Source organism: Actinomycetospora lutea, assembly GCF_028737205.1.
GTDB lineage: Bacteria > Actinomycetota > Actinomycetes > Mycobacteriales > Pseudonocardiaceae > Actinomycetospora > Actinomycetospora lutea.
This window is the reverse complement of record NZ_JAQZAL010000001.1, coordinates 1-55,272: the sequence shown is the minus strand read 5'-3', so window position 1 is coordinate 55,272 and position 55,272 is coordinate 1. Positions and strand designations below refer to the sequence as shown.

Sequence of the window (55,272 nt, the reverse complement as noted above, 5' to 3'; positions counted from 1 at the left end):
TCGGTGCGCAGGACGGCCAGCGGCGTGCGCAGCTCGTGGCTGGCGTTGGCCACGAAGCGGCGCTGGGCGTCGAACGCCGCCTGCAGCCGGTCGAGCATGGCGTCGAAGGTCGCGGCCAGCTCGGCGACCTCGTCGCGGGGGCCGGTGACCCCGATGCGCGCGTCGAGGGACTCCGCCGACAGCCGCCGCGCGGTGGCCGTGACGTCGTGCAGCGGGCGCAGGACGCGCCGCACGAGCACCCAGGACACGATCGCGGCCGCGACGACGACCATCGCGAACGCCACCGACCCGAGCCGCAGCACCTCGGTGCGCGCCGACTTCGTCAGCGCGTCGGCGAGCTGCCCGGCCGGCACGCGCACGCCGTCGACGATCACCGGGGTGTCGGGCGGGAGCTGCGGGACGCCGGCGGCGACCTCACCGACCAGCACCCAGCCGAGCCAGACCAGCAGCACGGCGACCAGGGCGACCAGCCCGGTGGCCAGGAGCGTCAGCCGGACGCGCAGCCCCGGGCCGCGGCGCAGGGCGGGCGATCCGGTCACGCCGGTGACGCTACGGGGCGGCCCGCAGCACCCCGTGAAGGGCGGCGGACCCGGGGATCAGACCGTGGCGGGGGTCCCCGCCGGCACCCGGTAGCCCGAGCCCACGACCGTGTCGATGATGCCGGGCTCGCCGAGCTTCTTGCGCAGCGTCATGACGGTGACGCGCACGGTGGTGGTGAACGGGTCGGCGTTCTCGTCCCAGACGCGCTCGAGCAGCTCCTCGGAGCTGACCACGGCGCCGCCCGCGGCCATGAGCACCTCGAGCACCCCGAACTCCTTGCGGGTGAGCTCGAGCGTGGTCTCGCGGCGGGTGACCGTGCGCTTGGCGGGGTCGAGCACGACGTCGCCGGCGCGCAGCACCGGCGGCACGGCCGGGGTGGCCCGGCGGCCCAGGGCGCGCACGCGGGCGACCAGCTCGGGGAAGTCGAAGGGCTTGGGCAGGTAGTCGTCCGCCCCGAGGGCGAGGCCCTCGACCTTGTCGCGCAGCGTGCCGCTCGCCGTGAGCATGATGACGCGGGTGACCCCGCCGACGATCTCGGCGCACAGGTCGTCGCCCGAGCGCCCCGGCAGGTCGCGGTCGAGCACGACGACGTCGTAGCGCGTCACGCCGACCTTCTCGCTGCCCTCGTCGCCGTCGTACGCGACGTCGACGGCCATCCCCTCGCGTCGCAGCCCTCGCGCCAGGGCGTCGGCCAGGGCCTGCTCGTCCTCCACGATCAGTACTCGCACGCCCTCCACGGTGCCACAGCTCACCTGAGGGTTGGCTGAGGAGAAGCCCAGGTCAGCGTGCGAGATCCGCGTCCGGGACGGTGAGCGCGTCGCGCCCCGAGACCCACTCGGTGACGCGGCGGGCGACGTCGGCGTCGGTGAGCCCGGCGGCCGCCAGGACCTGCCCGCGCGAGGCGTGTGCGAGGAACTCCTGGTCGAGGCCGAGGCGCCGTACGGGGACGTCCACGTCGGCCGCGGAGAGCACCTCGGCGAGCGCCGAGCCCACGCCGCCGTGGCGTCCGCCGTCCTCGATGGTGACCACGAGACGGTGCTCGCCGGCCAGGGTCGCGAGCGCCTCGGGCACCGGCTGCACCCAGCGCGGGTCGACGACGGTGACGCCGATCCCCTGGGCGGTCAGGCGCTCGGCGGCCTGCACCCCGAGCTCGCCGAAGCCGCCGACGCACACGAGCAGGACGTCCGGGACGTCGGGCAGCGCCGCCTCGCCGAGCCGCTCGACGGCGGTGGGGCGCGGGGCGGCGCGCGAGGGGCGCTGGGGCTCGGCGAGGACGTCGACGCGCCCGGGCCCGCTCGCCGGTCCGAGCGTGCGGACCGCGGGCACCGAGGCGGGGACCGCGCCCTTCGACCAGCGCAGCGCCGTGGGGCCGTCGTCGATGCCGACGGCCTCGCGCAGCTCCTCGCGCAGCGTCACCGCGTCGCGCGGGGCGGCCACCCGCAGGCCCGGCACGATCCCGAGGATCGACAGGTCCCACATGCCGTTGTGGCTCGCGCCGTCGCTGCCGGTGACCCCGGCGCGGTCGAGCGCGATCGTCACCGGCGCCCGGTGCAGCGCGACGTCCATGAGCAGCTGGTCGAACGCGCGGTTGAGGAACGTCGAGTAGATCGCGACGACGGGGTGCAGCCCGCCCGCGGCGAGCCCGGCCGCGGAGGTCATCGCGTGCTGCTCGGCGATGCCGACGTCGAAGAGCCGCTCGGGGTAGGCCTGGCCGAACGCCGAGAGCCCGGTCGGGCCGGGCATCGCCGCGGTGATCGCCACGATGTCGGAGCGCTCCCGGCCCAGCTCGAGCATCGACTCGGTGAACACCGTGGTCCAGTCGCGGGCGCTCGGGCCCACCGGCAGCCCGGTCTGCGGGTCGAGCACGCCGGTGGAGTGCATGAGGTCGGCCTCGTCGGCCTCGGCGGGGGCGAACCCGCGGCCCTTGGCGGTGACCGCGTGCACCACGACCGGCCCGCCGAAGTCGCGGGCGACCCCGAGGGCGTGCTCCAGGGCCTCGACGTCGTGGCCGTCGACCGGGCCGAGGTACTTCAGCCCGAGGTCGGCGAACAGCGGCTGCGGGCTCAGCGCGTCCTTGACCCCGGCCTTGGCCGCGTGCAGCGCCGAGTAGAGCGTCGAGCCCACGACGGGCACGCGCTGCACCGCGCGCTTGCCGTGCTCGAGCACCTGCTCGTAGCGAGGCAGCAGGCGCAGCGCGGTGAGCTTGCGCGAGAGCCCGCCGATCGTCGGCGAGTAGGAGCGCCCGTTGTCGTTGACGACGATGACGACCGGCCGGTCCGGGGCGGCGGCGATGTTGTTCAGCGCCTCCCAGCACATCCCGCCGGTGAGCGCGCCGTCGCCGACGATCGCCACCACGGAGCGGTCGCGCCCGGTCAGCGCGTCGGCCTTGGCCAGCCCGTCCGCCCACGACAGGGCCGTCGAGGCGTGGGAGTTCTCGACGAGGTCGTGCTCGCTCTCCGCGCGGCTCGGGTAGCCCGACAGGCCCCCGCCCTGGCGCAGGCCGTCGAAGTCGCCGGAGCGCCCGGTGAGGATCTTGTGGACGTAGCTCTGGTGGCCCGTGTCGAAGATCAGCGCGTCGCGCGGCGAGTCGAACACCCGGTGCAGCGCCAGGGTCAGCTCGACCACGCCCAGGTTCGGGCCCAGGTGACCGCCCGTGCGGCACACCTTGTCCACCAGGAACGCTCGGATCTCCGCGGCGAGGGCCACGACCTCGTCCGCGTCGAGCCCCCGCAGATCCGCAGGGGTGCGGACACGGTCCAGCAACGTCACGGGTCACCTCGACTGGCGAAATCGGTCAAGACGGTTCGGCACGCCAGTCTACGGACGCGGGCAGGAGCCGCAGTCCGCGCGCGTCACCGGATGCGCGGCCGGCGCGCCACGTAGACGACGGCCGGCGGGATGTTCGCCAGCACCGTGCGCGTCACGACGACCTCCTCGAAGTTGGCCTCGAGGTTGCGCTGCACCTTCCGCGCGTCCGGGAAGAACCGGATCCAGGCGTGCGCGAGCTGCGTCACGGCACCGTTCGGGGCGGCCAGCCGGGCCAGCGGCTCGAAGATGGTCCGGCCCCGGCGCGGGGCGGTGGCGAGCCACGGCAGGCCCGAGACGGTGAGGTCGGAGCGCACGCCCTCGGCGAGGAGCCGGTCGACCACCGCGCGGGCGTCGTCGCAGATCACCTCGACCTTCGGGTGGCGCTCGGCCAGGACCGCGGCCAGGCGCGGGTTGAACTCGACGGCGATGTGGCGTCCCCGGCCGCCGAGACGCTCCTGGATCACGTCGGTGACCTGGCCGGTGCCGGCGCCCAGGTCGAGGACCACCGGGTCGCCGGTCTCGGGCAGCGGCGCGGCGGCCTGGCGGCAGAGCGGGGGGAGGCTGGGGAACAGGGCGGCGACGTTGAGCGGGTCGCGCAGGAACTCGCGGGCGAACGCCTGGATCTCGGTCACGACTCGTACTCCGTGGGGATCTCTGCGGGGCGGGGAGGCGGGGACTACCCGTTCGGGGCGGCCGCCGTCACCGGGTCCGCGGAGGGCGCCAGCGCGGCGCCCGCCGCGATCACGGCGGCGAGCAGGGCCCGGGCGACCTCGCCGACCATGGCGTCGTCCGGCGAGAACTCCGGGTGGTGCAGCCCCGGGCCGGCGCCGGGTGTGGTCCCGGCGGCGGCGGTGCCGACGAACAGCATCAGCGACGGCAGGACCTCACCGTAGTGGGAGAAGTCATCGGCGCCGCAGGACCGGAAGGTGGTGTCGAGCACGAGACCGTCCGTCCCCGGTTCACCGCTCCCGTCGACCGCGTCGGTCGCCCCGCGCGACCCCAGCGCCCGCGCGACGGAGAGGGCCAGCGCCTCGTCGTTGACGACGGCCGGCTCGTTGGGCACCACCGTGAGCGTCGCCGAGCAGCCGTAGGCCCGCGCGGTGCTCTCGACGACCTCGCGCAGCGCCGCGAGCAGCTCGTCGCGCGACGCGTCCAGCGCCCGGACGGTGCCGCGCGCGGTGGCGGTCTCCGGGACGATGTTGGGCGCCGACCCGGCCTCCATCTGCCCGAGCGTGATCACGCCCGCGGCCATGGGGTCGACGCGGCGGGAGACGATGTGGTGCACGCCGGCGACGATCTGGGCCAGCGCCAGCACGGGGTCGCGCGTGCGGTGCGGGTAGCCGCCGTGCCCGCCGCGGCCGTGCACCTCGATCTCGATCTCGTCCGCCGAGGCGTTCACCGGCCCGCCGCGCACCGAGACCGTGCCGCGGGGCAGCTCGGGCTGGACGTGCACGCCGAGCACCGCGCCGACCTCGTGGGCGGCGAACCGCGGGTCGGCGGCCACGTCGGAGGCCCCCGAGGGCGCCTTCTCCTCGCGGGGCTGGAACACCGCGAGCAGCGGGGCGGGCCCGTGGTGCTCCGGCCCGACGCGCGCCATCGCCCGCGCGACCGCGACCAGCGCGGCGACGTGCACGTCGTGGCCGCAGACGTGCGCCGCGGGCCCGGTGGCGCTGTACGGCAGGCCCGTGCGCTCGACCACGGGCAGGGCGTCGAGCTCGGCGCGCACCGCGACCGCGGGCCGCCCGGCCCCCGGCGGCGGGCCGAGGCGCAGCATCGCGCCGGTGTCGGCGACCAGCTCGGGCGTGTCCGGGGCCACGTCGGCGAGCGCGGCGAGCACCAGGTCGCGACTGTCGGCCTCGTCACCCGAGAGCCGCGGGTCGCGGTGCAGGGCGTGGCGCAGCGCGACCGCGTCGTCCAGCTCGGCCTCGAGGGCGGCCCGCAGCGCGGGGTCGATGCGGGGCGGGTCGGCGGGGACGGGACCCCCGGAACCGGGACGGGTCACACCGGCATCCGCCCGTAGACGCGGCGTGCGTTGTCGGTCCCGATCATGGTGGCCACCCGTTCGGCGTCGGCGGGCGCGAGCTCGTCGGTCGCGCAGAGGTGCTCCAGCAGACCACCCAGCGCCGACCGGAAGCGCAGCGCCCCCAGCAGGTGCAGCTCGGGGAGCCCGAAGGCGTCCGAGGAGTAGAGCACCTTGCCGTAGGGCGCCAGCTCCAGCAGCTCGGCGATGACCGTCGCCGCGCGCGGGCCGACGTAGGGCACGGCGAGGCCCACGTCGACGTGCACCACCGAGAACACCTGCGCGAGCCACGCCGCCTCGCGGTGGTACGGGTAGCAGTGCAGCAGCATCAGGGGCACGCCCAGCGGCTCGACGAGGCGCGCCAGCCCCACGAGCAGCGCCGGGTTCGAGCGGTGCAGGTCCTCGTCGGCGTCGCCGAAACCGGTGTGCAGCTGCAGCGGCAGCCCGGTGTCGATGCCGGCCCACAGCCCGTGGCGCAGCAGCACCGGGTCGCGCAGCGGCTCGCCGGTGGCCGCGCGGCGGCGCAGCCACCCGTCGGCGGCCTTCTGCACCTCGTCGGGCTCCGGGCGGGTCGGGTCGACGTCGAGCCCGGCGCGGTAGGCGAGCACGCTCTTGCAGGCCACGGGCACCGGGCGGCGCCCGTCGGTGGTGCGCACGGTCACGGCCTCGACCAGCGCGTCGCCGTAGTCGGCGGCGGCCACGCCGGCGTCCGCGACGTCCTCCGCGACGGCCTCCAGGCGCACGATCTCCCCCACCGACGCGCCGGCCGCGGCACCGAGCAGCGGCGGGGGCAGCAGGTCGTCCGGGGCGAGCCCGTGGTCGACGAGCACCGCGCCCACCCCGGCGCCGCCGAGGAAGCGCCGCGTGACCTCGTCGGGGCCGAGCTCGGCGCGCCGCGCGAGGTAGTCGTCGGGCGCCGTGTGGGCGGGCAGGTCGAGCGCGGGCGCGCACCAGCGGCGCACCGAGAAGCCCAGCGCGGAGTCGAAGCTGCTCGTGCCCGGGGCCGGGCCGGCGCCCTCGGTGAGCAGGGCCTCGAAACCGGGGCGGTCGAGCGGCCCGGCGACGACGCTGTGGCAGTGGTGGTCGACGAGCCGGACGCCGTCGAGGAAGCTCACGGGTCCGGCCGGCACCAGTCCTGCGCTGACCAGGCTGCCGCTCACCGGTGATCCCCTCGACCATCGCCCCGACGCTGCCGTGTTCTTCGTACCGGAGCCGGTCACGGCGCGAGGAGGGTTGCGACACATTCGACGTGGTGGGTCATCGGGAAGGCGTCGAAGGCGCGCAGCGCCCCGAGCCGGTGGCCGTGCTCGGCGAGCGCGGCGACGTCGCGGGCGAGCGCCGCGGGATCGCAGGCCACGAGCACGATCCGCGCGGCGCCGTGCTGCGCGAGCGCGCCGGCGAGACCGCGGCCGAGACCCTTGCGCGGCGGGTCGGCAACGATCACGTCGGGCGGCCCGGGCAGACCGCCCCGATGGGTCGAGCTCCGCTGCGCTCCGTCTCCCGCGAGCACCTTCTCCACCCGCCCGCGCACCACCTGCACCGCGGGCAGGTCGGCCAGGCACTCCGCGGCCGCCGCGGCGGCCGCCGGGTCGTTCTCGACGAGCACCACCCGGCCCCCGGCGCCCACGCGCTGCGCCAGCGGGGCGGCGATGAGGCCGGCGCCGCCGTAGAGGTCCCAGGCGCAGGCGCCCGGCGCGAGTTCCCCGACGCCCTCGAGCACCGCGTCGACGACGGCGTCGGCGGCGTGCGGGTGCACCTGCCAGAACGCCTCCGGGGGCAGCGCCCAGTCGCGGCCCGCGGCCCGCTCGTGGGCGGTGCCGCTGCCCAGCTCGGGGTGCCGGGCGCCCTCGAACAGCTCGGCGGCGTGCACCTCGCCCGCCGCGTCGCGGACGATCTCGACCTCCGCGGTCGGCGTCCACGCCCGTTCCAGCACCGGCGTCAGCGCGCCCGGCGCGGCGATCGGGCAGTCGCCGACGGGCAGCACCTCGTGGCTGCGGTGGGCGCGCAGGCCCGGGCGCCCGTCGTCGGTGACCGCCATCCGCATCCGCGTGCGCCACTCCAGCGGGCCGCCGGGCAGCTCCTCGACCACCACGTCGCGCTCGACGCCGGCCAGCCGCGCGAGCTGCTCGGCGATCACCGTGGCCTTGAGCGCCCGCTGCGCGGCGGGCGTCGCGTGCTGCCAGTCGCAGCCGCCGCACCCGCCGGGGCCGGCCCAGGCGCACGCGGGCTCGACGCGGTCCGGCGATCCGGTCAGCACCGCCACCGCGTCCGCCCGGCAGAACGAGCCGCCGCCGTCCTCGGTGACCACCGCGCGGACCCGCTCGCCGGGCAGGGCGTGGCGCACGAACACCACCCGCCCCTCGTGGCGCGCGACGCAGTGCCCGCCGTGGGCGACGGCGCCGACGTCGACCTCGAGGAGGCGGTCGGTCCAGTCGATCGGCATCGATGGGTCGAGCTCCGCTTCGCTTCGTCTCCCCGCGGTCATCGCGGCGGCCCCGCCGGCTCGGGCCGCGACTTCCGGGGTGGCGGGGCCGGGGCGGCGTCGGTCGGGGCGGAGGCGGTCGCGCCGGCGCCCGTCGGGGGCTCGTAGCCGCGGCGCGCCGAGCCGGGTGCGCCCGGGGGCCGGCGGGCGGCCGCCCGCTTCGACGACTCCAGCTGCCACGGCACGCTGACGACCATGACGCCGGGCTGGAAGAGCAGCCGGCCCTTGAGGCGCAGCGCGCTCTGGTTGTGCAGCAGCTGCTCCCACCAGCGCCCGAGCACGTACTCGGGGATGAACACGGTGACCACGTCGCGGGGGTTGTCGGTCCGGATCCGCTTGACGTACTGCAGGATCGGCTTGGTGATCTCGCGGTAGGGCGACTCGACGACCTTGAGCGGCACCGGGATGTCCCGCGACTCCCACTCCGCGACGAGCGTGCGGGTGTCGGCGTCGTCGACGTTGACCGTCAGCGCCTCGAGCACGTCGGGCCGGGTCGCGCGGGCGTAGGCGACCGCCCGCAGCGTCGGCATGTGCAGCCGCGAGACCAGCACGATCGCGTGGTTGCGGCTGGGCAGCGTGCTCGTCATGACCGCCGGGGCGGCGATCTCCTCGCTGACCCGGTCGTAGTGCTTGCGGATCGACAGCATCATGAGGAACGCCAGCACCCCGGCGACGATCGCGATCCAGGCGCCGACCACGAACTTCGTCACGAGCACGACGAGCAGCACGGTGCCGGTCATCGCCGTGCCGAAGCCGCTGATCCAGCGGGAGCGCCGCAGCCGCGCCCGCTCCCCCGCGTCGCGCTCGGTGCCCAGCAGGCGCGTCCAGTGCCGGACCATCCCGGACTGGCTCAGCGTGAACGACACGAACACGCCGACCGTGTAGAGCGGGATCAGCGCGGTGACCTCGGCGCCGAAGCCGACGACCAGCACGACCGCGAAGAACGCCAGGAACAGGATCCCGTTCGAGAAGGCCAGCCGGTCGCCGCGCGTGTGCAGCTGGCGGGGCAGGTAGCGGTCCTGGGCGAGGATCGAACCGAGCACCGGGAAGCCGTTGAAGGCCGTGTTGGCGGCCAGCACGAGGATGAGGGCCGTGAAGATCGTCACGGCCCAGAAGCCGGGCGGGAAGCCGTCGAACACCGTGCGGGCGACCTGCGCGATCAGCGTCTCCTGGCGGTAGCCCGGCGGGGCGCCGACGAGCTGCTCGGCCGGCCGCTCGGCCATGACCACGCCCGACGAGCGGGCCAGCGCGATCATCCCGGAGAAGAGGAACACCGAGATCAGCCCGAGCATCGCGAGCGTGGTGGCCGCGTTGCGCGACTTGGGCTTGCGGAAGGCGGGGACGCCGTTGCTGATGGCCTCGACCCCGGTCAGCGCCGCGCAGCCCTGGGTGAACGAGCGCAGCACCAGGAACACCAGGGCGAGCTGGGTGAGGTCGTCCGTGGAGTCGCCCCCGCCCTCGGGCCGCACGCCGAAGCCGGCGCTCGGAGCGACGAGGTCCTGGCCGAGCGCGAGCTGCACCCCGCCCCAGACGATCATCCCGACCATGCAGACGATGAAGCAGTAGGTCGGGATGGCGAAGGTGATCCCCGACTCCCGCACCCCGCGCAGGTTGATGGCGGTGAGCACGAGGATCGCCGCGACGGCGAAGAGCACCTTGTGGTCGCCGACGAACGGCACCAGCGCGCCGAGGTTGTCCGCCGCCGAGGAGACCGAGACCGCGACGGTGAGGGTGTAGTCCACGAGCAGGGCGCTCGCCACGACGAGCCCGGCATAGCGGCCCAGGTTGACCGTGGCGATCTCGTAGTCGCCGCCCCCGGAGGGGTAGGCGTGCACGTTCTGGCGGTAGCTGACGATCACGGTGATCAGCACGACGATCACCGCGGCCCCGACCCACGGGGAGAGGGCGTAGGCGCCCAGCCCCGCCAGGGACAGGGTGATCAGCACCTCCTGCGGGGCGTACGCCACCGACGACAGGGCGTCGGAGGCGAACACCGGCAGGGCGATGCGCTTGCGCAGCAGGGTGCCCTGCAGCGAGTCGCTGCGGAACGGCAGGCCGAGCACGAGGCGCTTGGTCGCCGTGGCGAGCTTGGACACGGAGAGAGCGTAGGCGTGTCCATGGGCCCGGGCGCGTCCCGGTGAGGCGTTTCCGGGCGATACGGTGCGCAGCGCCGACGGGCAGGGTGGGTCGGGGAGCCAGGGAGTCGGGGAGGCGGCGTGCACATCGTCGTGATGGGCTGCGGGCGGGTGGGGTCGTCCCTCGCGCTGGCGCTCGAGCGGCTGGGCCACGACGTGGCCGTGATCGATCGTGACCCGCAGGCGTTCCGGCGCCTCGGCAGCGACTTCCACGGGCAGGAGATCGTGGGCGTCGGCTTCGACCGCGAGACGCTGACCGCCGCGGGCATCCACCGCGCCGAGGCGTTGGCCGCGGTCTCCTCGGGCGACAACTCGAACATCATCGCCGCGCGCGTGGCCCGCGAGACCTTCGGCGTCTCGCACGTCGTCGCCCGCATCTACGACGCCAAGCGCGCCGCGGTCTACGAGCGCCTCGGCATCCCGACCGTCGCGACCGTCCCGTGGACCACCGACCGCCTGCTGCGGATGCTGTTGCCCGACGGGGTGGCCACCGCCTGGCGCGACCCCTCCGGCACCGTCGCGATCATGCAACTGCAGTTCCAGGAGGACTGGTCGGGCCGGCTCGTCACCGAGATCGAGGAGGCCACGGGGAGCCGGGTGGCCTTCATCGTGCGGTTCGGCACCGGCCTGCTGCCCACCGCCGACACCGTCCTGCAGGCCGAGGACGTCGTGTACGCCGCGGCCGTCAGCGGCACGGTCGCCGCCGTCACCGCCGCCGCGGCGGCCTCGCCGGAGAGGGCGGAGTAGGGATGCGCGTGACCGTGGCGGGGGCCGGGGCGGTCGGACGCTCGATCGCCGCCGAGCTCGTCGAGGCCGACCACGAGGTGATGCTCATCGAGCGTGACCTCGCCCATGTCGAGCCCGAGGCCGTGCCGCAGGCCGAGTGGGTGCACGCCGATGCCTGTGAGCTCGCCTCGCTCGAAGAGGCGCGCCTGCAGGGCTGCGACGTCGTCATCGCCGCCACCGGCGACGACAAGGTCAACCTCGTCGTCTCGCTGCTCGCCAAGACCGAGTTCGCGGTGCGCCGCGTCGTCGCCCGGGTCAACGACCCCCGCAACGAGTGGCTCTTCACCGACGCGTGGGGCGTCGACGTCGCCGTGTCCACCCCGCGCATGCTCGCCGCGATGGTCGAGGAGGCGGTGTCGGTCGGCGACCTCGTGCGCCTGCTGACCCTGCGCCAGGGCACCGCGAACCTCGTCGAGGTCACCCTGCCCGCCAACACCCCGCTGGCCGGGCGCGCGGTGCGCGAGGTGCCGCTGCCCCGCGAGGCCGCCCTCGTCGCGATCCTGCGCGGCGGGCGCGTCATCGTGCCCCAGCCGGACGACCCGATCGAACCGGGCGACGAGATGATGTTCGTCGCCGGTGAGGACGTCGAGGAGGAGATCCAGCGCGTCCTCAAGGGCGAGCCGGAGGAGTAGGGCTAGTTCAGGAGCCGGCGGCTGCGCCGGATCGCCCACACCGTCACGGCGGCGGCGATCGCGGCGAGCGGGACGCCCATCGCGATGCGCACCCAGCCGAGCCAGGTGTCGGCGTACACCGAGTCGTAGAGCCAGCGCTGCACCACGAAGCGCGCGCCGAAGACGGCGACCCAGGCCAGCGAGGCGATGTCGTAGCCGCGCAGGACCCGCGGGTCGCGGCGCCAGTCCTGGCCCTCGCCGTTGACGAGGTGCCAGATCACGCCGACCAGCGGGCGCCGGGCGATGACCGAGAGCACGAAGACGCCGCCGTAGACGAGGCTCGTCCAGATCCCGAGCAGGAAGAAGCCCCTGGCCTCGCCGGTGCGCCACGCGATGACCGCGCAGACCGCGACGCCGAGCAGGCCCGAGAGCGCGGGCTGGATCGCGTCGCCGCGCGCGAAGCGCCAGATCGCGACGGCCACCGCGGACCCGACCGCCGCCGCGATCGAGGCGACGAGGTTGCCGAACAGCGCCTGGGCCACGACGAAGACGACGACGGGCACGCCCGAGGCGATGATCCCGGAGACGCCGCCCATCTGGTCCATCAGCGTCGGGTTCTTCCGCGGCGGGGCGTCCTTCCCGCCCGCGTCCTCCTCGACCACGTCGACCTCGGCCGGCGCGGCGGGTTCGAACGACTCCGTCGGCGGGTCGGCGCGGCGCAGGTCGACCGGCCCGGTCGGCGGGTCGACGGGGTCGCCGGTGGAGCGCGTCTCGGGTCGGATGGCGGTCTCCCGGGGGGACGGCGGGCGGGACCCGCGCCGGCCGGCGGCCGGTGGGGCCCACGCTACGACGCCGGCCGGAGGGCGGTCGCCCGGCCCGCGCGCTCAGTGCCCGCGCTGCAGCTCGTAGTAGGGGTTGTAGATCACCTTGCGGCCGTCGCGGATGGCCACGCGCCCGCTCGCCCGCACCGTGCGTCCCGGCTCGATGCCCGGGATGCGGCGGCGGCCCATCCAGACCAGCGTCACGCCGTCGGTGCCGTCGAAGAGCTCCGCCTCGAGGGTGGCGACCGATCCGCGCGGACAGATCTCCACCGAGCGCAGGCGTCCCTTGACGGTGACCGCCTCACCCGTGCTCGAGTCGCACGCCCGGTCGCACCCCGACCGCACGGCCTCGGCGGACAGGTCGTCCGCGTCGAGGTCGCCGACGTCGGAGGTGAGGCGACGGACCATGCGACGCAGGAACCCGGTCTCGGCACTCATCATGTGCTCCCGTGCACGTCCCCGCGGCCGTCGCCCCCGTCGGGCGCCGTCGACCGCGGACGCTGCCCAGGATAATCCGATCGTGCGCCACCGGTGGCGCCGGTGTCCCGCGTTGAGACGGGCCGGACACCGGCTCAGGTGCGCCCCGGTGAGGTACCCGCTCCGGCGCGCTGGGGCAGCATCATCGGGATGACCGGTCCCTCGGGCCGGGTGATCTGCCGGGGTTTGGTGGGCATCGACTCGACCAGCGAGTCGGCGAACTCCTCGGGCACGTCCTCGGGGACCTCGAGCGGCAGGAGCGAGCGCACCGGCAGCGGGTCCGACGACCGCGCCACGACGGTGCCGCGCAGCATCTCGCGCAGCATCCCGTGCAGCTTGAGGGCGTGCTCGACCGGCCCGGTGCCGACCCCGCGCAGCATCCAGCGCGGTCCCTCCACGCCGACGACGCGGGCCACGGTGTTGCCGTTGCGGGCGACCAGCTCGCGGCCCCACTCCCCCCGGTCGCGACGGATCGTCGCGCCCTCCTTCTGCAGCTGCGCCGCGAGCTCCTCGACGAGCTCCGGCCACAGCCCGCCGGTGCGCGGCGCCGCGAAGGCGCTGACTGTCAGCCGGCCCTCGGGGACCAGCGCGTGCACCGCCCGCAGCGGGCCGGACGGGTCGGGCTCGGCCTTGAGACGGGCGCCGCGCGGGATCGGGAGCTGCACCGACCCGAGGTCCAGGCGCAGACGCCCGTCGCGCGGCGCGTCCTCGGCGTCCCACGGACCCTGGCGCTGGTGGTGGCGCCGGCCCGCGGGCTCGGCGGCCACCGACACCTGCGCGACGCGCCCGGCCCGGTGCCGGTGCCGTCCCCCGCGCCCGTCCTCGCTCACGGCTGCTGCTCTCCTTCCGTCACGCCGGCGACCCCGGTCGACCCGAAGCCCCCCGCCCCCCGTGCCGTCGGCGCGACGGCGGCGAGCGTCTCGAGGTCGTCGACACCCTCGAGCACCCGGAACACGGTCTCCTCGATCCGCTGGACCACCAGCTGGGCCACGCGGTCGCCCCGGCGGATGGCCACGGTCCGCGACGGGTCGTGGTTGACCAGGCACACCTGGATCTCGCCGCGGTACCCGGCGTCGATCGTGCCCGGCGAGTTCAGCAGGCCGATGCCCTCGCGCACCGCGAGCCCCGAGCGCGGCACCACGAACGCCGCGTGGCCCGCGGGGAGCACCACCGCGACGCCGGTGCCCACGAGGGCGCGCTCGCCCGGGGCGAGCGTCACGTCGCGGGCCGCGCAGAGATCCGCGCCGGCGTCACCGGGGCGGGCCCGCGCCGGCACGGGGAGCCCGGCGTCGAGGCGGACGAGGTCGACCTGCACCACACCCTCCGACACAGCGGGCGAGACTACTCTGGGTGTCGTGAGCACCCCGCGCCCCTCACCGGGACCCGACACGACCCCGCGCGCACCGGCGTACGCCGAGCGCCTGGTCGTGCCGTGGTGGTGGTGGCCGCCGGTCCTGCTCATGGCGGGCCTCCTGGCCGCGGAGCTGCACATGGGCCACCCGGGCGTGCGCGCCTGGCTGCCCTACGTCCTGCTGCTGCCGCTGGCCGTCGTCCTGCTGGTCTGGCTGGGACGCGTGCGCGTCGACGTGGACGGCAGGGGGGCCGAGGGCGCGCGTGAACTGCGCGCGGGGCCCGCGCACCTGCCGGTGTCGCAGATCGGGCGGGTCGACGTCGTGGTCGGCGAGGCCAAGCGCGAGGCCCTCGGCCCCCAGCTCGACCCCGAGGCGTTCGTCCTGCACCGCCCGTGGGTGGGTCCGGCCGTCCGGATCGAGGTCATCGACCCGGACGACCCCACCCCGTACTGGGTCGTGTCCACCCGCCGCCCCGAGGAGCTCCTCGCGGCCCTCCGTGAGGGACTCCGCTAGGGACTCCGTCAGGGACTCCGCCGGCGATCAGGCCGCGCAGTCGCGGCAGATGAACAATCCGCCGCGCTGGTCCGCCAGCCGGCTGCGGTGGTGCACGAGGAAGCAGCTCCCGCAGGTGAACTCGTCCGCCTGCTTCGGGAGCACCCGCACCGTCAGTTCCTCGCCGGAGAGGTCGGCACCCGGGAGCTCGAAGCTCTCGGCGGTGTCGGTCTCGTCGACGTCGACGGCGGCGGACTGCGCTTCGTTGCGCCGGGCCTTGAGCTCCTCGAGGGAGTCCTCGCCCATCTCGTCGGTCTCGTTGCGGCGCGGGGCGTCGTAGTCGGTCGCCATAGCGGTTTCCCACCCTCGGTCGTGCCCGGTTCCTGCCCGGTTCCGTCTCTGTCGTGCGGCAGCACAACGCGGGACGGCGACCGTTTGTGCCGACCGGGAAAGTGACCCGGGTCTCACCTCAGGGGTCCCACGGCACGGACGAGACGACGTCCGCGCTGCTGCGGAGCGGCGGGAGGGTAACCCACGTGACCCGGCGCGGTCAGCTGGCCCCGGGGCAGTGACCGCCCAGTGTCGGGATCGTGATGTCGCCGCGCCACGGTCCGCCGGACCGTCGGCGCCGCGGCCGGGCACCACTACCCTGCTGCCGAAGCGGTGCGGGTCTCTCGGGAGGGGCGTCGGTTGGTCGGCTCGGTCAAGGCGGGCACGTCGCGGGTGCGCGAGGTCTACCGGCGGCGCAACCTCGTGCCGGCCACGGTGCTGGTCGTCGTCCTCGCCGTGGCGAGCATCGTGACGTGGACCGTGGTGTTCACCAACTCGACGGCCGGGTCGGTCACGTCCTGCAACGCCTCGCCGGTGGCCGGGGCCGGGACACCGCAGTCGACCGACGCGCTGGACGACCAGCAGGCGGCGGCGCCCGGCGACGTGCGGGTCAAGGTGCTCAACGGCGCGGGCCAGCGCGGCCAGGCGCAGCTGGCGGCCGCCGAGCTGGGCGAGCTGGGCATCGCCGAGGCGGCGCCGCCCGACAACGACGCGCTCTACCCCGCGCAGGACCTCTCGTGCGTCGGCCAGATCCGCTACGGCCCCGAGGGCGCGTCCGCGGCCCGCACGCTGAGCCTCGTCGTGCCGTGCGCGGAGCTGGTCTCCGACGGCCGGTCGGGTACCGAGGTCGACCTCGCCCTCGGCGACGACTTCCGCGACATCTCCCCGCCCCAGCCGGTCACCGAGGCGCTGCGGGCGCTCGCCCGCCAGACCGCCACCGACGGCTCGGGCACCACCGCGCAGGTGCCGGACAACGCGATGCTGACGAGCCTCCGCACGGTCGACTGCAGCAGCTGACCGGCGCCCGTCTCAGGCGATCGCGCCGGCGCCCTCGGCCACGAGCAGGGCGGTGAGCGGAGCCGCCAGCGCCGGGGCGGCGACGAGCGTGGCCCCGGTCCCGAGGCCGTCGGGGTCGGCGCCCGGAAGCCGGACGGCCGCCCCGGCCTCCTGGGCGATGAGCGCGCCCGCGGCGTGGTCCCAGGGGTGCAGGCCGTGCTCGTAGAACCCGTCGAGCCAGCCGGCCGCCACCGCGCAGAGGTCGAGCGAGGCGCAGCCGGTCCGCCGCACGTCCCCGATCCGTCCGGCGATGCGCGCCAGCACGGCGGCCTGGCGGGCTCGGCGCCCGGGGTCGTAGCCCAGGCCGGTCCCGACCACCGCGAGGGACAGGTCCTCGAGCGTGGAGGTGTGCAGGCGGGCGCCGTCGCACCGCGCCCCGTGCCCGCGGGCGGCCCGCCACACCCGGCCGGAGACGGGCTCCACCACCGCCCCGGCGACGATCCGCCCGTCGACCTCGGCGCCGAGCGACACCGAGAACCACGGCAGCCCGTGGGTGTAGTTCACGGTGCCGTCGATGGGGTCGACGACCCAGCGCACCTGACCGGGCGCGGGCGTGCCGCTGGTGCCGCCCTCCTCGCCGAGGACCAGGTCGTCCGGGCGGGCGGCGGCGAGCCGCTCGCGGACCAGCGCCTCGCACGCCGTGTCGCCCTCGGTGACGACGTCGGTGGCCGAGCTCTTGGTGTCGAGCCGGTCGCGGCCGACCACCCGCTCGCGCACCGACAGCGCCAGCGCCGCGGTCTCGCCCGCGACGGCGACCGCGATCTCCTCGAGCTCGGCAGGGTCCATGGCGGCATCGGACCACAGCCGGGTGTCCACCCGACGAAGGGCGGGGCACCGGGCGGTGATCGCGCCCAGCGACCCCTCGGAATCGATCCCGTAGGCTGCGTCGGAGCTCCACGGGAGCGGCCCCCGGCCGTGAGGTGCGACGTCCGGCGCCCTCGCTCGTTACAATGGACGCGAGCCGAGGCGGTACACCGGGAGGGGCCGGGGCCCTCGCTGTCGTCCCGCGCTCGGGTGGCCATCCGGCGACCCGGGTCGTCGATTCCGTCGCCGTTCAGCCGTTCGTCACGAAAGGTCGTCTGTGGCAGCCGCAAAGTCCGCAACCCGACGCCGCGTCGCCGACGCCGCCGACCCCGAAGCAGCCGCCGCGGGAGGCCCGGTCGGTGTGGTCGCTGCTCCGGATGCCACCGAGGCGCCGGCGAAGAAGACCGCGACGCGTTCCGCCAAGGGCGCCAAGAAGGCGCCCGCGAAGGGCAAGGGCGCGGCCAAGACCGATCCCGAGGCGCCCGAGGGCGCCGAGGAGGTCGACGCCGCCGACGGACCCGAGGGTGCCGACCTCGAGGGGCTCGAGGGCCCCGAGCTCGAGGCCGCGAGCTCCGAGCTCACCGAGGACGTCGTCGTGCTGGGCGCCGAGGTGGTCGAGGCCGCGGAGGTCGAGACCGAGGAGCCGACGGAGGAGGACAAGAAGTCCGGCGACTTCGTCTGGGACGAGGAGGAGTCCGAGGCGCTGCGCCAGGCGCGCAAGGACGCCGAGCTCACCGCGTCCGCCGACTCGGTCCGCGCCTACCTCAAGCAGATCGGCAAGGTGGCGCTGCTCAACGCCGAGGAGGAGGTCGAGCTCGCCAAGCGCATCGAGGCCGGCCTCTACGCCTCCGAGCGGCTGCGCAAGGTCGCCGAGGCCCAGCAGGAGCTCGCGACGCAGATGCGGCGCGACCTGCGGTGGATCGTCCGTGACGGCGAGCGCGCCAAGTCCCACCTCCTCGAGGCCAACCTGCGCCTCGTGGTCTCGCTGGCCAAGCGCTACACCGGCCGCGGCATGGCGTTCCTGGACCTGATCCAGGAGGGCAACCTCGGTCTGATCCGCGCGGTCGAGAAGTTCGACTACACCAAGGGCTACAAGTTCTCGACCTACGCGACGTGGTGGATCCGCCAGGCCATCACCCGCGCGATGGCCGACCAGGCGCGCACCATCCGCATCCCGGTGCACATGGTCGAGGTCATCAACAAGCTCGGTCGCATCCAGCGCGAGCTGCTCCAGGACCTGGGCCGCGAGCCCACGCCCGAGGAGCTCGCCAAGGAGATGGACATCACCCCGGACAAGGTGCTGGAGATCCAGCAGTACGCCCGGGAGCCCATCAGCCTCGACCAGACCATCGGCGACGAGGGCGACTCGCAGCTCGGCGACTTCATCGAGGACTCCGAGGCCGTGGTGGCCGTCGACGCGGTCTCCTTCACCCTGCTGCAGGACCAGCTGCAGTCGGTCCTCGCGACGCTCTCGGAGCGCGAGGCCGGCGTGGTGCGCCTGCGCTTCGGCCTCACCGACGGCCAGCCGCGCACCCTCGACGAGATCGGTCAGGTCTACGGCGTGACGCGCGAGCGCATCCGTCAGATCGAGTCGAAGACGATGTCGAAGCTGCGCCACCCGTCGCGCTCGCAGGTCCTGCGCGACTACCTGGACTAGGTCCCGGTACCGAGCACGTCGCGACGGCCCCCGAGCTCCGGCTCGGGGGCCGTTCGTCGTTCGTGCCACTCGGCCGGACGGCGTGAGCGGTCCGCACCTGGTCGCCCGCCGTCCGGACCTGCGATTTTGCTCCTTGCCCGACAGTTATTCGTGCGTGGAAACTATTTCCATCTCGTGCGGGACCGGTGCCGGGGAGGACGCGCATGGCGACATATGCCTACCGCTGCCCCGCCTGCGGCACGTTCGATGAGACCCGCCCGATGGGGGAGGCCCCGGAGCGCGTGGCGTGTCCACGTTGCGCTGCGTCCTCGCCGCGGCAGTGGACGGCTCCACTGCTCGCCCAGATGAACCCCGCGCTGCGGTCGGCGCTCGCGCGGGAGGAGAAGAGCCAGGACGCCCCCGAGGTCGTCGTGCGCGCCTCGGGCACCACGCGTCGCTGACGCCCGTGTGACGCCCCGGAGCCGCGCGCCGCGCCCGGGGCGCCCTCGGTCCTGCCCGGGAGGGACCCATGGCATCTGTCGGCCTGTTCTACGTCGGCGCGGTCCTGTTCGTGAACGGACTGCTGCTGCTCGGCTTCATCGAGGGCAAGGCAGCAGCCATCATGAACCTGTTCGTCGGGACGCTGCAGGTCGTCACACCGACGTACCTGATCTTCACCGCGAACGGTGACAACGACCAGATCATCCTGGCCGGGGGCCTGTACCTCTTCGGTTTCACCTACCTCTACGTCGGCATCGGCCTGCTCGCCGACCTCGACACCACCGGTGTCGGCTGGTTCTCGCTGTTCGTGGCCATCGCGGCGCTCGGGTTCTCGTACGTCAACTTCACGATGCTCGAGAACGCCCCGTTCGGCGTCATCTGGCTCTACTGGGCGGTCCTCTGGACCCTGTTCTTCCTCCTGCTCGGGCTCAAGCGTGAGGCGCTGACCCGCTACACGGGCTGGGTCACGCTCATCGAGGCCTGGGTGACCGCCGCGATCCCCGGGTTCCTGCTGCTCATCGGCACGTGGCCGACGACGACGATGACCGCGGTCGTCCTCGCCGCGATCGGCGTCGTGATGCTCGTCGTCCTCATCCCGACGCTGCGCCCGCGCCGCGCGGAGCCCGCGCCCGCCGATGCGGCCGGCCAGGCCTACACCCGGACCTGATTCCCGTCCTGCGCCCGTAACCCCCGGTCGGCGAGGAGCCGGCCCCGTCCCGGAGAAGGTGATCGCCCGTGCCCGAGGTCGTGTTCGAGGTCGACCAGTCCAAGTCCATGCGCGACCAGGCCGTGCCCGGCCACAACCGGTGGCATCCGGACATCCCGTTGGCCTCGATGGTCCGGCCCGGGAGCGAGTTCCGGGTCGAGTGCCGGGAATGGACCGACGCACAGCTCGGCAACAACGACTCCGCCAACGACGTCCGCGACGTCGACCTCTCCCACGCGCACATGCTGTCCGGCCCCATCGGGGTGGAGGGCGCCGAGCCGGGCGACCTGCTCGTCGTCGACATCCTCGATCTCGGCCCCTGCCAGCCGCCCCAGGAGTACGGCGACGCGCCCGGGCAGGGCTGGGGCTACACGGGCATCTTCGCGCGGGACAACGGCGGCGGATTCCTCACCGACTCGTTCCCCGACGCGGCCAAGGCCATCTGGGACTTCCACGGCCAGGTCGCGACGTCACGCCACCTGCCCGGTGTGCGCTACACCGGCATCACGCACCCCGGCCTGTTCGGCACGGCGCCCTCGGCGGAGCTGCTCGCGCGCTGGAACCGCCGTGAGCAGGCGCTGATCGACCGCGACCCGGACCGCGTGCCGCCGCTCGCGCTCCCGCCGCTGTCCCAGAACTCGCTGGGCGGTCAGGCCACCGGCTCGCTCGCCGAGCAGATCGCGGCGGAGGGTGCGCGCACCGTGCCCGCCCGCGAGAACGGCGGCAACCACGACATCAAGAACTTCACCCGCGGCAGCCGGGTCTACTACCCGGTGCACGTCGCGGACGCGAAGCTCTCCGGCGGCGACCTGCACTTCAGCCAGGGCGACGGCGAGATCACGTTCTGCGGCGCCATCGAGATGGGCGGCTTCATCGACTTCGGCGTCGACCTGATCAAGGGCGGGATGGAGAAGTACGGGGTCAGCACGAACCCGATCTTCATGCCGGGCAACGTCGAGCCCCGCTACTCGGAGTTCCTGACGTTCATCGGCATCTCGGTCGACCACGACACCGACACCAACGAGTACCTCGACGCGACGCTGGCCTACCGGCGGGCGTGCCTGAACGCCGTCGAGTACCTCAAGAAGTTCGGCTACACCGGCGAGCAGGCCTACCTGCTGCTCGGGTCGGCGCCGATCGAGGGCCGGGTCAGCGGCGTGGTGGACATCCCGAACGCCTGCTGCTCGCTCTACCTGCCGACGTCGATCTTCGACTTCGACATCCGCCCGTCGGCGGACGGACCGGTCAGTGCCGACCGGGGGATGTCGGCGGTCACCAGCTGAGCGGCATCCTCATGGGGTGAGGGCCGGCGGCTCGTCACCGTCCACCCGCGGGCGGGAGGTGACGACCGCCGACCCACCGCAGTTCCAGCACGACGGCTCGGGCTCGCGGTCCCGACCGCCGACGTCGCAGCGAGGGCAGTGCCAGTGGCTGACGATGAGGTCCATGACGAGGCTCCTGACGAGCGGGATCCACGCTCCCGTGACTGGGTCCCCCCACCGCGGCACGTCGCCGCCGACCGCGCCGGTGTGCACAGTCTGTACACAGTTCATCACATCACGGAGGGGCTCGCCGCGGCGGGTGAGCCCGACGAACCCGTCGTGCTCGACCGCCGCGGCCCCCACCGCAGCATCCAGGGGCTGGAGCGCCTGCTCGACGACGCGCTCGAGGAGGAGGCGCGGGAGCGGCGCGACGACGGCGAGGAGGGCTGCTGACGGCAGCGGGGGGCCCGGCGGGTCGCGTCATCGGGCGGTCGGCGGGGCGCACGGGGCCGTCCGGACGATGGTCACCTTCGCCACGGCGTTCCTACACTCCTCGCCGTGACCTCCCCCGCTGTCCGGCGCTCGCCCCAGGGCGGGCTGGCCGAGGTGCTCGACCTCATCCTCGACAAGGGGCTGGTGATCGACGCCTTCGTCAAGATCTCGGTCGTCGGCATCGAGCTGGTCACCATCGATGCGCGCATCGTGGTCGCCAGCGTCGACACCTACCTGCGCTTCGCCGAGGCCACCAACCGCCTCGACCTGCATGAGAAGGGCGGCAAGGGGCTGACCGAGCTGGGGGGCCACATGACGGAGAACGTGACCCACGGCGCCGCGAAGGGGATCACGAAGGGCGTGCTCGACGCCGGGCAGGAGACGTGGCGGGAGCTGCGCGAGGAGCGCAAGGAGAAGAAGCGACGCAGGCGCGGCGGGTAGGACCGGGTCCCGGGCCGGCTGACATGCTGGGCCCCGTGCAGCCCTTCCCCGACACCGATCCCGCCGAGGTCCACCGACGCTCCGTGGCGCTGATCCAGGGCATGGACGGCGGTGACCTCGAGGCCGTGGGGGCCCTGCTGGGCGAGCTGGGCGGGCCCGAGGAGTTCGCGGCGCAGGTGATCAGCCTCGCCAGCCTGGCCCGGCTGCTGCTCGACCAGCGCGAGGACACCGCCCCCGGCGCCGACGAGGCGCGCGCCGCCGTCCTGCACGAGCTCGCCGGCGTCCTGACGGCCGCCGAGAAGTCCTGATCCGGCCCCGACGCGGATCACGCCTTCCCGCCCGGTGCCGCCCCGGACCGTCGGGCAGGATCGGGGGGTGAGTGCCGCGAGGGAAGAGCCGACGGGCCGCGGGACCACCGCCGCCGAGCCCACCGTCGCCGAGGACGCCGCGCTGGCCCGCGAGCTGGCCGACGCCACCGGGGCGCTGCTCCTGGAGCTCCGCGACGACACCGTTCCGGGCATCGACCGCGAGTACCGCGGCGACGCCGAGGCGCACGAGTTCCTGGTCGACGCGCTGCAGCGCCACCGCCCCGACGACGCCGTGCTCTCCGAGGAGGGCACCCAGGACCCGGCGCCGCGCCGCGGTGCGCACCGGCTGTGGATCGTGGACCCCCTCGACGGGTCGAGCGGCTACGGCCGCGGCGGCGACGAGTGGGGCGTGCACGTCGCGCTCGTCGTCGACGGCGCCCTCGCCGCGGGCGCCGTCGCGCTGCCCGCGCGCGGCGAGCTGGCCGACTCGGACACGGTGGCGCCGCTGGCGGACACGCCGGTCGATCCCGAGCGCGGCCTGACGATCACCGTGAGCCGCTCCCGGCCGCCCGCCGAGCTGCGCCGCCTCGCCGCCGTCTTCCCGGTGCGCACGGTCGCCCTCTCCGCGGCCGGTGTGAAGACCCTGGCCGTCGTCGACGGGCAGGTGGACGCCTACCTGCACTCGGGCGGGCAGTACGAGTGGGACAACGCCGCCCCGGCCGCGGTCGCCGTCGGCGCCGGCCTGCGCGTCACCCGCCTCGACGGCAGCCCGCTGCCGTTCGGGGCGGACGACCCCTACTCCCCCGACCTGCTCATCGCCCGCCCCGCCGTGCACGACGCGATCCTCGACATCCTGCTGCGCTGAGCAGGACCGTCGGAGCCGTCTAGTAGCGCCAGCGCCAGGCCGCGAGCACGTCCTCGGTCTCGCGGTCGGCGGCGAACGCGGCGTCCGAGCGGCGCACCGCCAGGAAGGCACCGAGCCGCTCGGGGCCCAGCAGATCGGTCAGGCGCGGGCAGGCCAGCAGCGCGGCCTCCTGGTCGGCCTGGGTCGTGGGGAGCATCTCGAGGCCCGCCGCGGCCCGCTCCTTCTTCTTCCAGGTTCCGGGGTCCGAGTCGATCGGGGCGGGCGGCACGAGGTTCTCCTCGACGCCCGCGACGCCGGCGGTGAGGATCGCGCTCAGCGCGAGGTACGGGTTCGCCGAGGCGTCGGAGACCTTGAGCTCGACGTTGGCGTGGTCCAGCCCGAGCAGCGGGGAGCCCGCCACGTAGCGCACGGGCGCCTCGCGGTTCTCGATCCCCCAGAACCCGAAGGCGCCGGCGAAGAAGCCGGGCCGCAGCCGGGCCATCGAGCCGATCGAGGGCGCGGTGATCGCCGCGAGGGCCGGCAGGTCGCGCAGGAGCCCGGCGATGTACCCGCTGCCGGCCGTGCCCGGGCCCTCCTCGCCGCCGGCGAGCAGGTTGGTCCCGTCGCGCCACAGCGAGGTGTGCGCGTGCCATCCGTTGCCCGCCAGGTTGAGCGAGGGCAGCGGCGCGAAACTGACCCGCACCCCGTGGCGCGCGGCGGCGGCGAGGACGGTCTGGCGGGCCAGGAGCTGGTCGTCCGCGGCCTTGAGCGGGTCGGCCGCGCCCAGCGAGAGCTCGACCTGGCCCGGCCCGTACTCGGCGTGGAGCTGCCCGATGCGCAGCCCGTTGGCCTCCGCGTCGCGCAGGACGTCGGTGACGAACGCGTCGATCTCCAGCAGGGCGTGCGGGCTGTACGCGGGGCTGCGGTACGCGGGGACGACCGCCCCGTCCTCGCTGGGCAGGGACACCGCGAACTCGAGCTCGTAGCCCACCAGCGCCGAGTAGCCGCGCCCGGCGAGCGCCTCCACGGTCGACGCGAGCAGCGAGCGCTGGTCCCACGGCCACGGCGACCCGTCGACGGTGACCTGCGTGCCCGGCGCCCAGGCGAGGCCCGGCTGGCCGGCCAGCGGCGTGAGGCGGTCGAGGTCGGGCACCAGGCGGACATCGCCCGAGGGCGTCTCGCGTCCCGGCGCGCCGTACTGGATGCCGTCGTTGGTGTCGAAGATCGAGAAGACGGTGCTCACGCCGATCCCGGTCTGGGCCGCCTGCGGGAGCGACGCCACCGGCACGGTGCGCGAGCGCGGGATGCCGTTGTTGTCCGCCCAGACCACCGTCACGCCCGCGACGCCCTGCTCGCGCAGCTGCTCGGCGAGCCTCCCCGCGCGCTCTGCGATGTCGCCCACCCCGTCGTCGCCCACAGGAGCCTCCCCTCCACCCGGCCGCATGGTGGCGCACAGGCTAGTGGGCGACGCGGGTCCGGCGGTGGCCTCCGCGCGTGACCGGGGTCCGCGGCGCGGCGCGCACGCGGCCGTCCACCACTCGTCGCTCGAGATCGACTCCCGATCGGGTGGTCCCGCCCCATACCCCGGAACGAACGGTTCCTCACCACCGATGAGCGGTTCGTGACGGACGCCAAAGCGGCGCGTGAACACGAGCGGTCGCGGTCGGCGTCTGACACAGTGGAGAAGCGACGGTCGCTCGACCGGAGCTCGCGGGCTCGGACCTCCGTCCGACGCCTCGACGGAGGGAGATGACGATGCCCGGCACCCTGACCCGGCCAGAACTCACCGCCTCGGACCGCTGCGACCGCTGCGGTGCAGCGGCGAAGGTTCGCGCCGTACTGCCCTCCGGTGGAGAACTCCTCTTCTGCGGGCACCACGCCCGGGCCCACGAGGCCAAGTTGAAGGAGCTGTCGGTGGACGTGCAGGCTGGAGAGACCGCATGACGGCCGCCTGACCAGCAGTTTCTTCGAGAAGAGCACCAACGAGACCAACACCGCGACGGGCGGGGACCCCAGGGTCCCCGCCCGTCGTCGTGCGCGGACCGGATCGTCCCCGCCGTGGCCGGCGATCACGACCGGGTCGGTCGGCCCCGAGCGGTTGTCCGATCTGCCCGGATCGGCGGCGGGAGCCGCCGGCGGCGGCTCGTCCGCCCCCGGATCCTCGACCGCTGCGCATCCGGTCCAGCGGCTTCGTCCGGCGCGACCCAGGGTCCGACTGTGCGGTCATCACCCGTTCGTGACGCTGCGGTGAACGGAGTGTCGTCGCCGTGTCGGACCGCGACGGCGGCGACACCGGTGGGACACCACGGTGTGTGATGTGCACCACACGTCACCGCGCGAGCACGCTGCGTGGACGATCAGCGCCAGGACCGCAGGGTCGCGATCCGCTCCTCGATCTGCTCGAGCGACGCCATCGGGGTCGCCGGGCCGCCGCAGTACTTGCGGAGATCCCCGTGGATCTGCCCGTGGGGCTTGCCGGTGCGGTGGTGGTGGGCCGCGACGAGCGCGTTGAGCTCGCGCCGGAGGTCCTTGAGCCGCTCGGCCACACCGACGTCGCGGCGGAACTCGCGGGCGGGCGCGGCCCGGTGCTCGGCCGTCGTCACCGCGGCGGCCGGCTCCTCGCGGGCGGCCTCGCGGTCGAGCTGCTCGCTCTGGCGGCGGCGCAGCAGGGCGCGCACCTGGTCGGGCTCGAGCAGCCCCGGGAGCCCCAGGTAGTCCTGCTCCTCGTCGCTCCCGGCGCCCGCAGCCGTGCCGAACGAGGACCCGTCGTAGATCAGCTGGTCGAGCTCGGCCTCCGCCGAGAGGGCCTCGAACGCCTTCTCCTGCTCGCCGGGCTCGTCCTCGGTGCGGTTGGCCGCCTCGAGGAGGTCGTCCTCCCAGCCCTCCTTCGGGCGGTGGGGCTCGCCGAGCACGTGGTCGCGCTGCACCTCGAGCTCGCTGGCGAGGGCCAGCAGCGACGGCACGCTGGGCAGGAACACGCTGGCCGTCTCGCCCGGGCGCCGCGAGCGGACGAAGCGCCCGACCGCCTGGGCGAAGAACAGCGGCGTGGACGCGCTGGTCGCGTAGACGCCCACCGCGAGACGGGGGACGTCGACGCCCTCCGAGACCATGCGCACGGCCACGAGCCAGCGGTCGTTCGTGCGGGAGAACTCGGCGATCCGCCCGGACGCCTTCGGGTCGTCGGAGAGCACGACCACCGGCTCCTCGCCGGCGACCCGGCGCAGCAGGGCCGCGTAGGCCTTGGCCGTGGTGTGGTCGGTGGCGATCACCAGGCCGCCGGCGTCGGGCACGCCGCCCTGGCGCAGCTGGGTGAGCCGGGTGTCGGCGGCCTGCAGGACGGCCGGCATCCACTCGCCCTTGGGGTCGAGGGCGGTCTTCCACGCGCGGGCGTTCTGCTCGGGGGTGAGGGGCTCGCCCAGCCGCGCGGTCATCTCCTCGCCCGCGCTGGTGCGCCAGCTCGCCTGCCCCGAGTAGGCCAGGAACACCACGGGGCGCACGACGCCGTCGGCCAGCGCGTCGGCGTAGCCGTAGGAGTGGTCCGGCCGCGAGCGCATGGCCCCCGCGGAGTCGGGCTCGTAGGTGATGAACGGGATCGGGCTGTCGTCGGACCGGAACGGCGTCCCGGTGAGCGCGAGCCGGCGGGTGGCGCCCGCGAACGCCTCGCGCGTCGCCTCGCCCCACGACTTGGCGTCGCCGGCGTGGTGGATCTCGTCGAAGATCACCAGGGTGCGGCGGCCCTCGGTGCGGTTCATGTGCAGCACCGGGTGCGCGGCGACCTGCGCGTAGGTGACCGCGACGCCCTGGAAGTCGGTCGAGGTGCGTCCGACGCTGTTGGAGAACTCGGGGTCGATCGCCAGGCCCGCGCCCCGGGCCGCCTCGGCCCACTGGTGCTTGAGGTGCTCGGTGGGGCAGACGATCGTCACGGTGTCGACGGTGCGGTCGCCGAGGAGCTCGGTGGCCGCCCGCAGCGCGAACGTCGTCTTGCCGGCGCCGGGCGTCGCGACGGCCAGGAAGTCGCGGGGCCGGTCGCTGAGGTACCGGGTCAGGGCGCGCCGCTGCCACTGTCGGAGCGGTCGTGCTCCCGAGGGATCGGTGCTGGTCGGGCTACCGGTCGCGCGGGTGGTCAAAGGCCCTCCGGGGCGGAGTCGGACGGGGCAGGGGCCGGCGTGGGCCTACTCCCCGTCGTCACCGCCGCGGGGCATCTTGTTGAAGATCTCCTTGCACTTCGGGCAGACCGGAGAACCGGGCTTGGGCGAGCGGGTGACCGGGAAGGTCTCGCCGCAGAGCGCCACCACCATCGAACCGGTGACCGCCGACTCGGCCACCTTGTTCTTCCGGACGTAGTGGAACATCTTCGGGTCGTCGTCGCCCGTGCGGTCGGTCCCCTGCGGGCGGGTGTCGGGAAGCACCGCGGTCTGGCTCATGTCCCCATGATGCCCCACGCGCCCGACACGGGACCCACACCGGGCGGGGCCCGTCGCGTCGTTCCCGGGTGCACGGGCAATCCCGCGAAACGGCACCCACGCCGTCGCCGCTGCTGTCACGGTGACCGCAGTCCCGGTCCGGCGGCGTGGAGGAGAGCTCGTGACCCATCCGGCCCGCGCCCACGGGCGCCCCGCCGTGCGGGGCGCCGCCGTCGGGCGTGCCGCCCTCGCCGTGCCGCCCGAGGAGCTGCCCGCCGACCCCGGGTCGCTCCGGCGCGACGCGCTCGCCTTCCTCGGCGAGCACCGGGCCCGCCTCGGCCGGCTGGGGCTGCACCTCCTGGTCGCCGCGCTGCCGCTGCTCGCGATCTCCGCGCACGTGTTCGGCCTGGCCCCGATGAACGTGACGGCCGGGCTGGTCGTGGTGCCGCTGACCCTCGCGGTGCTGCTCCTGGCCGTGTTCTCCCCCGTCGGCGAGGACCGGATCGTGCTGACGGGCGCGGTCTGGGGCGTGATCGCGACGCTCGTCTACGACGCGGTGCGCCTCGACACCGTCTACCTGCTGGGGTGGTGGGGCGACTTCATCCCCACGGTCGGCACCTGGATCCTGGGCGCCGAGGGTGGGGCCACCGCCGTCGGCGCGATCGTCGGCTACCTGTGGCGCTACGTGGGCGACGGCGGCGGCATCGGCGTGGTGTTCTTCGTGCTCGTCGCCGCTACCGGGCTGCGCCGGTGGGGCGAGCGGGCCACGGTCGCCGCGGCCGTCGTGTTCGCGGTCTTCCCGGTGTGGACGGGGCTCATCGCCACGGTCGCCGTCGCGCCGCGGGGCGAGCAGCTGATGTTCCCGCTGACGGTCACCACGGTGACGCTCTCCCTGCTGGGCCACCTCGTGTTCGGGCTGGTGCTCGGGCTGGGGTGTGCGCGCTGCCGGGGGCTCGAGGAGCGCTGGCCGTGGCCCCCGCTGCTCGACCGGCCCTGGGCCGGGGTGGCGGCGGCGCCCCTCCCGCCCCCGGGGGCGGGCCGCGCGGCGGCCGACCGCGGGTGGGGCCCGCCCGCGCTCGTCGCCGCCCCGGCGCGGGGGCGGACCGGCGGTGCGGAGCGCACCGCGATCCCCGAGGCGCCCGGCGAGATCACCGAGATCCGTGTCGAGCGCCCGGTCCCGCGCCGGCCCGGCCGCTCGCCCTCCCGGACCCCGCCGCCGTCGGCACCCCTGACCGTGGGTCCCGACTCCGGTCCGGTCCCCGTGCGGCGCGAGCCCGTGTCGGGCCCGGTCCGGGTCGTGGGCACGCCCTCGCACCCGTTCCCGGTGCCGGGCGTGCCCGTCGCCCGGTCGGCGCCGGCCCGGCCCGCGGGGCCGCGTCCGCCGGTGACGGGGCCCTGGTCGCACGCGGTCCCCCGCGAGGGGTCCGACCCGTGGCTCGGCGCGCCGGCGTCGGTGCGGCGTGATCGGCGGGCGCGCGCGGAGGGCGTGAGCTGATGGGCCGGCGCGCGATGAGCGGGTCGGCGCCGGCCGCGAGCCCCTGGGATGCGCTCGACCGGCGACGCCGCGGTCCGCGCCGGGTGCCCGTGGTGCTGCTGGGCCTCCTCGCGGTCGCCGTGCTGGTCGTCGGGGTGGCCCTCGGGGCGGGCGGCACCCCGGTGGTGTCGCACGGCGGGCTGGTGTCGGTCGCCGACGACGAGGAGTCGGGCGACGACGGGGGCGACGGCGGCGGCGACGGCGACGGGGCCGGCCAGCAGGACGGCGACGATCAGGACCAGGAGGAGCAGGACGACCAGGGGGATCAGGGCGACCAGGGCGACCAGGGCGGCGGTCAGGAGGACGACGAGGAGTTCCCGGGCCGCGACGAGATCGGGCGGGCCGCGGCGAACGAGTACGTCGAGATCCAGCGGGTGCAGCGCGGCGCGTTCTCGGGCGAGGGCGGGGCGTTCTCGGGCGGCAGCTACACGATCCGGTGCGCGGTCAGCGACCACAAGAACTCCGACAACTACCTGATCACGCCCGGGAAGCGGAACGGCGCCCAGCACGTGCACGACTACGCCGGCAACGAGGGCACCAACTTCGCCTCGGAGCGCGAGGTCCTCGAGGAGACGGCGACCACCTGCACCAACGGCGACCGCTCCCCCATCTTCTGGCCCGTGCTGCGCGACCTGCGCGCCCCGGGCCCCGACGTCGGCGTCGACGGCGGCAGCCTCGACGGCAACGTGGGCGCGATCGTCGAGCCGACGGCGGTCGACTTCACCTTCCACGGCCACGGCACCCGCCGCGCCGAGGCGCTGCCGCTGAACATCGCGCTGGTCACCGGGTCGGCCAAGGCGGGCACCGACGACGGCGAGGGCGCGAACGCCAAGTACACCTGCACCGGCGCGGGTGGGCGGCTCACCGACCTCTACCCGATGTGTCCGCCGGGGTCGTCACTGCAGCGGATCTACGACTTCCCGAGCTGCTGGAACGGCCAGGACATCGACTCCGAGGACCACACCACCCACATCGTCTACCCCGACGAGAACGGCGAGTGCGACGACGACCTCGTCCCGGTCCCGGCGCTGCGGATCACGGTGAGCTACGACGACCCGCCACCGGGCCGCCAGTTCGCCATCGACAGCTTCCCCGAGCAGCAGCACGACCCGATCACCGATCACGCCCTGCTCGAGTACCTGTCGTCGGAGCGCCGCGCCCAGGAGGGCGTCGAGTGCATCAACGCCGCCCGCCGCTGCGTGCAGGGACCCGAGCAGGACGGGGCCGCGTCGGGGTCGAACGCGTCGGCCGACCGCGTGCCGCGCTCGCAGACCTTCGCCCACGCGTTCGCGACGCACGCGGACACCCACCGGCAGCGGCCCGTGGACCACGGCGCGGGCCACGGCCGCGGTGCCGGGCTCGCGCCCGTCGCCCGTATCCCCGGCGTCGACGGCCCGGCGGCGCAGGCCCCGCCCGCGACGCTGCCCGCACCGCCGGCCGCGGGCGGGCCGGGGCGCCTCCCGGTCGCCGATCCCTCGGACGCGCTCGGGCCGCTGCCCGGGATCACGCGCCTGCCGGGGCTCGCGGCGCCCCTCGGGGTGGCGCGGGGCACGTGATCAGCGCACCGCGTCCCACTCGACGACGATCACCGGCGAGCCCTCGGGGTCGACGCGGATCGGCAGCATCCGCCCCACCCGCACGTCGGCGGCGTGGTGGAACGGCACGCGCACCCGGCGGCGCATCACCCTCCCGTTGACGTCGAGGTCGAGCACCGGGATCGCGTCGTTGCCGATCGCGCTGGTCGTGCTGGTGACGCCGGCGATGCGGGCCAGCGCGGGCGTCCCGCGCCGCGCCGTGCGCCGCAGGGCCGCGGGGCTGCCGAACCAGCGGCGCTGCAGCGCGGTCCACACCAGGCCCTGGACGAGCAGGACGGCCCCGGTGATCCCGAGGGCCAGCGCGGTCGCGAACCGCGTGGGGCCCGCGAGCAGCACCGCGACGACGACGAGGGCGGCCAGGCACAGCGCGGCGGCGGCCAGGAACCAGCGTCCGAGACGCGCGAACGCGATGGTCATCGGCACCCCCCGGGTCGCGGACCGTGGGGCGAGTATCGCGCGTGGTGCCGGTCAGCCCTCGCTGCCGGTGCGGGGGGCCTCGGCGTCGACGGTGCGCGGCGGCTCGTGGTCGGCCCCGTCCTGCGGCGACTGGCGGGGCCACTCGGTGCGCTGGTCGCGGCGGTCGAGCATCTCGGCCGCCTCGATGATCTGCGCGTCCGGCACGGCGCCCAGCTCGCGGTGGCTGCGCCGGTAGCGGTTGGCCTTCTCGGCCTTCTTGGGCGGGCGGTCGTTGGCGATGAGCACCGCGACCCACGGCAGCGGCACCGACAGCACGATGAGGGCGACCGCCACCCAGGGCAGGTCGAACCCGATCCCCGCGACGCCCGCGAGCACCAGGCACGGGATGCGGCACGCCATGATCAGCGAGTAGCGCTTCTTGCGGGCCGCGAACTCCTCGTCGTAGGAGATCGCCGCCTGGGTGATCAGGATCGGCTGTCCGTCGTCGTCCTGACGTCGGTTCACCACGTCTGTCGCCTCCTCGGCACCGGCCGCCCCCACGGGGTGCCCTCGGACACCACCTTGAACCCCGGACGGCGACGGCGCCACCGGGACCCGGGGTCACGTCCGGTTCAGGACGAGGCCTCGGCCTTCGCGGCCTTCGCGGCCTTCGCGGCCTTCTTCTGGGCCTGCTTGAAGTCGCGGACCTCGCCGAGCGTCACCGGGTCGACCACGTCGGCGATCGAGCGCCGCGAGCCCTCGTCGCCGTAGGAGCCCGCGGCCTCGCGCCAGCCCTCGGGCCGCACGCCGCACTGCTTGCCGAGCAGCGCGGTGAAGATCTGGGCCTTCTGCTTGCCGAAGCCGGGCAGCGACTGGAGGTTCGCGAGCACCTCGCGCCCCGAGGCCGCGTCGACCCACAGGCGCTCGGCCTCGCCGCCCCAGTCCTCGACCAGCTGGCGGCACAGCGCCTGCACCCGCTCGGCCATCGACCGCGGGTAGCGGTGCAGCGCCGGCGGGCCGGTGAACGCCGCGACGAGCGCCTCGGTGTCGTACTCCGCGATGCCGGCGGCGGTCAGCGGCCCGCCCAGGCGCTCGGTGAGCAGGGCGGGCGAGGCGAAGGCGCGCTCCATCGGGAACTGCTGGTCGAGCAGCATGCCGATGAGCAGGGCCAGCGGGTTGGCGCTCAGGACCGCGTCGGCGTCGGCGTCCTGGGCGAGGGTCAGGTCGGGCACCGTGTCAGCCTCGCAGATCCTTCTCGAGCACGGCGAACCTGAAGTCGTCGTCGCGCGGCACCCCGACGCCCTCCTCGCCGTACGGGAAGGGCCGGGACTCGCCGGTGCGCACGTAGCCCCGCCGCTCGTACCAGGCGATGAGCTCGGTGCGCCGGTCGATCACGCACATCTCCAGGGTGTGCGCCCCGCGCTCGCGGGCGGTCTGCTCGGCGGCGTCCAGCAACGTCGACCCGACGCCGCCGCGCTGCCCGCCGGGGCGCACCGCGAACATGCCGAACGAGGCGGTGGTGGCGCCCTCGGCGAGGGTGACGGCCGCGCACCCGACGAGGTCGCCCGCCACGAGCACCGTGATGGACGGGTCGGCGACGTCGGCGGCGAGCAGCTCGCGGGTGGTGCGCGGGCCGTCGATGAGGTCGGCCTCGGAGGTCCAGCCCTCGCGGCCCGACGGTCCCCGGTAGGCGCTGTGGACGAGGGCCAGCAGGGAGTCGACGTCGGCGGCGTCGGCGACGCGGACGGTGAGAGAGGCGGTCACGGAGCCCCAGTGTGCCCGTCAGCGGGTCAGCTGTCCCAGCCCGCGATCGGTGTCGGCGGGTGTGCGGGCGACGACGGGCACGCCGCGAGCCCAGAGCCGGATCCCGCGGTGCCGGATGGCGGCGGCGACGCGCAGCGTGACCGCGGGGTGGCGGAGCAGCGCGGCCAGGACGGCGCGCGGGGTCGCGTCCCGGCGGCGCCCGCGCAGCGTCGCGACGAAGGCCGTGGCCCCCTCGCGGCGCAGGACGACGGTCGCGGCGAGCGTCTCGCCGGGCTCGGGGACGCGCATCCGGTACTCGCCGTCGACCGGGAAGAACGGCGAGACGTAGAAGTCCTTGTCGACCCGGGCCCGGCCGTCCTCGTCGACCTCGAGGAGGTAGTGGTGGCGCCCGCCGTAGGTGTTGTGGACCTCGGCGACCACGGCGGTCAGCGCGCCGGCCGCGTCGCGGCACCAGTAGAGCGTGAGCGGGTTGAACACGTACCCGAGCACGCGCGCGTGGGCGAGCATCAGCACCCGCGCCGGGCGCGCGACCCCCCGCGCGGTGAGGAACGCGTCGAGGTTCTCGCGCAGCGTGCGCTGCGGGTCGCCGATGTGGTCCGCCGCGCGGAACCGGGTGAAGGGCCGCAGCGGGGCGGGCAGGCGGGGCAGGTCGTCGAGGTCGACGAGCCAGAGGTAGAGGCGGTGGGTGAACGCGTCGTCGAGACGCTCGGTCCGGCGGTGACCGACCTCGGCCTCGTAGATCGCGGGCGCGGTCACCACGTCACCCCGAGGGCTGCCGCGGCGCGGACGCCGGACGCGCAGCCGTCCTCGTGGAACCCCCAGCCGTGGTACGCGCCGGCGAAGGCGAGGCGGTCGTCGTCCAGCTCCGGCAGCCGGCGCTGCGCGGCGACCGACGCGGGCGTGTAGGTGGGGTGCTCGTAGACCATCCGCGCGATCACCGTCGACGGGTCGACCCGGTCGGTGGCGTTGAGGGTGACGACGTGGGTGTCCGTGCCGGGCAGATTCATCAGGCGGGTCATGTCGTAGCTGACCAGCACGCGGTCCTCCCCGGGCACGCGCAGCAGGTTCCAGGCCGCGCGGGCGCCGGCGGCGCGCGGGAGCACCGAGGTGTCGGTGTGCAGCCAGGTCTCGTTGCGCGAGTAGCGGAACGCGCCGAGCACGTCCACCTGGTCGCGGGTCGGTGCGAACAGCAGCCGCAGGGCGTCGGGGGCGTGCACGGCGACGACGGCGCGGTCGAAGCGGCGCTCGACGTCGGCGTCGTCCCGCACGAGCACCTCGTCGCCGGCGCGCACCAGCGCCCGCACCGGCGTCGACACCTCGACCGCCGTCAGCCCCTTCACGGCGCGCTCGACGTAGGTGCGCGAGCCGCCGACCACCGTGCGCCACCGGTGCGAGCCGCCCACCGAGAGCATCCCGTGGTGGGCGAGGAACGCGAACAGGTAGCGCGCCGGGTACTGCCGCGACAGCTCCGGTCCCGACGACCACACCGCGGACACCACCGGGACCGCGAACGTCTCGACGAAGAACCGCGAGTACCGGCCGGCGTCGAGGAACTCGCCGAACGTCACGTCCTCGCCCAGCTCCGACGTCCCGTCGACGACGGCCCGCGCGGCGCGGTGGAACCGCAGGACCTCGGCGAGCATGCGCAGGTAGCGGGGGTTCGCGAGGTTGCGCGGCTGGGCGAACAGGCCCCGGACCCCGCGGGCGCCGGCGTACTCGAGGCCCGTGACCTCGTCGCGCACGCTCATGCTCATCTCGGAGTCCTGGGTGGCGACCCCGAGCTCGGCGAACAGCCGCAGCAGGTGCGGGTAGGTGACGTCGTTGTGGACGATGAACCCGGAGTCCACGGCCAGCGGGCCGACGTCGTGGGTGTGCGCGTGGCCGCCGAGCCGGGCGTCGGCCTCGAACAGGGTGACGTCGAAGCGCCGCTGCAGCAGGTACGCCGCCGTCAGCCCCGACACGCCCGCACCGACGACCGCGACCCGTTCCCGCACGCCACCACTCCCTCAGTCCAGGGGGACCTCGAGCCCCTCGGGATCCCCGGCCGCCATGGCCTTCGCGACGGCCTCGGTGAACGGTTCGAGCCCGAGGGCCCCGAGCGCGAACCCCGTGACGAGGTCGTGCCAGTCCCCGGCCCGGCGCAGCATGGCGTGGCCGTCGCCGTGGACGTCGAACCGGGCCACCCGGTCGGACACCGTCGCCACGCGCCGGGCGAACCGGAGCGAGCCCCCCGGGTCGGTCATCCGCTCGCGGTCACCGTGGGCGATGAGCACGGTCTGCCCGGCGAGCTGGGCGTACGGCTCGCCGCGCTCCAGCCAGGGCGCCAGCGCGGCCACGCCCGCCACGCCGTCGTCGCCCCCGACACGCAGGGCCGCGCGCCCGCCCATCGAGTGCCCGACGAGCACCACGGGGACCTCGCCGAGGCGCGCCCGCACGTCGCCCAGCGCCCAGCGGGCGTCCTGCACCGGATCGAGGTCGGGCGCGTTCCAGCCCCGGTAGCGGTAGCGCAGCAGCCCGACCTCGACGCCGCGGCGGGCACCGGCGGCGGCCAGGCTGCGGGCGAACGGCACCATGCGCAGGAACGGCAGGCGCAGCCCGTCCGCGGCGTCGCGGCCCTCGGGACGCCCGCCGTGCAGCACGAGCACCGCCCCGACCACCGGCCGACGGGTCGCGGGACGGACGCGGTCGAGGCGCGGCAGGGTCACGGGTCCATCCTGCGGCCGCGGGCCCGTGTCAGCGCGCGAGGACCGGTCCGCGGCGACCGCTCAGGGCGAGGACGAGGTCGGCGGCGGTGCCGCTCACGGGCTCCCCATCGCCGTGCGCCCAGTCGAGGTCGGTCGCGCGCAGCGCGGTGCCGGCGGTGTCCACCCCGAAGACCGTGCGACCGTCGGTGGCGACGAGCTGGTCGAGCACCGTCCGCGCGGCCTCGTCGTCGCCCACCCGGCCGAGCCCCAGCGGCACCGTCACGTCCAGTCCGTGGATCACCACGTGCGCCAGGGACCCGGCCATGCCCCCGCCCGGCTGCGCGAACGACGCCATGGTGTCGCTGCGCAGGTCGGCGAGCAGGTCCGCCGGTGGCAGCGCCGCGCCGGCGGCGGCCAAACGGTCGGAGGTGCGCCGGAAGTCGTACCCGTCGGCGGCCAGCTCGGCGGTGAAGCGGTCGGCCGGGTACCGCGCGGCCATCGTCAGGTGGGCGACGACGTGGGCGACGCTCCAGCCGGCGCAGAGCGACCCGGTCGCCCACGCGTCGGGGCCGAGCGGGGCGAGGGCGTCCGCCAGCGCGGCGAACTCGCCCGCGACGAGGGTCTCGAGAGTGCTCATGTCGTGTCTCCGTCCTGCCGTGCCTGGGTGAGCCGGACCTGGTTGCCGGACGGGTCGCGGAAGCCGGCGTCGAGGCCGTAGGGCCGCGCCTCGGGCTCCTCGGTGAACTCGACACCCCGCGCGGAGAGCAGCGCGTGGTCGCGCCGCACGTCGTCGGTGGCGAGGTAGATCGCACCCGCGAGGCCCTGGGCGGTGACCGCGCGGATCAGCTCGCTCTGCTCGCGGGTCACGACCGGCGGTTCGGGGATCGCCATGAGGACGAGCTCGATCCCGGCCTGGCCCGGGGGCCCGACGGTCAGCCACCGGAACCCGCCGAGCTCGGGGAAGGTCGCGTCGGCGCGCAGCTCGAACCCGACCGTGCCGGTCCAGAACTCGGCGGCGACCTGCTGGTCGTGCACCCAGACGTTGACGCGGTGGACGGCGAGCACACGACGAGACTAGGAAGCCGCCGGCGCCGGGTCCTCTCGAAAACTGCGGTGTTGCGGGCGGCCGAAGAACCGCACGACGCACCCGGGCACCAGCGCGTGGTCGTGGGCCGGCGGGAAGGCCGCCCGGTACGCCGTGGGCGTGCGACCGAAGAGCCGGCGGAAGCTGGCCGTGAAGCTGCCGACGCTGCTCCACCCCACCTCGGCGCCGATCCGGGCCACCGAGTGGTCGGTGTGGCGCAGCAGGGCCGCGGCGCGCTCGAGCCGGCGGGTGAGCAGGTAGGCGTGCGGCGTGACCCCGAACGCCGCGGCGAAGCGCGCGCTGAAGTGCGCCGGGCTCAGGCCCGCGGCACGCGCGAGGTCGGCGACCGTGAGCGGCTCCGCGTAGGACCGGTCGGCCAGGTCCCGCGCGCGCAGGAGATGGCGCTCGACCGGGTGGGAGGTCGGCGAGGGCACACCACCATCATCGCCGAACCGCTCGTCGCCCGGCAGCGAACGCGGTCGGACCCAGCACACCCGGAGGACGACACCGCATGAAGACCGGAGACACCGCCCCCGACTTCGAGCTCGCCGACGACACCGGCACCCGCCGGTCGCTGTCCGCGCTCCTCGCCGACGGCCCGGTGGTGCTGTTCTTCTACCCGCTGGCCTCCTCGGGCGGCTGCACCCAGGAGAGCTGCCACTTCCGGGATCTCGCCGGCGAGTTCGCCGCGGTCGGCGCCCGGCGCGTCGGCATCAGCGCCGACTCCGTCGAGAAGCAGCACGCGTTCTCGAGCGCGAACTCCTTCGACTACCCGCTGCTCTCGGACCCGGACGGCGCCGTCGCCCGGCAGTTCGGCGCGAAGCGCTCGTGGCTGCCGGCGCTTCCCGTCAAGCGCAAGACCTTCGTCATCGACACCGACCGCACGGTGCTCGGCGTCATCGGCGGGGAGATGAAGTTCGACCAGCACGCCGACGACGCCCTCGCGCTGCTCCGCTCGCGTCAAGGCGCGTGACGCGCCCGGCCCGCGCTCAGGTGGCGCGGGCCGGACGCGAGCCCGGGGGCAGCGGCAGGAACCCCGACGTGCGGCGGACGTACTCGTCGTACCCGGGCCGCTGCGCCATCGACCTCTCGGTGAGCTCCTTGCCGGTCACCGACACCAGCAGGTAGGTCATCAGCAGCGGCCCGACGACGGTGACCAGCGCCAGCGGGTGACCGGCGGCCACGACGAAGATCCCCCACCAGACGCAGGCGTCGCCGAAGTAGTTCGGGTGACGGGTCCACCGCCACAGGCCCGAGTCGAGGACCTTGCCCTGGTTGCCGGGGTCCGCCTTGAACGCCATCAGCTGCGCGTCGCCGACCGACTCGAAGACGAACCCGACGAGCCACAGCACCACGCCGACGATCACCACGGGCAGCACCGTCGAGGCCCGGACCATGGCCGCGAGCACCGGCAGCGAGACGACCAGCATCACGCCCGCCTGGGGCAGGTAGACCTTCCGCAGCACGGTGGACGTCACCGCGCCCGGCGCGTGGTCGTCGCCGAGCATCGCGGCGTAGCGCGGGTCCTCGCCCCTGCCGTGGTTGCGCCAGCCGATGTAGATCGCCAGCCGCAGCCCCCAAACCGCGACGAGCGCGAGCACCACCGTGCGCACGACGGCGTCGCCGACCTCCATCACCCCCGAGACCACGTACGCGACGACGGCGACGGCCACGAAGCCGAGACCCCAGGTCACGTCGACGACGCTGTGGCGCCCCGTGGCGCGGGCGATCGCGAGGGTCACGCTGAACGCTGCCACGACCGTCGCCACGGCGCCCGCGAGCAGCAGCCCGAGGGCGGCGAGGTCGAACGCGGGGGTCATGACTCCGGGATACCAGCGTCGGCGCGCGCGGGCACCGACCAGTCGTCGCGCGTCGCGGGCATCCCGCTGCGCCCGCGGTCGGTGGGCCGGACCAGGAGGATCTGGTCGACGCCCATGCGGTTCTCCTCGAAGGCGAGCGCCCCGCCGGCGAGGTAGAGCCGCCACATGCGCGCCCCGCGCTCCCCCAGCAGCGCGACGGCCTCGTCGAAGCGCTCCTCGAGCGTGGCGAGCCATGCCCGGATGGTCGGCACGTAGTGCTCGCGCATGACGTGGACGTCGCGGACCTCGAGACCCGCGTGCTGCAGGAACGTCAGCGTGTCGCCGACGGGGCGCATGACCATGTCCGGCGTCACGTAGGTCTCGATGAACGCCCCGCCACCGGGGGCGTTCGCGCCGCGGGACATCTGCTGCACGAGCGCCCGCCCGCCCGGGCGCAGCGCGCCGTGCAGCGTCGCGGCGAACACCGGGTAGTACTCGTCGCCGACGTGCTCGCCCATCTCGATCGCGCTGACGGCGTCGAACGGGCCGTCGACGGCGGTGATGCGCTCGGCGACGTCGCGGTAGTCGAGCAGGTCGACCTGGACCCTGCCGGCCAGGCCCTCGGCGCGGATGCGGGCGTTGACCTGATCGCGCTGCTCACGGGAGATCGTCACCGCGCGCACCTGGGCGCCGTGCTCGCGGGCGGCGTGGACGGCGAGCGAGCCCCAGCCGCAGCCGATGTCGAGCAGGCGGCGGCCCGGCGCGAGGTCGAGCTTGCGGCAGACCAGCTCGAGCTTGTCGTGCTGGGCCTGCGCCAGGGTGTTCTCCGGCGCCGTGTAGTAGCCCGACGAGTACGCCATCGACTCGTCCAGCAGCAGGGCGTAGAAGGCGTTGCCGGCGTCGTAGTGGTGGGCGATGACGTCGCGGTCGCGCCGGCGGCTGTGCCGGCGGCCCCGGATGCGGATCGCCTCGGGCGGCGGGGCGGGCTTCGGGCCGAGGAGGCCCAGGGTCGCTGCTCTCGCCGCCAGACCCGGCAGCTCCCGGGCGCCGGGGCGGCGCTTCGTGATCGTCCCGGAGTTCACGAGCGCCCACATCGCCGAGAGGCCCTCGGCGAGGTCGCCGTCGACGTCGAGGTCGCCCGAGACGTAGGCGTGCGCGAGCCCCATCTCCCCCGGCTCCCAGAGCAGGCGGCGCAGCGCCCGCCGCGACCGCAGCACCACCGTCGGCACGCCAGGCCCCGGCGCCGCCCCGGCCTCGCTGCCGTCCCACGCCCGGATGCGCACCGGGATCGGTCCGTCGAGGAACGCCCCGACCGCACCCGCCACCCGCTGAGCTGCGCCTGCACCCACGCCGATCTCCCTCCGCCCGTGTCGCAGCATCATCGGGCGGCGGCCGGGATCGGTTCGTCCGGTGCGCATCCGTCACAGCCGCGAGGTCGCGATCAGATGTAGGCGGCGTGTCGTTCGGGTGAGCTGCCTACGGAACGTGGTGACATTCACACCATGGGGGGCCTGGGGGTCAATGACGTCCCGATCGTGGGAGAACCGATCGCGTACGGGACAGGGTTCATCGCGCTGCTGGTCGTGTGCTTCTCGACCTACGTAGCGCGGTACTTCTACTTCTATGCCACGGCCGGCGGGTCACTGCTTGTGCGTGTCGGTCTCGCGCGACGCATCAGCGGATTCTGGCTGTACGGAGAGGGCTCGGTGGGAAGCGAGATCGAGGGCAGCGGCGGATGGCCGACCATGGTGCTCGCTCCGCTCGCCTCGTACCTCGGAGCACCTCTGCTCGGATTGGGTGGCGCCGCCCTCATCGCCTCCGGGAACCCGTGGGCCGTCCTCCTCGCCGCCGTCTTCCTCTCGCTCCTCGCACTCCTCGTAGCCCGGAATCCGCTGGCCTTCACGGTCCCGCTGCTCGTGGTCGTGGGCCTCGGCTTCGCCCTGCTCTACGGCAGCGGGGAGCAGCAGGCGTTCGCCGCCGCGTTCGTGGCGTGGTTCCTTCTCCTCGCAGGGGCGGTCTGGTCATTCCGTATTCCCGCCGACAAAGGGCCCTCCGAGACCCTGCCGCGGAGGACCCTGATCCCCGGCCTGCTGTGGCGTCTTCTGTGGATCGTCGTGGCGATCGTCGCCCTGATCGTCGGCGGCCAGCTCCTCCTCCGTCCCGGCTACGGGATCGGTTAGCGGGACTACCGCGCCACGCCGCACCCCAGCAGGATCGGTCGCACTCGGCGACGACGCCGGGGACGCAGCTCTCGACCGCGCGGGAGGACACCCCGATGAGCACGTACGTCCTGGTCCACGGCTCCTGGCACACCGGCGACCTCTGGGAAGGGGTGGCCGAACCCCTCCGCGCCGAGGGCCACACCGTGCACACACCGACCGTCGCCGGGCACGGCAAGGGCGTCGACAAGGCCGTGAACCACGACGACTGCGTCGCCTCGATCGTCGACCACGTCGTCGGGCAGGACCTGTCCGACATCGTCCTGCTCGGGCACAGCTTCGGCGGCACCGTGATCGCCCGCGTCGCCGAGGAGATCCCCGACCGCATCCGGCGCCTGGTCTTCTGGAACGCGTTCGTGCCCGCGCCGGGCAACTGCCTCGACGACGAGACCCCGCCGCACTACCGGGAGCTCTTCGCGCAGCTGGCCGCGTCGACCGACGACGACACGATCATGCTGCCGTTCCCGATCTGGCGGGAGGCGTTCATCCAGGACGCGCCGCTGGAGCTGGCGCAGTCGACCTACGAGCTCCTCTCCCCCGAGCCGGCCCAGCCCTTCCGCGACAAGCTCGCCCTGACCCGCTTCTACGAGCTGCAGATCCCGCGCTCCTACATCAACGCGACCGAGGACATCGCGCTGCCGCCCGGCGAGTGGGCGTGGCACCCGCGGATGTCGAGCCGCCTGGGCATGTACCGGCTGGTGCAGCTGCCCGGGAGCCACGAGGTCATGTTCACCAACCCCGGCCTCCTCGCGCAGAAGATCATCGAGGCCGGGCGCGACTGACGCGCCGAGCAGTCCCACGCATGCACGCCGCGCCCCGGCCAGACATGATCCGGGGCATGGCGCGGCAGGACCGACTCCGGCGGATCTCCCAGTCCCACGACCGTCGGCGTTCGGGGCGGGCGATCCGGCTCTGGCGCAAGCTCGCGATCTGGGTGCTCTACCCCCGCACCGACCGCGGCTTCTGGTACGGGTTCGCGATCGACCTGCTCTGGCCGGTGCTCATGGCCGTGGCGCGCTGGGACTTCCGCGGCGGGAGCCAGGTGCCCACCCGGGGCGGGGCGCTGCTCGCGGTCAATCACCTCTCGCACGTCGACCCGATCGTCCTCGTGTCGTACACGCTCGCGAACGGCCGCGTGCCCCGCTTCCTCGCGATGAAGGAGCTGTGGGGCAGGACGGTGGTCGGTGCGCCCCTGCGCGGGGGCCGGCACATCCCGGTCGACCGCAAGGCCTCCGGGATCGAGGCCTACCGTGCGGCAGTCGAGGCGGTCCAGCGCGGCGAGATCGTCGTCGTCTACCCGGAGGGCGGCTTCGCCGAGCACTCGGACGGCTGGCCGCGCGCCGCCCGCACCGGCGTCGCGCGCATGGCCCTGGAGACCGGCGCGCCGGTCATCCCGGTCGGTCAGTGGGGCTCGAACCACCTGCTGCCGCCCACCGCGAGACGCCCGACCCTGTTCCCCCGCGCCACCCTGCGGGTGCTGGCGGGCCCGCCGGTCGCCCTCGAGGACCTGCGCGAGGGCCGCATCGGCCGCAAGGCCCTGCAGGAGGCCACCGACCGGATCATGGACCGGATCACCGAGCAGCTCGCGGTCCTGCGCGGCGAGGAGCCCCCGACCCGCTCCGACCCCCAGGAGCCCGCCCGTCCGGCCGCCGACCTGCAGCCGCCCGCCGTGAGCTGACCCCGCCCCGGAACGACCGAAGGGCCCCCTCGCTCGGAACGTCCGAGCGAGGGGGCCCTTCGATCACCCACGGGCTAGCCGTTGACCTGCTTCTGCATCTCCTCGACGACCGAGGCGTCGACGAGCGTCGAGGTGTCGCCCAGCTCCTCGCCCTCGGCGATGTTCTTCAGCAGACGCCGCATGATCTTGCCCGACCGGGTCTTCGGCAGGTCGTGCGCGAAGATCACGGAGGCCGGGCGGGCGAGCTTGCCGATCGACTGCGCCACCTGCTCGCGCAGCGCCTGCTCCAGCTCCTCGGTGCCCTGCTTGTCCGCGATGAGAGACACGAACGCGACGATCGCCTGCCCGGTGTCGGGGTCCTTCTTCGCCGCGACCGCGGCCTCGGCGACGTCGGCGTGCTCGACCAGGGCGCTCTCGATCTCGAAGGTCGAGAGACGGTGGCCGGACACGTTGACGACGTCGTCGATGCGGCCCATCAGCATGATGTCGCCGTCGGCGTCGTACTTGGCGCCGTCGCCGGCGAAGTACGCGTCGGAGTACTTCGACCAGTAGTTCTCGCGGAACCGCTGGTCGTCGTTGTACAGACCGCGCATCATGCCCGGCCACGGCTCGGTCAGGACCAGGTTGCCGGTGGTCTCCGCCGGCACCTGGTTGCCCTCGTCGTCACGGATCTCCGGCCGCACGCCCGGGAACGGCTGCTGGGCCATGCCCGGCTTGAGCGTGGTGATGCCGGGCAGCGGCGTGATGAGGATGTGCCCGGTCTCGGTCTGCCACCAGGTGTCCATGATCGGCGCCTTGCCGCCACCGATGTGCTCCCGGTACCACTCCCAGGCCTCCGGGTTGATCGGCTCGCCCACGCTGCCGAGGATCTTGATCGACGACAGGTCGTGCGCCTCGGCGTGCTTCTCGCCCGCCTTCATGTGCGCGCGGATGGCGGTGGGCGAGGTGTACAGGATCGAGACCCCGTACTTCTCGATGATCCGCCACCAGACCTCCTGGTCCGGGTAGCCGGGCACGCCCTCGAAGAGCACCTGCGTGACGCCGTTGGCCAGCGGCCCGTAGGTGATGTAGCTGTGCCCGGTGATCCAGCCGACGTCGGCGGCGCACCAGTAGACCGAGTCGTCCTTGACGTCGAAGACGAGGTTGTGGGTCGTCGCGACGCCGAGCAGGTAGCCGGCCGTGGTGTGCACGACACCCTTGGGCTTGCCCGTCGAGCCCGAGGTGTAGAGCAGGAAGAGCAGGTCCTCCGAGTCCATCGGCTCGCAGGGGCAGCTCTCCGGGTCGTCGGAGACGTTCGCGACGAGGTCGTGCAGGTAGACGTCCCGGTCGCTCATCGGGATGTCCGCGCCGGAGCGCTTGACCACGACGACCTTCTCGACCGTGGTCGGCCCGGCGTCGAGCCCCTCGTCGGCGTTCGTCTTCTGCGCGCCGGCCTTGCCGCCACGCATCGCCTCGTCCTGGGTGATCAGGACCTTGCACTCGAGGTCGTTGCAGCGCTCGGCCACGGCCTTGCCCGAGAACCCGCCGAACACCACGGTGTGCGGCGCCCCGAGCCGGGCGCACGCGAGCATCGCGACGACCGCCTCGGGGATCATCTGCATGTAGATGCCGACCGGCACGCCCTTGCCGACACCGAGCTCCTTGAGCCCGTTCGCGAGCTTCACGACCTCGCGCTGGAGCTCGGAGTAGGTGATGTCCCGGGCCTCCGACGAGTCGGGGCCGTCATCGGGCACCACGTGCAGGGCGACCTTGTCGCCCTTGCCGCCCTCGACGTGGCGGTCGACGCAGTTGTAGCAGGCGTTGAGCTTCCCGCCGACGAACCATTTCGCGTACGGGAGCTGCCAGTCCAGGACCTCGTCGTAGTCCTCGAACCAGTCCAGGCGCGCCTTGGCCTGCTCGTCCCAGAACTCCCGGAGGTCCTGCTCCTTCATCTCCGGCCGCACGTTGGCCGTCTTCGACAGCTCCGGGTCCGGCGCGTAGGTCTTCCCCTCGGTGGCCGTCTGTTCCGACATCCGCGTGTGCCTCCCGGTCGGTCCTCGGGCACCGGCCGGCGCCGGTCGACGCCGGGTGCCCCCTTGCTGTGTGCGCAGCGTCTTGCACAACCCGACCGGTGACAACGGTGCGTTCGGAGAGGTCCGGGACAGGGTGGCGACGACCGACTGCGCAAGCAGTGTGACGATCTGCGCGTGCCCCGACCCGACCCTTCGGACGCTGAACGTCGTCATGCGGACGGTGTCGTCGTTCCAGTTGCCCGAATGTGGCGTGGCTTACGCACCGCGTTGGCCGACGGCGACTTCACCGTCGACCGGGTCGCCGGTCTCCTGGGCCCGACCGCCCGCGCCGCCCTCGACCGCGGCGAGACCACGCCCGCCCGCCGGGCGGCCCGCGACGCGGGGACCGCGGGCACGCTGGTGCGCCTGTTCCTGCTCGGCGACGCCGTCCCGCGCGCCGAGGCCGCGGCCGCCCTCGACCCCGCCGACCTCGACGAGGCCGTCGTCGCCGGGCTGCTGACCGCGCGGGACGGGCAGGTCGCGGCGGCGCTCGACCTGCGCCCGCACGGGGACGCGGCGATCCCCGACGCGGCGCCGTGGTGGGTGCTCTCGGACCTGGAGGTCGGTCCCGCCACGGGGACCGCCGGTCGCGAGCACGTCCTGGGCACCGGGGCGGCGTCGCTGTCGCTGGCCCGGGCGACCGTGCGCCGGCCGGTGGGGACGCTGCTCGACGTCGGCACAGGGTGCGGGGTGCAGGCGTTGCACGCGTCGGGGCACGCGGAGCAGATCACCGCCACCGACGTCTCCGAGCGCGCGCTGGACATGGCGCGGGTGACGTTCGCGCTGTGCGGGCTCGACGTCGAGGTGCTCCCCGGGCCGTGGCTGGAGCCGGTCGCCGGGCGGCGCTTCGACCAGATCGTCAGCAACCCGCCGTTCGTGCCGGGGCCGCCGCAGGTCGACCACGTCTACCGGGACTCCGGGCTCGGCGGCGACGGGGCGAGCGCGCTGCTCGTCGGCGCCCTGCCCGCCCACCTCACCGAAGGCGGCGTGGCGCAGCTGCTCGCCTCGTGGCTGATCACCTCCGAGGACTGGACCGAGCGCCCGCGCACCTGGCTCGCCGAGGCCGGGCACGCGGCCGCCCCCGGCGGGCTCGACGCCTGGGTGGTGCAGCGCGACGTCGCCGACCCGGCCCTGCACGTCGGGACCTGGCTGCGCGACGCCGGCGTCGATCCCGCCTCCCCGGAGGGGGCCGCGCTGTCGGAGCGGTGGCTGGACTTCCTGGCCGCGCAGGGCGTGCACGCGATCGGGTTCGGGTTCGTCACGCTGCGCCGGACCGCCCCCGACGTCGCCGGCACCGTGGTGTGCGAGGACCTGCGCCAGTCCCACGACGACCCCCTGGGCCCGGAGATCGAGGCCTGGCTCGACCGCACGGCCTGGCTGGCGCAGCACCCCGGCGACGCGCTGCTCGACGCGCGCCTGCGCGTGCCCGACACCGTCGCCCTCGAGCGCGGGCTCGTCGGCACCGACGAGGGCTGGGAGCCGGTCGCCGCGACCCTCGTGCGCCTCGACGGGCCCCAGTGGCGCCACGACGTCGACGAGCTGGGCGTGGCGCTGCTCGCGGGCTGCCGCGGCCACCTGCCGCTGCGCGACCTCGTCGAGCTGCTGGCGGTCGCCCACGGCCGCGACCCCGACGAGCTCGCCGCCGCCGCGCTGCCCGTCGTCCGCGACCTGGTCCACCACGGGATGCTGGTGCCCGCGTGAGGGCGGTGGTCAGCCGGGTCGCGTGGGCCCGGGTGGTCGTCGGGGACGAGGTCGTCGGGGCGATCGAGGAGCCCGGGCTGCTCGTGCTGCTCGGCGTGCACCGCGACGACGGCCCCGAGGCGCCGGGCGTCATGGCCCGCAAGCTCCACGAGCTGCGCGTCCTGCGCGACGAGCGCGCACACCCCGATGGTCGAGCTCCCCTCTCGGCGTGCTCCCCTCATCGCTACGTCTCCTGCGCCGACACCGGCGCCGGCCTGCTCGTCGTCAGCCAGTTCACGCTCTACGGGGACACGCGCAAGGGCCGCCGTCCGTCCTGGTCGGCGGCCGCGGCACCGGACGCCGCCCGTGCCGCCGTGGACGCCGTCGTGGCCGCGCTGCGCGAGCGCGGCGCACCCGTCGCCACCGGGAAGTTCGGCGCCGACATGCGCGTTGAGTCGAGCAACGACGGGCCCTTCACGGTGCTCGTCGACGTCTGAACGCCGAGATCTTCACTCGCGTCCCGCGTTGCCCGCGAGTGGCGCCCGCCATGCGTCACGCACGACACAGCGGGCACCCGTGACCGGACGGCCCCGGCGGGAACGAACGCCGACCCCGGCGCGTTCGACCTAGTGACGCGGCGCCCCAGCACCTTCGCGCCGCGCAGGGAGGAAGCAATGACGGCGACACTCGCACCGCAGACCGGGTCCGAGGCTGCTCTGCCCTCGGTGCCTGCTGAGAGCGACCTCGACGCCCAGGGCCCTGCGGCGGACCTCGTCCGCGTCTACCTCAACGGTATCGGAAAGACCGCGCTACTGACCGCCGCCGACGAGGTGGAGCTGGCGAAGCGCATCGAGGCCGGTGTGTACGCAGCGCATCTGCTCGACGAGTCCGGCTCCGCGGACGCTCCCGACCTCGAGCCGCAGCGCGCCGCCGACCTCCGCGCGGTGGCCCGCGACGGCCGCCGTGCCCGCGCGCACCTGCTCGAGGCCAACCTGCGCCTCGTGGTCTCGCTGGCCAAGCGGTACACCGGACGCGGCATGCCCCTGCTGGACCTGATCCAGGAGGGGAACCTGGGTCTGATCCGGGCCGTGGAGAAGTTCGACTACACCAAGGGCTTCAAGTTCTCGACCTACGCGACGTGGTGGATCCGCCAGGCCATCACCCGCGGCATGGCCGACCAGGCCCGCACCATCCGCCTGCCCGTCCACCTGGTCGAGCAGGTCAACAAGCTGGCCCGCATCAAGCGCGACCTGCACCAGACCCTCGGCCGCGAGGCCACCCACGAGGAGCTGGCGGAGGAGTCGGGGCTGACGCCCGAGAAGGTCGCCGACCTGCTCGATCACAGCCGCGACCCGGTCAGCCTGGACATGCCGGTCGGGTCCGAGGAGGAGGCCCCGCTCGGGGACTTCATCGAGGACGCCGAGGCCACCGACGCCGAGTCGACGGTCATCTCCGGCCTGCTCCACGACGACATGCGCCGCGTCATCGCGACGCTCGACGACCGCGAGCAGAACGTCATCCGCCTGCGCTACGGCCTCGACGACGGGCAGCCGCGCACGCTCGACCAGATCGGGCGCCAGTTCGGCCTCTCGCGCGAGCGGGTGCGCCAGATCGAGCGCGAGGTCATGGTCAAGCTCCGCGACGGCGACCGGGCGCGCCGGCTCAAGGCCTACGCCGCGAGCTGAGCGCGAACCTCCCGCGGCACGCTGCGTGACCGGATCGGTCCCGCAGCGGCCACCGGGTCGACGCATTGACGGTGACTCGCCGGTAACGGCAGTCTGAACCGCACGGGCCGGATGTGACCCCACTCACGTGGGGTCACCCGGCCCGGCCAATGACCACGAGACGGGCCTCGAGCGCCCGTCGGCGACGGGAGACCGGGACGGTCGGGGGCCGGCCCGGTCTTCCGGCTTTCTCTCCCTAGGGCACCGCACCCGTGAGGACCACCGGGCGCTCCCCCAGTGGGGCCCGGAGGGTCGCCTCCAGCGGCGGGTAGACCAGCTCCCGCGTGCACGGGCCCGGCCCGGTGCTGAACTGCTCCACGCGCAGCACGACGCGCTCCGCGGTCTGTTCCACCACGGTCAGTCGCGCGTCGGTACACCCGCCCGCGCGGCCGTACACCCCGACGACCGAGTCGCCGCGCGTCCAGACCAGCGTCGGGAGCCCGGCGGGCAGCGCGCTCGCGTCCACCCGCCCCGTGGGCAGCGCGGTCCCCCCGGCCGGGGGCGACGCCGTGAGCGGGTCGGGGTCCGCCGGCACCGGCCGCTGGGACGGCGGCGGGGCGTCGGTCGGGATCGTCGGCGGGGCGCCCGGCGCCGGCCGCGGCGTGTCCGGCTGCCCGCAACCCGCCGCCAGCAGCACCACGGCCGCGAGCAGGCCGAGGCGCAGGGTCGGCGGGAGGACGCGTCGGCGGGGCGGGATCGGGCGCATGGTCCGACCGACCGTAGGGCGCGCCCGTCGCCGGCGCCGCCCCGACACGGTCACTCCTTCGAGGCGCCCGGCCGGTCAGCGCAGCCGGCGCGGACCGGCGTCCCGCGGGCCGGGCGGCGGGCCGAGCATCACCGTCACGCCCGTGACGTGCGCGCCCCGGTCCGCGGCGAGGACGGGGTCGAGCACGAGCGAGCGGATCTCGGGGACCGCGTCGGCGAGTACGCCGATGCGCAGGACGAGGTCCTCGAGGGCCGGTAGGTCGGCGCGGCGGGCGCCCCGGTAGCCGTCGAGCAGCGGCGCCGCCCGGGGCGCGCGCACCAGGGTCGCGGCGTCCATCGTCGACAGCGGGGTGGCCCGGTAGGCCCGGTCGCCGAGCAGCTCGCCGACCACGCCCGCGAGCCCGAACGACACCAGCGAACCGAACGAGGGGTCGTCGCGGATCTCGACGACGCACGGGATGCCCGGCGGGGTCTGCACCTGGACGTACACCTCGTCGGCGCCGGAGAGCTCGACGAGCTGCTCGTAGGCGCTGGAGATCGCCGAGGACTCGGTGAGCCCCACGTGCACCCCGCGCAGGTCGGTGCGGTGCCGCCACCGGCGGTCCGCGGTCTTGAGCACCACCGCGCCGCCGAGCTCCCGCGCGACGTCGACGGCCTCCTGCGCCGAGCGGACCCGGCGGAACGGGGCGACTACCACCCCGGCGCAGCGCAGGAGCGCGTCGGCCTGCTCGTCGGTGAGCACCGTGCGCGGTCCCGGCGCGATGTCGTCCACGAGCGCCCGCGCGGCCTCGACGTCGACCCCTTCGGGCACGACGAAGTCGCCCACCGGCCGCGAGCGCCACTGCGTGTAGCGCACCGCCCGGGACAGGGCGAGCACCGCGCGCTCCGGGCTCGGGTAGGACGGGATGCTGCCGCGCCCCGGCCCCGCGTGCCCATCCGCCACGGTGAGCACCTCGGGCACGCCCTCGGAGGCGAGGAACGTCGAGACCACCGGCTTCTCGGCGCCGCGCACGGCGTCGGCCAGCGCGCGGGCGTGGTCGGTCGGGTCGGTGGTGATCGCGGGGACGAACACGACGACGAGGGAGTCGCACTGGTCGTCGGCCAGCAGGTCGGCCACCGCGGCCCGCAGCTCCTCCGGCCCCGCGGCCGTGCCCAGGTCGACGGGGTCGCGCGCGAGGAACAGTCCCTGGGCGAGCACGACGTCGGCGGCGAGGATGCCGAGCGCGGTCGAGTTGCCGACGATCCCGACCCGCGGACCCGGCGGCAGCGGCTGGTGGGCCAGCAGCTGGGCGGCGTCGAAGAGCTCGTCGACGGAGTCGACGCGGATGACCCCGGACTGGTCGAACACCGCGCCCACCGCGGCCTCGTCGATCGGCTGCGCGCTCCCCGCGAGCCCCGGCGCCGCGGCGACGTGCCGGCCGCTCTTCACCGCGATCACGGGCTTCCGCCGGGCCAGCCGGCGGGCGACCCGGGCGAACTTGCGCGGGTTGCCGAAGGACTCGAGATAGAGCAGCACGACGTCGGTGTCGGGGTCGGTGTCCCAGTACTGCATGAGGTCGTTGCCGGAGAGGTCGGCGCGGTTGCCGGCGGACACGAACGACGAGAGCCCGAGGCGGCGGTCGGCCGCCGCGGCGAGGATCTGGATGCCCAGCGCGCCGGACTGGCAGAAGAAGCCGACCCGGCCCGGCGGCGGCAGGTGCGGCGCCAGCGACGCGTTGAGCGAGACCTTCGCGTCGAGGTTGATGACGCCCAGCGCGCTCGGCCCCACCACCCGCATCCCGTTCGCCCGCGCGTCGGTGACCAGCTCGCGCTGCGCGGCGAGCCCGGTCGGGCCCGTCTCGCCGAAGCCCGAGGTGATCACGACGAGCGCGCGCACCCCCTTCGACAGGCAGGCGTCGAACACGCCGGGCACCTCGTCGGGCGGCACCGCGAGCACGGCGAGGTCGACGTCGTCGGGGATGTCGGTGACCGACGGGTACGCCCGCACGCCGCGCACCGAGCGCGCCTCGGGGTGCACCGGGTAGACGGGGCCGGTGAACCCGCCGCGCAGCAGGTTCGCGAACACCACGTGACCGATCTTCGTCGGGTCCGGCGAGGCGCCCACGACCGCCACCGAGCGCGGCGAGAGCACGTTGGCGACGCTGCGGGCCTCGGCGCGCTGCTCGCGGGAGAGCTGCACCTCGCGGGAGCGCGAGGTCGAGGCGACGTCGATCTCCAGGTGCAGCGTCGAGCCCTCGAGCGCCCGGCTGACCTCGAACCCGGCGTCGCGGAACACCCGCACCATCTGGTGGTTCTCGGTGAGCACCTCGGCCACGAACCGCGTCAGCCCGCACTCGAGGGCGGCCGCCGCCAGGTGCTCGAGCAGGATCGAGCCCAGCCCGCGCCCCTGGTGGTCGTCGCGCACGACGAACGCGACCTCGGCCGCCGTCGACTCCGCGAGGCGCACGTAGCGCCCGATCGCGATGATCTCCCGCCCGAGCCAGAGGACCAGGGCGACCCGGTCGTGGTGATCCACCTCGACGAAGTTCTTGAGGTCGCGCTCGGGGATCTGCGGGTAGGGGCTGAAGTACCGGAAGTAGCGGGTCCGGTCCGAGAGCCGGGCGTGGAACGCGACCACGGCCTCGGCGTCGTCGGTGGAGATCGGGCGCAGGTGCGCCGTCGCGCCGTCGGAGGCGACGACGTCGGCCTCCCAGTGGGCGGGGTAGGGGGCGTCGGGTACCGCCCGGACCTCTGCGGTGGTGGCGTCGGGGTCCGCCGTGTCGGTCATCGTCGCCCTCGGGGAGTCAGGGGCCTGCTCCGGTCAGTCGCGGGAGTCCGCGGGGTCGAGCCCGTGCAGCGGGAACACCGCCCGGCGGGTCTCGAGCAGGAACGGGTCGACCTCCACCTCGGTGAACCCGCCCCACGGCTCGAAGTCGGTCGGCGCGTCCTCGGTCATCGAGGTCGGCAGCGGCCGGCGGGTCTTGCCGGTCGCGTAGGAGGTCCAGTCCGCCGGGATCGTGCGCTGTGGCTCGACGTCGCGGTCGAGCACCGTGGCCAGCAGGTGCGTCCAGGAGCGCGGCACCGCCCGGAAGAGCCCGTAGCCGCCCCCGCCGAGCGCGAGCCACTTGCCGTCGCTGTGCTCGGCGGCCAGCGAGCGCAGGCTCCGGTAGATCGCGCGGTGCCCGTCGACGGTCAGCGAGAGCTCGGCCAGCGGGTCCTCGTGGTGGGTGTCCACGCCGCACTGGGTGACCAGGATCTGCGGCCGGAACGCCCGCAGCAGCCCGGGGACCACCGCGTGGAAGGCGCGCAGCCAACCGGCGTCGCGGGTGCCGGGCGGCAGCGCGAGGTTCACCGCGCTGCCCGACGCGCGCCCGCTGCCGAGCTCCGAGGCGAACCCGGTGCCCGGCCACAGCGTGCGCGGGTGCTGGTGCATCGAGATCGTCAGCACCCGGTCGTCGTCGTAGAACGCGGCCTGCACGCCGTCGCCGTGGTGCACGTCGGTGTCGATGTAGCAGATGCGCTCGTAACCGTGGTCGAGCAACCACGAGATCGCGACCGCGCAGTCGTTGTAGACGCAGAAGCCCCAGGCGTGGTCGGACATCGCGTGGTGCAGGCCGCCGGCGATGTTCACCGCGCGGTCGGCCCGCCCCTCGGCGATCTCGCGGGCGGCGGCGATCGAGCCGCCGCACACCAGCGCGCTCGCCTCGTGCATGCCCTCGAAGATCGGGTTGTCGGTGGTGCCGAGCTGGTGGCGCGGGTCGTCGCCGTGGGACGGGGCCCGTCGCACGGCGTCGAGGTAGGACGCGACGTGGATGCGCTCGACCTCCGCGTCCGGGGCGGGCGACGGCACCAGCGGCTCGATCCCGTCGAGCACACCGAGGGAGGTCGCGAGGCGCATCGTGAGGTCGAGGCGCACCGGGTGCAGCGGGTGGTCCTCCGAGAGCTTGTAGCCCAGCAGGCTCTCGTCCCACACCACGGCCACGCGGGCCGGGTCCACGGTCGGCGCACCGGAGCTGGTCACGTCTGGACCCTACCGACCGACCCGGTTCCTCCGCCCTTCTCCGTGGTCGAGCTCCCCTCCCGGCGTGCTCCCCTCATCCCGCGTCTCCCGTCTCGACGGGACGCCCCGTCCCGCACCAGTGCGACCAGCTGCCCACGTAGAGGCCGGCGGGGTCCTCGGGCGGGCGCAGCCCGGCGTGCTCGAGCCCGAGCACGAGCATCGCGGCGCTGACCCCGGACCCGCAGTACGCCCCGACCGCCCCGGCGTCCTCGACCAGCGGGCCCAGCAGCGCGGCGGCCTCGTCGGGGTCGCGCCAGTGCCCGTCGGCGATCAGCGACGCCGCGGGCAGGTTGGCCGCGCCCGGCACGTGGCCCGCGATCGGGTCGAGCGGCTCGGTCTCGCCCCGGAAGCGCTCGGCGGCCCGGCCGTCGAGCAGCACGCCCTGCTCGTCGGCGGCGATCCCGGCCGCGTCCCCGGCGGTGAGCACCGGCATCGACCCGGCCGTGAGGCGCAGGTCGCCGGGCCGGCGCACACCGCCCGAGGAGGTCGCGACCTCGCCGCCCGCCGCGACCCACGCCGGCCAGCCGCCGTCGAGCACCGCGACCTGGCCGGGGTTCAGGCCGCCCCAGCGCAGCACCCACCAGGCACGCGCCGACGCCATCCCGTCGCCGCCGTCGTAGAGCACGATCTCGGAGTCGGCGTCGGCCCCGGCCCGCTGCACCGTCTCCTCGAGCACGTCGGGGTCGGGCAGCGGGTGGCGGCCCGCGGGCCCCGGCGGCCCGGCGAGCTCGGTGTCGAGGTCGACGTACACCGCGCCCGGGATGTGCCCCGCGTCGTGCTCGACCAGACCCGGCGGGTCCTCCCGCGCGGCGGCCTTGCGCTCCTTCGCGGTGCGGGGCGGCGGGCGCAGCGTCCAGCGGACGTCGAGCACCACGGGACGTCGCCGTTTGATGGTCGAGCTCCGCTGCGCTTCGTCTCCCTCCGGGCGCTCCAGCGCGTCGCGCAACCAGGCGACGGACACGACGGGTGTGGGCAGGGGACCCGGCGAGGTGGCCATGGGACGATCGTGCCCTGCCCCACGGCGAGACCGCCGCCCGGTGTCGGGTGCCGTCGGTACCATGGGTGGACAGAAAGGGGTGGACATGAACGACCTCATCGACACCACCGAGATGTACCTCCGGACGATCTACGAGCTCGAGGAGGAAGGGGTCGTCCCCCTCCGAGCCCGCATCGCCGAACGTCTGGAGCAGAGCGGGCCGACCGTGAGCCAGACCGTGGCGCGCATGGAGCGCGACGGTCTCGTCCACGTGGCCGGCGACCGCCATCTCGAGCTCACCCCCGCCGGACGCGCCAAGGCCGTCGCCGTCATGCGCAAGCACCGCCTCGCCGAGCTGCTGCTCGTCAACGTCATCGGCCTCGAGTGGGAGCACGTCCACGTCGAGGCGTGCCGCTGGGAGCACGTCATGAGCGACGCGGTCGAGCGCAAGCTCTTCACGCTGCTCGGCGAGCCCTCGGTGTCGCCGTACGGCAACCCGATCCCCGGCCTCGAGTCCCTGCGCAGCGGCGCGGACATCGACGGCGAGATCACCGCCCCGCAGCGCACCCCCACGCCCGACGAGGCCGGCCTCGTGCGCCTCGACGAGTTCGCCCGCAGCGGCGGCGGCAAGGTCGAGGTCCGCCGCATCGCCGAGCACATCCAGCTCAACGAGCCGCTCATGGCCCACCTCAAGTCCGCCGGCGTGCTGCCCGGCAGCGACGTCGACGTCATCGCCATCCCCCGCTTCGGGGACGCCGTGGGCGTCGGGCACAAGGGCGCCCGCTCGGAGGTCGACCCCCTTGTCGCGCACGCCGTGCTGGTGCGCGCGCAGTAGCGCGCCCCGCACGGTCACCCGCACAGGAGCTGCCCGGCTCCGCCCGGCACACTGGCGCCCATGACGTTGGTGGTCACGGGCGGGGCGGGCTACGTGGGCAGTGTCTGCGCGCAGCACCTGCTCGACGCGGGGCAGGACGTGGTGGTGGTCGACGACCTGTCCACCGGGCACCGCGACGCCGTCCCGGAGGGGGCGCGCCTGGTGGTGGGCGACGTCGCGGAGGTCGCCGACGAGGTCCTCGGCGCAGGCGGTGTCGACGGAGTGATCCACTGCGCGGCCCGCTCGCTGGTCGGCGAGTCGGCCGTGGAGCCCGCGAAGTACTGGCACGGCAACGTCGTCACCACCGTCCGGCTGCTCGACGCCCTGCGCCGTCACCGCGTGCCGCGCCTGGTGTTCTCGTCGACGGCGGCGACCTACGGCGAGCCGGAGTCCTCGCCGATCACCGAGGACGCGCCGACCCGGCCGACCAACACCTACGGCGCCACGAAGCTCGCCGTCGACCACGCCATCGGCACCTACGCCGCGGCGTCGGACGGGGAGTTCCGCGCGGTGAGCCTGCGCTACTTCAACGTGGCCGGCGCCCACGCCGGAACCGGTCCGGCCCTCGGCGAGCGGCACACCGTCGAGACCCACCTCATCCCGCTGGTGCTCCAGGTGGCCCTGGGGCGGCGCGACGAGATCGCGATCTTCGGCGACGACTGGCCCACCGCGGACGGCACCTGCGTGCGCGACTACATCCACGTCGACGACCTCGCCGAGGCACACCTGCTCGCGCTCGACCTGCTCGCCGGGGGCGAGGTCCCCGACGGCGGCCACCTCGTGTGCAACCTCGGCAACGGCACCGGCTTCTCCGTGCTCGAGGTGATCGAGGCGTGCCGGCGGGTCACCGGCCACCCGATCCCGGCGCGCGTGGCCCCGCGACGCACCGGCGACCCCGGGGTGCTCGTCGCGTCCGCCGCGCGCGCCCGCGACGAGCTGGGCTGGAAGCCGACCCACACCGACCTCGACGGGATCGTCGCGGACGCCTGGGCCTTCGCTCGCACCCGCGTCGACTGACCGCTCGGTAGCGTCAGCCAGCGTTGAACTTCAAGTGGTTGATCTTGAAGTCGATGATGTTGGGTGGGTGGTCTGGCGCAGTGTGGCCCACGCGGGGTGCTGGGTCATGCGGGCGAGCTGGATGGTGATCAGGTCGCGCAGGCCCT

General features: G+C 74.6%; 59 protein-coding genes (1 of these 59 only partly in view). 24 read left to right on the top strand and 35 right to left on the bottom strand.

Going from position 1 to position 55,272, the window contains the following annotated elements:
* The 8 genes from PHK61_RS00295 to PHK61_RS00260 all read right to left on the bottom strand — a co-directional run.
* Positions 1 to 539, bottom strand: partial view of a sensor histidine kinase gene (locus tag PHK61_RS00295; RefSeq protein ID WP_274278966.1) — the beginning only. 598 nt of this gene lie to the left of the window's left edge; only the first 539 of its 1,137 coding nucleotides appear in the window; the start codon lies at positions 537 to 539; the stop codon falls past the left edge of the window.
* A gap of 57 nt (positions 540 to 596) precedes the next feature.
* Complete coding sequence (locus PHK61_RS00290) at positions 597 to 1,268, bottom strand: response regulator transcription factor (protein WP_274278965.1); 672 nt, start codon at positions 1,266 to 1,268, stop codon at positions 597 to 599.
* A 52-nt stretch (positions 1,269 to 1,320) separates the two neighbouring features.
* Positions 1,321 to 3,309, bottom strand: coding sequence for a 1-deoxy-D-xylulose-5-phosphate synthase (gene dxs, locus PHK61_RS00285; RefSeq protein WP_274278964.1), 1,989 nt, complete (start codon positions 3,307 to 3,309; stop codon positions 1,321 to 1,323).
* A gap of 83 nt (positions 3,310 to 3,392) precedes the next feature.
* On the bottom strand, positions 3,393 to 3,980 hold the full coding sequence (locus PHK61_RS00280) for a class I SAM-dependent methyltransferase (protein WP_274278963.1): 588 nt from the start codon (positions 3,978 to 3,980) through the stop codon (positions 3,393 to 3,395).
* Between the two features lie 44 nt (positions 3,981 to 4,024).
* Entirely contained in the window at positions 4,025 to 5,350 is a 1,326-nt protein-coding gene (locus PHK61_RS00275) for a M20 metallopeptidase family protein (protein WP_274278962.1), read from the bottom strand.
* The gene (locus PHK61_RS00270; protein ID WP_274278961.1) at positions 5,347 to 6,528 is read right to left on the bottom strand and encodes an amidohydrolase family protein; all 1,182 of its coding nucleotides are present in this window, start codon (positions 6,526 to 6,528) and stop codon (positions 5,347 to 5,349) included. Before PHK61_RS00270 ends, PHK61_RS00275 begins: the two co-directional genes overlap by 4 nt.
* Positions 6,529 to 6,584: 56 nt before the next feature.
* Complete coding sequence (locus PHK61_RS00265) at positions 6,585 to 7,811, bottom strand: class I SAM-dependent RNA methyltransferase (RefSeq protein ID WP_274278960.1); 1,227 nt, start codon at positions 7,809 to 7,811, stop codon at positions 6,585 to 6,587.
* A 38-nt stretch (positions 7,812 to 7,849) separates the two neighbouring features.
* Positions 7,850 to 9,946: an APC family permease gene (locus tag PHK61_RS00260; protein WP_274278959.1), complete on the bottom strand. Its 2,097-nt coding sequence runs from the start codon at positions 9,944 to 9,946 to the stop codon at positions 7,850 to 7,852.
* A 120-nt stretch (positions 9,947 to 10,066) separates the two neighbouring features.
* Here PHK61_RS00260 and PHK61_RS00255 point away from each other — a divergent pair, with 120 nt between their 5' ends.
* Both PHK61_RS00255 and PHK61_RS00250 read left to right on the top strand, forming a co-directional pair.
* Positions 10,067 to 10,732 (top strand): potassium channel family protein, encoded by a 666-nt coding sequence (locus PHK61_RS00255; protein WP_274278958.1) that lies wholly within the window; start codon positions 10,067 to 10,069, stop codon positions 10,730 to 10,732.
* 2 nt (positions 10,733 to 10,734) lie between these two features.
* Complete coding sequence (locus tag PHK61_RS00250) at positions 10,735 to 11,403, top strand: potassium channel family protein (protein WP_274278957.1); 669 nt, start codon at positions 10,735 to 10,737, stop codon at positions 11,401 to 11,403.
* Positions 11,404 to 11,405: 2 nt separating this feature from the next.
* Here PHK61_RS00250 and PHK61_RS00245 read toward each other — a convergent pair whose 3' ends face one another.
* From PHK61_RS00245 to dut, 4 genes are all read right to left on the bottom strand, one after another.
* Positions 11,406 to 12,044, bottom strand: coding sequence for a DUF3159 domain-containing protein (locus tag PHK61_RS00245; RefSeq protein WP_274278956.1), 639 nt, complete (start codon positions 12,042 to 12,044; stop codon positions 11,406 to 11,408).
* A 222-nt stretch (positions 12,045 to 12,266) separates the two neighbouring features.
* Positions 12,267 to 12,644: an OB-fold nucleic acid binding domain-containing protein gene (locus tag PHK61_RS00240; protein ID WP_274278955.1), complete on the bottom strand. Its 378-nt coding sequence runs from the start codon at positions 12,642 to 12,644 to the stop codon at positions 12,267 to 12,269.
* Positions 12,645 to 12,775: 131 nt separating this feature from the next.
* Complete coding sequence (locus tag PHK61_RS00235) at positions 12,776 to 13,510, bottom strand: DUF3710 domain-containing protein (RefSeq protein WP_274278954.1); 735 nt, start codon at positions 13,508 to 13,510, stop codon at positions 12,776 to 12,778.
* Positions 13,507 to 14,010, bottom strand: coding sequence for a dUTP diphosphatase (gene dut, locus PHK61_RS00230; protein WP_274278953.1), 504 nt, complete (start codon positions 14,008 to 14,010; stop codon positions 13,507 to 13,509). The genes PHK61_RS00235 and dut overlap by 4 nt, the downstream gene beginning before the upstream one ends.
* Positions 14,011 to 14,035: 25 nt before the next feature.
* On the opposite strand from dut, the gene PHK61_RS00225 reads away from it, so the two are divergent.
* A complete protein-coding gene (locus tag PHK61_RS00225; RefSeq protein WP_274278952.1) occupies positions 14,036 to 14,545 on the top strand; it encodes a DUF3093 domain-containing protein in 510 nt (169 codons plus the stop codon).
* Positions 14,546 to 14,572: 27 nt separating this feature from the next.
* Here PHK61_RS00225 and PHK61_RS00220 read toward each other — a convergent pair whose 3' ends face one another.
* Positions 14,573 to 14,875 (bottom strand): DUF4193 domain-containing protein, encoded by a 303-nt coding sequence (locus PHK61_RS00220; protein WP_133825164.1) that lies wholly within the window; start codon positions 14,873 to 14,875, stop codon positions 14,573 to 14,575.
* Positions 14,876 to 15,214: 339 nt separating this feature from the next.
* Here PHK61_RS00220 and cei point away from each other — a divergent pair, with 339 nt between their 5' ends.
* Positions 15,215 to 15,871: an envelope integrity protein Cei gene (cei, locus tag PHK61_RS00215; RefSeq protein ID WP_274278951.1), complete on the top strand. Its 657-nt coding sequence runs from the start codon at positions 15,215 to 15,217 to the stop codon at positions 15,869 to 15,871.
* A 12-nt stretch (positions 15,872 to 15,883) separates the two neighbouring features.
* Here cei and PHK61_RS00210 read toward each other — a convergent pair whose 3' ends face one another.
* On the bottom strand, positions 15,884 to 16,696 hold the full coding sequence (locus PHK61_RS00210; RefSeq protein ID WP_274278950.1) for an inositol monophosphatase family protein: 813 nt from the start codon (positions 16,694 to 16,696) through the stop codon (positions 15,884 to 15,886).
* Between the two features lie 295 nt (positions 16,697 to 16,991).
* Here PHK61_RS00210 and PHK61_RS00205 point away from each other — a divergent pair, with 295 nt between their 5' ends.
* The 4 genes from PHK61_RS00205 to fmdA all read left to right on the top strand — a co-directional run bounded on the left by PHK61_RS00205 (position 16,992) and on the right by fmdA (position 20,840).
* Positions 16,992 to 18,371, top strand: coding sequence for an RNA polymerase sigma factor (locus PHK61_RS00205; RefSeq protein WP_274278949.1), 1,380 nt, complete (start codon positions 16,992 to 16,994; stop codon positions 18,369 to 18,371).
* A gap of 203 nt (positions 18,372 to 18,574) precedes the next feature.
* Positions 18,575 to 18,811 carry an FmdB family zinc ribbon protein gene (locus PHK61_RS00200; protein ID WP_274278948.1) on the top strand — a complete coding sequence of 79 codons (237 nt, stop codon included), beginning with the start codon at positions 18,575 to 18,577 and terminating at the stop codon, positions 18,809 to 18,811.
* Positions 18,812 to 18,879: 68 nt separating this feature from the next.
* On the top strand, positions 18,880 to 19,518 hold the full coding sequence (locus tag PHK61_RS00195) for an AmiS/UreI family transporter (RefSeq protein WP_274278947.1): 639 nt from the start codon (positions 18,880 to 18,882) through the stop codon (positions 19,516 to 19,518).
* A 68-nt stretch (positions 19,519 to 19,586) separates the two neighbouring features.
* Positions 19,587 to 20,840, top strand: a complete 1,254-nt coding sequence (gene fmdA / locus PHK61_RS00190) for a formamidase (RefSeq protein ID WP_274278946.1) — start codon at positions 19,587 to 19,589, stop codon at positions 20,838 to 20,840.
* Between the two features lie 9 nt (positions 20,841 to 20,849).
* Here the strand turns inward: fmdA and PHK61_RS00185 are convergent, their stop codons facing one another.
* Complete coding sequence (locus tag PHK61_RS00185) at positions 20,850 to 21,005, bottom strand: hypothetical protein (protein WP_274278945.1); 156 nt, start codon at positions 21,003 to 21,005, stop codon at positions 20,850 to 20,852.
* A gap of 81 nt (positions 21,006 to 21,086) precedes the next feature.
* Here PHK61_RS00185 and PHK61_RS00180 point away from each other — a divergent pair, with 81 nt between their 5' ends.
* The 4 genes from PHK61_RS00180 to PHK61_RS00165 all read left to right on the top strand — a co-directional run bounded on the left by PHK61_RS00180 (position 21,087) and on the right by PHK61_RS00165 (position 22,925).
* A complete protein-coding gene (locus PHK61_RS00180) occupies positions 21,087 to 21,272 on the top strand; it encodes a hypothetical protein (RefSeq protein ID WP_274278944.1) in 186 nt (61 codons plus the stop codon).
* A 105-nt stretch (positions 21,273 to 21,377) separates the two neighbouring features.
* Positions 21,378 to 21,752: a gas vesicle protein GvpJ gene (gene gvpJ, locus PHK61_RS00175; RefSeq protein ID WP_274278943.1), complete on the top strand. Its 375-nt coding sequence runs from the start codon at positions 21,378 to 21,380 to the stop codon at positions 21,750 to 21,752.
* A gap of 35 nt (positions 21,753 to 21,787) precedes the next feature.
* Positions 21,788 to 22,060, top strand: coding sequence for a hypothetical protein (locus PHK61_RS00170; RefSeq protein WP_274278942.1), 273 nt, complete (start codon positions 21,788 to 21,790; stop codon positions 22,058 to 22,060).
* A gap of 67 nt (positions 22,061 to 22,127) precedes the next feature.
* A complete protein-coding gene (locus PHK61_RS00165; RefSeq protein ID WP_274278941.1) occupies positions 22,128 to 22,925 on the top strand; it encodes an inositol monophosphatase family protein in 798 nt (265 codons plus the stop codon).
* A 19-nt stretch (positions 22,926 to 22,944) separates the two neighbouring features.
* On the opposite strand, the gene PHK61_RS00160 is transcribed toward PHK61_RS00165, so the two are convergent.
* Complete coding sequence (locus tag PHK61_RS00160) at positions 22,945 to 24,306, bottom strand: type I glutamate--ammonia ligase (protein WP_274278940.1); 1,362 nt, start codon at positions 24,304 to 24,306, stop codon at positions 22,945 to 22,947.
* Between the two features lie 347 nt (positions 24,307 to 24,653).
* Here PHK61_RS00160 and PHK61_RS00155 point away from each other — a divergent pair, with 347 nt between their 5' ends.
* Positions 24,654 to 24,848, top strand: a complete 195-nt coding sequence (locus PHK61_RS00155) for a DUF7455 domain-containing protein (RefSeq protein ID WP_274278939.1) — start codon at positions 24,654 to 24,656, stop codon at positions 24,846 to 24,848.
* A 413-nt stretch (positions 24,849 to 25,261) separates the two neighbouring features.
* Here PHK61_RS00155 and PHK61_RS00150 read toward each other — a convergent pair whose 3' ends face one another.
* Complete coding sequence (locus PHK61_RS00150; RefSeq protein WP_274278938.1) at positions 25,262 to 27,031, bottom strand: DEAD/DEAH box helicase; 1,770 nt, start codon at positions 27,029 to 27,031, stop codon at positions 25,262 to 25,264.
* 45 nt (positions 27,032 to 27,076) lie between these two features.
* Entirely contained in the window at positions 27,077 to 27,328 is a 252-nt protein-coding gene (locus tag PHK61_RS00145; RefSeq protein WP_274278937.1) for a DUF3039 domain-containing protein, read from the bottom strand.
* Between the two features lie 160 nt (positions 27,329 to 27,488).
* On the opposite strand from PHK61_RS00145, the gene PHK61_RS00140 reads away from it, so the two are divergent.
* Both PHK61_RS00140 and PHK61_RS00135 read left to right on the top strand, forming a co-directional pair.
* On the top strand, positions 27,489 to 28,802 hold the full coding sequence (locus PHK61_RS00140; protein ID WP_274278936.1) for a hypothetical protein: 1,314 nt from the start codon (positions 27,489 to 27,491) through the stop codon (positions 28,800 to 28,802).
* Positions 28,802 to 30,397, top strand: a complete 1,596-nt coding sequence (locus tag PHK61_RS00135) for a DUF1996 domain-containing protein (protein WP_274278935.1) — start codon at positions 28,802 to 28,804, stop codon at positions 30,395 to 30,397. Before PHK61_RS00140 ends, PHK61_RS00135 begins: the two co-directional genes overlap by 1 nt.
* Here the strand turns inward: PHK61_RS00135 and PHK61_RS00130 are convergent, their stop codons facing one another.
* The 10 genes from PHK61_RS00130 to PHK61_RS00085 form a co-directional block, all read right to left on the bottom strand.
* Positions 30,398 to 30,853 (bottom strand): hypothetical protein, encoded by a 456-nt coding sequence (locus PHK61_RS00130; protein ID WP_274278934.1) that lies wholly within the window; start codon positions 30,851 to 30,853, stop codon positions 30,398 to 30,400.
* Positions 30,854 to 30,904: 51 nt separating this feature from the next.
* Positions 30,905 to 31,360 (bottom strand): DUF3099 domain-containing protein, encoded by a 456-nt coding sequence (locus PHK61_RS00125; protein ID WP_337993901.1) that lies wholly within the window; start codon positions 31,358 to 31,360, stop codon positions 30,905 to 30,907.
* Positions 31,361 to 31,464: 104 nt separating this feature from the next.
* Positions 31,465 to 32,064, bottom strand: a complete 600-nt coding sequence (locus PHK61_RS00120; protein ID WP_274278933.1) for an HhH-GPD-type base excision DNA repair protein — start codon at positions 32,062 to 32,064, stop codon at positions 31,465 to 31,467.
* 4 nt (positions 32,065 to 32,068) lie between these two features.
* The gene (locus PHK61_RS00115) at positions 32,069 to 32,596 is read right to left on the bottom strand and encodes a GNAT family N-acetyltransferase (RefSeq protein WP_274278932.1); all 528 of its coding nucleotides are present in this window, start codon (positions 32,594 to 32,596) and stop codon (positions 32,069 to 32,071) included.
* Positions 32,597 to 32,614: 18 nt separating this feature from the next.
* Positions 32,615 to 33,352, bottom strand: a complete 738-nt coding sequence (locus PHK61_RS00110) for a DUF1365 domain-containing protein (RefSeq protein WP_274278931.1) — start codon at positions 33,350 to 33,352, stop codon at positions 32,615 to 32,617.
* Positions 33,349 to 34,590, bottom strand: coding sequence for an NAD(P)/FAD-dependent oxidoreductase (locus PHK61_RS00105; protein ID WP_274278930.1), 1,242 nt, complete (start codon positions 34,588 to 34,590; stop codon positions 33,349 to 33,351). Before PHK61_RS00105 ends, PHK61_RS00110 begins: the two co-directional genes overlap by 4 nt.
* A 12-nt stretch (positions 34,591 to 34,602) precedes the next feature.
* The gene (locus PHK61_RS00100; protein WP_274278929.1) at positions 34,603 to 35,301 is read right to left on the bottom strand and encodes an alpha/beta hydrolase; all 699 of its coding nucleotides are present in this window, start codon (positions 35,299 to 35,301) and stop codon (positions 34,603 to 34,605) included.
* Positions 35,302 to 35,329: 28 nt separating this feature from the next.
* Positions 35,330 to 35,917: a maleylpyruvate isomerase family mycothiol-dependent enzyme gene (locus PHK61_RS00095; protein ID WP_274278928.1), complete on the bottom strand. Its 588-nt coding sequence runs from the start codon at positions 35,915 to 35,917 to the stop codon at positions 35,330 to 35,332.
* Positions 35,914 to 36,345 carry a VOC family protein gene (locus tag PHK61_RS00090; protein WP_274278927.1) on the bottom strand — a complete coding sequence of 144 codons (432 nt, stop codon included), beginning with the start codon at positions 36,343 to 36,345 and terminating at the stop codon, positions 35,914 to 35,916. The genes PHK61_RS00095 and PHK61_RS00090 overlap by 4 nt, the downstream gene beginning before the upstream one ends.
* A 9-nt stretch (positions 36,346 to 36,354) precedes the next feature.
* Complete coding sequence (locus PHK61_RS00085; protein WP_274278926.1) at positions 36,355 to 36,798, bottom strand: helix-turn-helix transcriptional regulator; 444 nt, start codon at positions 36,796 to 36,798, stop codon at positions 36,355 to 36,357.
* Positions 36,799 to 36,875: 77 nt separating this feature from the next.
* On the opposite strand from PHK61_RS00085, the gene PHK61_RS00080 reads away from it, so the two are divergent.
* Positions 36,876 to 37,337, top strand: a complete 462-nt coding sequence (locus PHK61_RS00080; RefSeq protein ID WP_274278925.1) for a peroxiredoxin — start codon at positions 36,876 to 36,878, stop codon at positions 37,335 to 37,337.
* A 16-nt stretch (positions 37,338 to 37,353) separates the two neighbouring features.
* Here PHK61_RS00080 and PHK61_RS00075 read toward each other — a convergent pair whose 3' ends face one another.
* Entirely contained in the window at positions 37,354 to 38,184 is an 831-nt protein-coding gene (locus PHK61_RS00075; RefSeq protein WP_274278924.1) for a DUF1295 domain-containing protein, read from the bottom strand.
* Positions 38,181 to 39,512 carry an SAM-dependent methyltransferase gene (locus PHK61_RS00070; protein ID WP_274278923.1) on the bottom strand — a complete coding sequence of 444 codons (1,332 nt, stop codon included), beginning with the start codon at positions 39,510 to 39,512 and terminating at the stop codon, positions 38,181 to 38,183. Before PHK61_RS00070 ends, PHK61_RS00075 begins: the two co-directional genes overlap by 4 nt.
* A 153-nt stretch (positions 39,513 to 39,665) precedes the next feature.
* Here PHK61_RS00070 and PHK61_RS00065 point away from each other — a divergent pair, with 153 nt between their 5' ends.
* From PHK61_RS00065 to PHK61_RS00055, 3 genes are all read left to right on the top strand, one after another.
* Positions 39,666 to 40,343, top strand: a complete 678-nt coding sequence (locus tag PHK61_RS00065; RefSeq protein ID WP_274278922.1) for a M50 family metallopeptidase — start codon at positions 39,666 to 39,668, stop codon at positions 40,341 to 40,343.
* Positions 40,344 to 40,438: 95 nt separating this feature from the next.
* Positions 40,439 to 41,164, top strand: coding sequence for an alpha/beta fold hydrolase (locus PHK61_RS00060; protein ID WP_274278921.1), 726 nt, complete (start codon positions 40,439 to 40,441; stop codon positions 41,162 to 41,164).
* Between the two features lie 56 nt (positions 41,165 to 41,220).
* Complete coding sequence (locus PHK61_RS00055) at positions 41,221 to 42,060, top strand: lysophospholipid acyltransferase family protein (RefSeq protein WP_274278920.1); 840 nt, start codon at positions 41,221 to 41,223, stop codon at positions 42,058 to 42,060.
* A 74-nt stretch (positions 42,061 to 42,134) separates the two neighbouring features.
* Here PHK61_RS00055 and acs read toward each other — a convergent pair whose 3' ends face one another.
* Positions 42,135 to 44,072 (bottom strand): acetate--CoA ligase, encoded by a 1,938-nt coding sequence (gene acs, locus PHK61_RS00050; RefSeq protein WP_274278919.1) that lies wholly within the window; start codon positions 44,070 to 44,072, stop codon positions 42,135 to 42,137.
* Between the two features lie 243 nt (positions 44,073 to 44,315).
* On the opposite strand from acs, the gene PHK61_RS00045 reads away from it, so the two are divergent.
* The 3 genes from PHK61_RS00045 to PHK61_RS00035 all read left to right on the top strand — a co-directional run bounded on the left by PHK61_RS00045 (position 44,316) and on the right by PHK61_RS00035 (position 47,476).
* On the top strand, positions 44,316 to 45,812 hold the full coding sequence (locus PHK61_RS00045) for a DUF7782 domain-containing protein (RefSeq protein ID WP_274278918.1): 1,497 nt from the start codon (positions 44,316 to 44,318) through the stop codon (positions 45,810 to 45,812).
* A complete protein-coding gene (gene dtd, locus PHK61_RS00040; RefSeq protein WP_274278917.1) occupies positions 45,809 to 46,288 on the top strand; it encodes a D-aminoacyl-tRNA deacylase in 480 nt (159 codons plus the stop codon). Before PHK61_RS00045 ends, dtd begins: the two co-directional genes overlap by 4 nt.
* Positions 46,289 to 46,465: 177 nt before the next feature.
* Positions 46,466 to 47,476: a sigma-70 family RNA polymerase sigma factor gene (locus tag PHK61_RS00035; RefSeq protein WP_274278916.1), complete on the top strand. Its 1,011-nt coding sequence runs from the start codon at positions 46,466 to 46,468 to the stop codon at positions 47,474 to 47,476.
* 235 nt (positions 47,477 to 47,711) lie between these two features.
* On the opposite strand, the gene PHK61_RS00030 is transcribed toward PHK61_RS00035, so the two are convergent.
* From PHK61_RS00030 to PHK61_RS00015, 4 genes are all read right to left on the bottom strand, one after another.
* Positions 47,712 to 48,221, bottom strand: a complete 510-nt coding sequence (locus PHK61_RS00030) for a hypothetical protein (RefSeq protein WP_274278915.1) — start codon at positions 48,219 to 48,221, stop codon at positions 47,712 to 47,714.
* A 75-nt stretch (positions 48,222 to 48,296) separates the two neighbouring features.
* Complete coding sequence (locus tag PHK61_RS00025; protein ID WP_274278914.1) at positions 48,297 to 50,987, bottom strand: bifunctional acetate--CoA ligase family protein/GNAT family N-acetyltransferase; 2,691 nt, start codon at positions 50,985 to 50,987, stop codon at positions 48,297 to 48,299.
* Between the two features lie 33 nt (positions 50,988 to 51,020).
* Complete coding sequence (locus PHK61_RS00020) at positions 51,021 to 52,220, bottom strand: acetoin utilization protein AcuC (RefSeq protein ID WP_274278913.1); 1,200 nt, start codon at positions 52,218 to 52,220, stop codon at positions 51,021 to 51,023.
* Between the two features lie 73 nt (positions 52,221 to 52,293).
* A complete protein-coding gene (locus PHK61_RS00015) occupies positions 52,294 to 53,256 on the bottom strand; it encodes a sulfurtransferase (protein WP_274278912.1) in 963 nt (320 codons plus the stop codon).
* 85 nt (positions 53,257 to 53,341) lie between these two features.
* Here PHK61_RS00015 and PHK61_RS00010 point away from each other — a divergent pair, with 85 nt between their 5' ends.
* Both PHK61_RS00010 and galE read left to right on the top strand, forming a co-directional pair.
* On the top strand, positions 53,342 to 54,070 hold the full coding sequence (locus tag PHK61_RS00010) for an iron-dependent transcriptional repressor DtxR (protein WP_274279391.1): 729 nt from the start codon (positions 53,342 to 53,344) through the stop codon (positions 54,068 to 54,070).
* A 60-nt stretch (positions 54,071 to 54,130) separates the two neighbouring features.
* A complete protein-coding gene (gene galE / locus PHK61_RS00005) occupies positions 54,131 to 55,126 on the top strand; it encodes a UDP-glucose 4-epimerase GalE (RefSeq protein WP_274278911.1) in 996 nt (331 codons plus the stop codon).
* The last annotated feature ends 146 nt before the right edge of the window (positions 55,127 to 55,272 follow it).

Bases quoted from the DNA above. Each gene is read 5' to 3' on its own strand.
- PHK61_RS00265 (WP_274278960.1), bottom strand. From the start codon at position 7,811: ATGCCGATCGACTGGACCGACCGCCTCCTCGAGGTCGACGTCGGCGCC.
- PHK61_RS00250 (WP_274278957.1), top strand. From the start codon at position 10,735: ATGCGCGTGACCGTGGCGGGGGCCGGGGCGGTCGGACGCTCGATCGCC.
- PHK61_RS00240 (WP_274278955.1), bottom strand. From the start codon at position 12,644: ATGATGAGTGCCGAGACCGGGTTCCTGCGTCGCATGGTCCGTCGCCTC.
- PHK61_RS00220 (WP_133825164.1), bottom strand. From the start codon at position 14,875: ATGGCGACCGACTACGACGCCCCGCGCCGCAACGAGACCGACGAGATG.
- PHK61_RS00210 (WP_274278950.1), bottom strand. From the start codon at position 16,696: ATGGACCCTGCCGAGCTCGAGGAGATCGCGGTCGCCGTCGCGGGCGAG.
- PHK61_RS00200 (WP_274278948.1), top strand. From the start codon at position 18,575: ATGGCGACATATGCCTACCGCTGCCCCGCCTGCGGCACGTTCGATGAG.
- PHK61_RS00195 (WP_274278947.1), top strand. From the start codon at position 18,880: ATGGCATCTGTCGGCCTGTTCTACGTCGGCGCGGTCCTGTTCGTGAAC.
- PHK61_RS00185 (WP_274278945.1), bottom strand. From the start codon at position 21,005: ATGGACCTCATCGTCAGCCACTGGCACTGCCCTCGCTGCGACGTCGGC.
- PHK61_RS00155 (WP_274278939.1), top strand. From the start codon at position 24,654: ATGACGATGCCCGGCACCCTGACCCGGCCAGAACTCACCGCCTCGGAC.
- PHK61_RS00145 (WP_274278937.1), bottom strand. From the start codon at position 27,328: ATGAGCCAGACCGCGGTGCTTCCCGACACCCGCCCGCAGGGGACCGAC.
- PHK61_RS00135 (WP_274278935.1), top strand. From the start codon at position 28,802: ATGGGCCGGCGCGCGATGAGCGGGTCGGCGCCGGCCGCGAGCCCCTGG.
- PHK61_RS00130 (WP_274278934.1), bottom strand. From the start codon at position 30,853: ATGACCATCGCGTTCGCGCGTCTCGGACGCTGGTTCCTGGCCGCCGCC.
- PHK61_RS00095 (WP_274278928.1), bottom strand. From the start codon at position 35,917: ATGAGCACTCTCGAGACCCTCGTCGCGGGCGAGTTCGCCGCGCTGGCG.
- PHK61_RS00080 (WP_274278925.1), top strand. From the start codon at position 36,876: ATGAAGACCGGAGACACCGCCCCCGACTTCGAGCTCGCCGACGACACC.
- PHK61_RS00075 (WP_274278924.1), bottom strand. From the start codon at position 38,184: ATGACCCCCGCGTTCGACCTCGCCGCCCTCGGGCTGCTGCTCGCGGGC.
- PHK61_RS00065 (WP_274278922.1), top strand. From the start codon at position 39,666: ATGGGGGGCCTGGGGGTCAATGACGTCCCGATCGTGGGAGAACCGATC.
- PHK61_RS00060 (WP_274278921.1), top strand. From the start codon at position 40,439: ATGAGCACGTACGTCCTGGTCCACGGCTCCTGGCACACCGGCGACCTC.
- PHK61_RS00055 (WP_274278920.1), top strand. From the start codon at position 41,221: ATGGCGCGGCAGGACCGACTCCGGCGGATCTCCCAGTCCCACGACCGT.
- acs (WP_274278919.1), bottom strand. From the start codon at position 44,072: ATGTCGGAACAGACGGCCACCGAGGGGAAGACCTACGCGCCGGACCCG.
- PHK61_RS00045 (WP_274278918.1), top strand. From the start codon at position 44,316: ATGTGGCGTGGCTTACGCACCGCGTTGGCCGACGGCGACTTCACCGTC.
- PHK61_RS00035 (WP_274278916.1), top strand. From the start codon at position 46,466: ATGACGGCGACACTCGCACCGCAGACCGGGTCCGAGGCTGCTCTGCCC.
- PHK61_RS00030 (WP_274278915.1), bottom strand. From the start codon at position 48,221: ATGCGCCCGATCCCGCCCCGCCGACGCGTCCTCCCGCCGACCCTGCGC.
- PHK61_RS00025 (WP_274278914.1), bottom strand. From the start codon at position 50,987: ATGACCGACACGGCGGACCCCGACGCCACCACCGCAGAGGTCCGGGCG.
- PHK61_RS00015 (WP_274278912.1), bottom strand. From the start codon at position 53,256: ATGGCCACCTCGCCGGGTCCCCTGCCCACACCCGTCGTGTCCGTCGCC.
- PHK61_RS00010 (WP_274279391.1), top strand. From the start codon at position 53,342: ATGAACGACCTCATCGACACCACCGAGATGTACCTCCGGACGATCTAC.
- galE (WP_274278911.1), top strand. From the start codon at position 54,131: ATGACGTTGGTGGTCACGGGCGGGGCGGGCTACGTGGGCAGTGTCTGC.